Genomic DNA, 43,149 nt, shown 5'->3' with positions numbered 1-43,149 from the left:
GGGCTGCACGACGACGACGGCAGCGGCCTGATCGAGTCGGCGATCCTCCATGAGGAGGGCCTGCGGACGCACGGCACGGTCTGCGGGCCGTTTCGGCGCTCGGCGGTCAGGGGCGAGGAGTGGTCGAACATGCAGCGGTGGGAGGGGGCGGAATGACCGGCGCGCCGCTTCCGCGACACCTCGCGCGGACCAAGGTCCGCTGGTTTCCCCCGCGGAGCCTCGTCGGCTTCTGGGTTCGTGTCGGCGAGCGTGGGTTCAGCGCGACGTGGCACCGAGGGCAGCAGGTAGGCACGGTTCGGCGGCGGATCTGGTCACTGCACTGGTACCGGCTGCTTTCCGGGGAGAGTGAAGCATGATCAACGTCGGAGGCCTCTCGCCGTGGCGGCAGCAGGGGCGCCAGCAGGCGTCTCCGTGGTCGCGGTGGGGGAGCGTCGGCTTCGGGGTCGTGCGAAGCAGCGGGATCGGCCCGCGCCTTTGGGGAAAGGCCTGGGGCAGGAACCTGTCCCTCCTCGACCTGAACTCCTCGGCGCGGTCGGCGGTCGTCGCGTATATGCGCGGGGCCGTCAGCAACCCGAGGGTGCGCGCCCCGCGGGGTTGGGCAGGGTATTCGTCATGATCGTTCTCGGAATCGACCCCGACCTGCACCACACCGCGCTCGCGTGGGTGGTCGTCGAGCACCTCGGATCCCCGACCCCTCGGGTCAAGGTCGAGGAGATCAGGATCGTTCACGTCCCCGAGCCGAAGCAGGGCGGCCCGAAGGGGCAGGAGGCTGCTGTGGAGATGCTCCGCGAGCTTCGCTACCTCTGGTCGTCATACGACCGCGACCCCATGCACCCCTCCATGAGGTTCGTCAAGGTCGTGGCCGAGGGTCAGCAGGTCTACAAGCGCAAGCTGTCGGCGAAGAAGGGCCGCGCCGACGGGCGGGCCGAGGGCGGGGCCGGCAAGGTCGACCCTGCCCACCTCCTGCGCCTGGCGCTCGTCTCCGGCGCCGCCATGGCCGGCGCGCTGGACCGCATTCCGGCCGCCGAGGCCGTCGTCCCGCTGCCCGCCGAATGGAAGGGCACCGTCCCCAAGGACGTGTATCATGCCGACGTCTGTACGGCGTTGGGGTGGTCATGGGACGTCGGGGGAAGTCGACGGGAGCCGCGGATCGTTCCTCGGGGCGCGGGGGTCGTGCCGCTCCTCAACCAGCGCGGTCGGCCCGCTCCGTCGAGCGCGTGGATCCACGCGCTCGACGCGATCGGCCTCGCCCTGTGGGGGGTGAGCAGCGTGTGGCGAAGCGTGCTGGTGGACAGGCCGGGGCGCGGGAGCGTTCCGCGCCCGCCCGACCCCGACGGGCTGCTCTCCGCCGGACGGACCTGATCGCGCGCGGGACCGTCGTCAAGAACAGGTTCTCCCGCCGGGTCTTCGTGGTCGAGGGCCCCTACGACGGGAAGGGCTTCCGCAAGCGCATGATCGTGCTGCGGGCGACCTCGCCGATCGACAACGGCCTGGACGAGGAGGAGCACGACGCGGTGCTCGTGTCCGAGGAGGTTCTCCTCAAGGGCGACTGCTTCGTGCGAGTCGGTCGACTCGGCAAGGGGGAGAGCCCGCTCGACGGCGAGTGGCGACACCGACACCGAGCGTTCGTGAGCGTGGCGTTCGCGTTCGCCGTGGCGTGCGACTGACGTGCGACTGTGCGACTGACGTGCGACTGATTCAAGGAGGATCTTCATGGCGTTGACGAGTGAGAGCGTTCTGACGTGCGCGTGCCAAGACGTGGCGCGCTGCTACGTCGACTTCTTCCCCGAGGAGCGCACGACGATCGCGTGCGAGGCCTGCCGCGCGGCGCAGGCGTCGCCGCGCACCCCGGCGGAGAAGGCCCTGGCCGACGCCTACGGCAGCAAGGCCTACAGCGGCGTCCGCGACCCGGCCTCGATCCCGCCCTACGTGATCGGGCCGTTCACGCGGCCCGAGCCCGCGCCGTCGCTCGGCTTCTCGGAGGCCTGGTGGACGGTCGGCGAGATCGCGCCTGGGGTCTACGCGATCCCCCCGCGGTCTGAGCACTTCGACCGGTTCACGCACTTGGCCGGGCTCGGCCTGGCCGTCTACTGCTTCTCGTTCGACGACGCCGCGGAGCACGCGCGCGAGTCGGGCAAGCCGCTCTGCGACTGCCGGTGGTTCGGGCGCTGGCACGGCAACAAGGTGGTCTGGGACAGCGTGTCGTTCCTCCGCCACCCCACCCCCATGGACATGACGAGGCCCCCCGAGGCCGAGGAGGCGCGGTGAGCGCGACGACCGAGTATTTCTGCCAGGCCTGCGCCAACAAGAAGAACCAGAAGGTCGGCCTGGTCGAGATCGGCAAGGACACCGACAACGAGGGCTTCCTCGTGTCCAAGCTCATGTGCCCCGGGTGCGGGGTCACGGGCCAGGTCCGCGTGGTCGAGGCCCAGCCGCCGTGCGAGCGGTGCGGTCACCAGAAGCGCGCCTACGTTCGCGGCGGCGCGACGACCTACCGCCCCGGCATGGGCGCCCCGACCGACGGCAACGAGTTCCTCAAGATCATGAAGAGCCAGTCGATCCCCGGGGCTGGGTAGCCGAGGCGTGCGGTGTATACCGAGGCGATCTTCGCCGTCATGACGTCCGTCCTCGTGACGTGGCTCGTCCTCGTCGTCGTGCGCGCGCCCGTCGACCGGGACGACCTCGACGACTAGAGCAGCCGCCCGACCCGCGCGAGAAGCTCCTCGCGGTCCTCGATCGGCCGCCCGGGGTCGTGCGTGTCGGCCCCGGACCAGTTCTCGGCCTTGATCCGGAAGAACAGCGCCCGCGCGCGGTCGGCGACGACCGCGCGGGGCAGCACGCCAGAGAGGGACTCCAGGGCGGTCACGTCGGCCGTGAGATCGGCCGCCGGCGGCGCGCGACGGAGGCGGGCGGGGCCCGTCGGCCCCGTGGGGCGGTAGTTGTCGTCCTCGTCGGGTCCGAAGCGGAAGGCCTCGACGTCGCGCAACGTGATCCACATGGGGCACCCAGGGTCAGACCGAGGACGAAGCCGTCCAGAACGTCGAGGATCGCCTCGACGGTCTCAAGGGCCTCGTCGATCACCAGAAGGTCAGCGGCGCTCTTCAAGAAGATCCCCTTGACACGCCGAGGCTCTGGAATAGTATCCGGGCCGTTCCGCGGAACAAGACCTCACAGAGAACAAGGAGGGCCCATGGCCAAGCGCGTGTCGGATTCGGAGAAGGACAAGGTGCTCAAGCTCGCCGCGCGGAAGGGCGGCGTGACGAAGGCGCAGGTCGCCAAGGCCGTCGGCAGCGCCAACCGCGCCGCGTCGGTCTTGCGCGCTCTCATGCACAAGCTCTCGTGCGCCGCCCTCGGGGCGAAGGCCGGGAAGGCCTGCCGGACGCTCGTCTACTACGCGAAGTAGCCATGGGGGCCTGGGTCGGCTTCAGGACGAACAACACCGAGACGACCTGGCTTTCGTCGAACAGCACGTCGAACAGCACGGCGACAGACTCGATCGTCTACTACGCCGAGCACTCGGCCTGTAACTACACCGACGGCGGCGGGGCCTCGGCCCCGCCGCCTGACAAGCACGGCGCGCGACACCCGCGCGCCGTGGTCTTCCCGAAGAGGCGCGATCGAGCGCCAGGCGGCGCACGCCGCGCCGCCTTCTTCTCGCGCGGATCGTTCAGGGGGGCTCTGTGATCCTGGCCTTCGGTCACCAGTCGCGCGTCGGCAAGGACACCTGCGCCGCGCACGTCGTCGCGACCCTCGGGCCCGACGTCGCCGTGCGGCGAGCGTTCGCCGAGCCGCTGAAGCGGATCTCGTACGACCTCTTCCGCCGCTACGGCCTCATGACCGCCGACTTCTACGAGCGGCCCGAGAACGCGCGCCTGCGCGACGTGCCGCTGCCCGTGGTCGAGAAGTCCCCGGTCCAGCTTTGGATCGAGGTCGGCCAGAAGATGCGCGAGGTCTACCCAGGCGTGTGGCGCGACGCCGCGCTCGACGCTCCGAGGGGCGACCGCCTCCTCGTCCTGAGCGACCTGCGCTTCCAGAACGAGGCCGACGCCGTCCGCGACCGCGGCGGCTGGTGCGTCAAGGTCGTCCGCCCCGGCAACCCGGTGAAGGCCTCGGACGCCATGATCGATCCTGACTTCCGCTGGGACGCGGTGATCGAGAACACCGGGACCGTCGAGGAGCTTCAGGCCAAAGCCATGAACGTGGCGAAGGACTACCTTCGCCGGTGGTCGGGCCGGTTCAAGTGCGTGCGTAAGGAGGAGTCGTGAGCAAGGAGTCGAGGGAGAGGGAGCACGCGCGGCGCGGTGACGAGCCGCGGGTGATCGTTCCTGGGGGTCAGAAGCCCTCGCAGGCCGAGGTCGAGGCCGCCGAGGCCCTCAACGTGCCTGAGAGCCTCTGCCCGATCATGAGCACGACGGTGTTCCTGCCGAACCCGATCACGAACGCGATCGAGCTTCGGGGCGTGAACCGGCCGTGCAACCGGCAGTGCATGCTCTACGAGGCGGCGGTGGACCTCGGCAACGGCCCCGGCCGCGGGTCGTGCAAGCTCTCGACCGCGGCGCGCACGAGGGTCATGTAGGGTGACCCCGATCGTGGACGCGGCGACGCGCAACCTCCCGCCGTGCCCGCTGTGCCAGGCGCTCCAGGGCGACCCGTGTCGGACGCCCAACTGGGAGACGACGAAGCCGCACGCGGCGCGAGAGCGCGCCTACAAGCGGCGCGAGGAGGCGATCAGGGCGGCGACGGGCCGTCAGAGGGGGCTCGGGGAGTGAGGGCGGTCGACTACGTCGCGCGGATTCGTCGGGAGCTTTTGCAGCCCCCGCTCTTGTCGCAGGTCTACCCTGACGTGCCCAAGGCCATGGACGGCCCGTGCAAGCCGTCCGACGTCCTGATCAAGGTGTGCGGCGACCTCGCCGAGGAGGCGCGCCTCATGGCCCAGAAGCGCAAGGTCTCGACGGTCGACGGCCTCCTCGGGTGCTTCCGCGAGCAGGACCAGAAGTGGCGGGCCGTCGCGCGCCACTTCCCTGAGACGGCGCCCCCGGACTTCTTCAAGGTCTTCTTGAGGGAGGCGGCGCACGACAACCCGGCGATCGGCGTGGTCGCTGCTCAACTCTGCCTATAGGAGGTGTGTGTGGATCCGCATCAGCAGCGTGTCGTGTACGAGAAGGCGGACTTGGACGGCAAGCTCGGTCGTCTCAAGGAGTTCATCAACAACAGCCATCAGTATGCCGCGCTCGATGCCGCCGAGCAGGGTAGGCTGCGTCGCCAGTGCGCGATCATGGCCGACTACTCTGCGGTCCTGGGCGAGCGGATCGCCGCATTCTCGCAGGTGCTGTAGTCGTCGGCCGAGGTGGCGGAATGGCAGACGCAGGGGCCTCAAAAGCCCCCGCCCGCAAGGGCGTGCGGGTTCGACTCCCGCTCTCGGCATCAGGTGACCTTGACCCGTCGGTCCGGCGTGGTAGTCTCGGGGGCATGTCCAGCCAGCCATAAGGCCACCCCAGCCCCCCTCGTCCGCACGCACTACGTCGTGGTGCGGGCCGACCTCCCGCAGGGATTCCTCGCCGCGCAGATCGTCCACGCGGCTGGCGAGTCGAGCCCCGGGAACCTCCCCAACGGCACCCACGCCGTCGTCCTGGCCGTCCCCGACGAGCCCGCTCTCGCGGTCGTCGAGCGCGCTCTGGCCAAGGCCGGCGTCCCCCACGTCGCCGTGCGCGAGCCCGACCCTCCGTGGGACGGGGCGCTCACGGCGATCGGCGTCCGACCCGTCGAGGACCGCCGCCCCGTGCGGCGCGTCCTGGGGAGGCTGCCGCTCCTGTAGACCAGCAAGCTCGGGTAGCTCAAGAGCAGAGCGCGCAGGTTTAGGCCGCAAGGCCCGCTGCGAGACACGCGGTGCGACTCCCGTCCCGAGTATCCCGGCAGGTAGCTCAAGAGAAGAGCGCGTGGGCGGCCGAAAGGCCTCCTGCGAGACACGCGGTGCGACTCCCGTCCTGCCGAACGCTCCAGAAGCTCAACAGGTCGAGCACCCAGAGTATGGATCTGGGAGGAAGCGGGTTCGATCCCCGCCTGGAGCATCATCTAGTTGACAACCGACCCGACCATGGTAGGGTCGCGCTTCTCAAGGGGCCGGTACAGACTCGATCGGGAGGTGAGCGGGAAAGGTGCGCGCCGCGGTTGGTCGGAGCCGCGTAAAAAGCCGATCACAACCCTAGATGCCGTGACCAACGACATCCCCGAGGGCTTGTCGATGGAGGACGCCAACGTCCTCGTCGGTGAGACCCTCGTGACCGCGTAGCGCAAGCTCCCCGGTCGTGCCCTGCGGATCCCAGCGCCTCGTGGGTGAAGTAGGGTAGGTCGCAAGCAGAGGCTGGCCCTCCCGCGTGCCCGCGCGCGGAGGGGCGAGACGCCAGCGGGCTGGACGGAGGAGGGGTGCTGGGCGCCCGAGTCCGTCGAGATCAACAGACCAGCTACGCGCGTAGTGCCTCACCAACCGCCTCTTCGACACCCGGGTGCGACTCCCGGCGGCTCCATTGCGTGTTGCAGCACGAGCGGGTTCGGGGGGTCCGAGCCCGCTCGCGTTGTTCTAGGAGGCCTTCATGGGCAGGTTCTCCCCCAACCCGAGCAAGAGTCATCGCGTGCGGAGACTCGGCAGCGACCACTACCGGATCTCGTGGGTCGTCGACCGCTACTACCGGGGCTCGCGGCTGAGACACCCGACCCTCTACTCGCGCGACACCGACCTGGCGGGCGCCAGGCGCTTCGCGAAGCGGTGGAAGCTCGACCTCCCCGTCGACCCGCCGGCGTCCTCGTGAGCGACTTCGCCGCCCGCCGCGCGCAGCGCGCGGCGACGCTCGGGAACGATCCGCAGGACCGCGCCAGGTGGCTCGGGGAGCGCATGCGCGCGGGCCTCACGACCCGCGACCAGTACAAGGCGCTCCTCCTCGTGGGCGACGAGGGCGCCGAGGTGCTGGCCCAGGCCGACCCGGAGGACTACGACGCGCGGGCGCTCGTGGGCGCCGTCGGAAGGAACCTCGGTGGCGCCTTGCATGCCCTGATGGAGATCCCCGGCGTCCTGCCGCGCGTTGCGCTCTCGGCCGCGCGCTCGCGGCTGAAGGTCGAGGAGGCCAAGGCCGCCAGGATCCGTGGGAGCCTGAAGCGCGTCACCGCCGTGCAGCGCCTGCGAACGATCTCCGGCGTGATCATGGCCTTTGAGCACGGCGCGGTCACGGTGGCCTTCGACGACTTCGACTTCGCCCCCGGCGAGCGGTGGATCTCGTCGGTCGTCCACGGCTTCGCGGCCGAGGGCCGCGACCAGGGGCACTTCTTCCGCGAAGCCATTCAGGAGGCCATGTCCGGCCGCGGGGCCTCGGCCGTGCCGCTCGACCGCGCGTTCGCCGACGCGAAGCGGGCCCTCGTGGCGTGGGCCTACGGCACGGGCACGTAGCCCTGGGTCATGAGCGCCACGAGGGGCGGGCGCGCTGCGGCCTTGAGGTCGCGGTTGGCCTGGGCCACCTCCGCGGGGGAGGGGTAGTAGTTCACGTCCGTCACGAGACGCCGGACGCGGTCCCAGAGGCGCACCACCCGCGGCGCGTTGGCGTCAAGGAGTACTGAGGCCAAGGTCGTAGAGGTCTCGATCGCGCGCCAGAAGCTGGCGTTGCCCTCACGGCGGACCAAGGCGTCGTAGTCCCGCGAGACGCGGTCTCCGACCCTGAAGAGGTTGTGCTGCTCGGAGACCAGCGGTGGCCGGCCGAGGATGCGACCGGCGATCCCGCCGAACATGGGCGCCCCGCGTTCGACGTCGCCCGCGCGCAGGCGCTCGACGTCGAGGACGATCTGCCGCTCCGCGGTCCGGACGACCTCCCAGGCAGCGACAGCGGCGGTCATCTCATGCCCGCGGGGGACGTGAAGATCCTCGGCCCACGTCAGGATGTACCGCACGAGTTCGGTCGATAGAGCGACCATGCCGATCGAACCGAAGGAGAACGTCAGAAGATCGTGCGTCAGCTTCGACGGCACCTTGGCGCGAGGTGTCTCGTCGCGGTAGAGCGGGGCGGCCTCTCGGACCGCCTCGGCGAGCACCTTCGCCGCGTCCTTGTCCCCGAGGAAGGCCAGCCCCTGGAGCGCGGCGCGGAAGCCATACGTCGAGTCGACCTGATCGGGGTGTACGTTGACCCCCGGGCCGAACACGCCGGCCCTGAAGGCCTCCCAGTAGAGGCGCTGGCGCGCCTCGGAGTCGCCCATGCTGGCCGCCCGCTGAAGGGTGCGGATCCGCGCGTCCACGGCTAGCCCCAGAGCCCAGCGGTCGACCAGCCCCGCTTGATCTCCTCGACCTCGGCCACCGTGGGCACGAAGCCCGCCGCGCGCCGGACGCGGGACGAGATCGTCTGGTAGAGCTTCTCCTTCGCGGCGGCGCGGTCGTAGCTGCTGACCGCGACGTCGACCGACGTGCGGAGGAGGTCGGCCTCCTCCTCGGTCGAGTAGCCCTGGCTCATGAGGTCGACGGCCGCCTGGCGCTCCGCGGCCGACGGCGCCCGCTTGCGCTTCTGGCGCACGCCCTCGACGTCCTTGAGCTTGTTGTCGGCCACGATCTGCCGGGCGTGACGGAAGCCGTCGGCCAGCCGAGCGATGTTGTAGGTCAGCGCCGCCGCGAAGTCCTCGTTGTGCTCCTTGTAGGCGCAGTTGTCGACGACGTGCGTGCATTCATGCACCACGGCCGCGAAGAGCCACTTCAGGTCGGCGTCCTTGGTGGGCGACCAGACCTCGATCGACGCGCCGCTCGTCAGGTGCTTGAAGTTCTTGGCCGGGTTGAGCAGCAGCCACCCGGACTTCGGACCGAAGAGATTCGGGGCCTGCGCGACGCTCGCGCCGGGCAGGAAGGCCGCCCCCTTGTCCTCGCTGAAGATGAAGCCGACGCCGTAGCCGCCGTCGGGGAAGCTGTTGAGGCGCGAGAGGGCGTAGCGGCACAACTCGCTCCAGACCTTCGCAAGGCGCGCGATCTGCGGCGTCATGGACTCAGGCAAGAACTTCTTGAGCTTGCCGGCCCCGCGAGAGGTCGCGAGGTCGTCGACCTCGTTGATCACGATGAAGGGCTGGCGCCAGACGAGGTTCTTGGCGGTCGCCTCCAACGTCGACTGCCCAGCCCCCGCGACGGCCTCAAGGATCGTCTTCGCGGTGCCGCCCGACGGAAGGCCGCCGCCCGAGGTCTTCGCGGTCGACTCGCGCTCGGCCTCCTCGCGGTAGGCGTCGACCTCGGTGCTGATCGTCTGGATCACCTCGGTGGTGATCGTTCGGGAGCCGCTGTTGATCGGCCCGATCTGCTCGATCAGGCGCGCCGCCTTCAACTCGCTCCGGTAGCGAAGGGCAGGATCGCCCTCATAGACCTTCGTGAAGTGCCCCTTCTTGCGGCTCAAGGCGCTCCGCGTGTCGGCGGCAAGGCGGGAGATGAGGTTGTCCACGGAGCGCGCCAGGCCCTCATGGCGGAACCCGTCGCGGTTGGACGTGAGAACCTGCACGGACGGCGCGGTGATCTCGCAGATCACCTGACGCCCGGGAATGTCATTGGTATACCGCTCAAACATATAGATCCCGTTGACGCGCACGATCATCGTGTACCCGGTGCCGGCGATCTTGGGGGCGTAGACCTGGGCGAGGGCGAAGTCCTCCACGAGGTCCGAAGCCCTCAGATTGGCCGAGACCCGCTCGCCGTTGACCGTGATCCCCACCCGCGGGAGGTAGCACTTGCCCAGGAAGGCGCGCGCCGGACCGGCGTGGGTGTGGGTGTCCTTGGGCATGACGACCTCGACCAGCGTGCCCGTCCGCGCAGGGCGGTCGTGAACGATCCGGTAGTCGTCGGCGGTGCCGACGGCGAGCGACGTGCGGGTGTAGACCTTCCACGAGATCCACGGGAAGAGGAGGAGGCGCTTGGCCTCGCCGAACCCACCGGTCGTGCCCGACGTCGGGTCGGTCTTCGACGTCCCGGCCATGTCCAAGAACTTGGTGGTGAGCGTCTCGGGGGACATGCCGCTCCCGTCGTCGTCGCACGACACGGTCCACGTACCGTCGGCGTTCTCGACGGCTCGGAGCGCGATGTTGCGCGCGCCGGCGTCCACGGCATTCTGAACCGCCTCGCGCCACCACCCCTGCGGCCAGTCTCGATAGTCGCGCAGGGGCTTCGCGAAGAAGTCCGGACCGATCGTGACTCGCCGCCGCTCGCCCTCACCCGGCGCGAGGTCCGGGTTCTGCCGGCGCGCGCCGCGGGCGGCGTCGCCGACGAGGACCGTGATCACCTTCCGCCCGTCGGGCGCGAACCGCTCGCCCACGAGGCGCGTCGCTCCCGCGACGGTCGAGGCCATGAGGAAGTCGTAGCCGGACGTGCCGGACACGCCGACGTAGACGCCGGGGGTCAGGGGGCCCGTCGGGGCGTTGAGCAGGGTCGCGGTCGTCGCGGACGTCTTGCGGGTCACCGGGCCTCCTTGATCACGGTCGCCGGGCACGAGTTCTTCGGCGTCGCCTTGAGCCCCTTGCGGGCCGAGCGCACCGAGGGGCGCTGGGGCTTCGTCGTGCGCGCACGGGGGTGCAGCCGCTCCCCCGTGCGCTCGTAGTGACGCCACTCGCGCATGCCGCGCTCGTAGGTGGCCTGGGCCTGCTCCTTGAGCCGCGCCGTCTCGCGGGGGTCGGCGGGCGCGTCGAGGTCGAGCGGGATCGCGTCGGCCTGCTGGCCGACGGCGCGATCGTTCCCGAGGACGACGAGGTCGACGGACGCGCACGGGGGCACCTGGGTGGCCGCGAGGACGACCGCCAGGTCGTCGTTGGGCCTCCCGCGGAACCGCGGGTGGGCGATCCCCGAGACGCCCTGGACGAGGTGCGGCAGAAGCTGCGAGGCGCCCGACCACGCGACGCGCCAGGTGCCGGCCACGTCGGTCCCGTGGGGGTGGTGGAGGACGTGAGTCGGGTCGAACCCGACGAAGACCTCGCGCCCGTCCACGAGCGTCCTATGGCGCGCGGCGCCGGACCCGCCCTTCGCGGCGGCCTTCAAGCCGCGGTTGTTGAACACGTTCAGGTCATGGCAGCCGAGCACGAGCACGCGGTCGCCGTTGCCGGGCTCCCAGAGGTGCGCTCGCCAGTCGACCTCGCGGACCAGGGTGTTCTCCTGATCCGCCGTCGGGTAGGTCTTCGCGGTCAGGTGCGCGATCCGGCGCGAGTCGAGGTCGGCCACGACGACCAACTCGACGTGCTCGGGGCTGTTCGGGTCGCGGACGTCGAGGCCGAAGGAGAAGAAGCGCGCCTGCCCGCGCGGCGCCGCCCTGAGGAGATCCTCGACCACCCCCTCGGCGATCTGCCGGAAGCGGCCGATCTCCCCCACACGGGACGCCCACCCCGCCGGAACGCCGCGCAGGGACGCGGAGACGGTCAGGAAGCCGCCGGGAGCCACGAGGTAGGTGACGCCCACCGGGAGCCCCTCCAGGGCCGCCCGGAGCCACGCGGCGCCCTGCTCGACCGAGCGCGCCGACCAGCCCTCGACCACGAGGCGCCCGATCGTCCCCGCGGCCTGCACCGGCGGGCTCGTCGGGGGGTTCCACACGAAGTCGTCCCCGCGCGCCTCGACGCGCGCGTCGTCCCGCGCCACGGCGCGCCACACGCCCGTGGCCGCGCGGCTGCGCTGGAAGCCCTGCGACCTGAGCGGCAGCCCGCGACGGAGAGCCTCCTCATGCGCCGCCTCGTAGAGGCGCCGCCCGATCCCCTGCTTGCGCGAAGCCTCCTCGACCTCGGCCGAGACCACGTCGAACGTGCGGTAGCTCCGCACGGCCGCGACGTGGCCGACCGCGCGCCGACCGACGTAGCCGCGCACGACGAAGCCGTGCTCGCCGCGGTCGAGGATCCTGACCCGGAGCTTGGTCCGGGTGGCGGGGTTCATGACGTACCCCTCGTCGTCCTCCCTGGCCTTGCCGGATCGGATCATGGACTTCCACAGCTTGGCCGCGTAGTCGCTCATGGTGCCGCTGTGCAGTTGCGACCCGCGCTTCTTGGCCTCCTCGGCCGCGCGGAGGTAGAGCGCCGTGCCGATCCCCTGGCGTCGAACGCTCTCGTCGACCTCGGCCACCGCGACGAACAGTTCGGCGCCGGGGGCGGTCGATCGCCGGTCGATCAGAAGCTCGCCCACGACCTTGCCGTCGAGGGTCGCGACCACGTCGAACGCGGAGTAGGGCGTCCGATCCCGAGACGGCACGACATCGATGCGGACCCCGGCCGGCGGGTTCAGCGACGTCGCCGGACAAGAAAGCGCGTAGCGGAACATGGGCTTGCCGGCGACCTTCTCGCGGTGCCTGGTGGCGCGGCCCTTCGCCCGCTGCTTCTCCCAGAAGCCGCGCGAGCCCTCCTTGAGCGTCACGTCCGAGGCGAGTACCCGCCCGCGCTCGCAGGCGAGGCGCTGCGCGGCCTCGTAGAGCTTCGTGGCGATCCCCATGCCGCGGAACTCGGGCTCGACGCCGATCCAGAAGATCGACGCCGCGGGGACGCCCTTGATCTTCACGTTCCCGAAGTTGACGAACATCTCGCCGACGGGCGTGCCGTCGCGGAGCGTGGCGAAGAACTTGACCTCGCCCCGGCCGCCGGTGAACTTCCGCTCCTTGGTCGTGATCACGAGGGGCGGGGCCTTGGCGGCGACGATGGGGTTCCAGAGGGCCACCTAGCCGCCCTCCGTCATGCGCGCCGTCCAGTCGCTAGGCGTCATGCGGCGCATGATCTCCTCGGCCGACGCGGACGCGAGGCGGCTGCGCTCGGAGAGGCCCGGCACGTCGTGCCAGTAGGCGTTGCTGGTGCCCAGCGCCTCGTAGCCCGCGAAGTCCTCGATCACGAGCACGCGGTCGGTCAGGAACCCGGTCGCGCTCGGGTAGGGCGCCCAGGCCTGCCGGACGCTCGACTGGATCCCGTTCGTCGCCGAACGCAACGCGGCGGTCTTGCTGTCGGCCTCCCAGCCGTTCTCATACTTCGTCGGGTAGTAGACCTTCCAGCCCCACTTCGTGACCCTGGACTTCTTGGGCTTCTTCTCGACGAGGTTCGGAAGCCCGATCACGCGGCGAAAGGGAGGCCAGCGCAGTCCCGAGACGCGCAGCGGCTTGAGAACGATCACGGCGAGGCCGGCGTTGTGCGAGCCGTGCGGGGACCGCCGGGCGACCTCCTCCACGAGCCGCCACGCGGCCTGCGCGTCGCCGCCCATGGCGGCGCGCTCCAGGGCGCGCCTCTCGGCGTCCCAGCCGCGCGCGTCGCCGGGCGGGTTCTGGAGCGGCGTCGTCCACTCCGCGCGCGTGATCGGCTTGGCCGCCTTCTTGAGCATGAGCCGCGCGGCAGCGTCGACCGTCGACTCGCGCTCAAGGTAGGTGTGGATCCTGTAGTCCTTCTCCCAGCGCCCGCGCCCGCCGATCTCCCACGTCACCGTCTTCTTGTTGAAGACGATCCGGCGCTGGGCGTCGGGCGAGATCCACACGCGAATGTTGAACGCGACCTGGCTCGGCTGGCGGTCCGGGTGCCACCCGCGGCGCTTCAACTCGTGCATGATCGCCGCCTCGGCCTGGGCGGTCGTCATGCGGGCCTTGCCATTCCAGCCGGCGCCACGGGCCCCGTCGGCCATGACCTTGAACTCGGGGTGCTCGGGCGTCGGATCGAGGCCAGCGCGCTCGCGCTCGACCTTGAGGCGCTCCAGGGCGGCGTCGTCCCCTCCCTGCCAGGCGCGGAAGGCGTCCTTGATCGCGTCGTCCCGGCCGGGGTTCCTGGCCGACTCCTCGCCGCCGCGCGCCTCCATGAACGCGCGCCCCTCCTTCGTCGGGCGGTAGTAGTAGACGGGCTTGCCGTCGAACTGCTTCTGGATCCGCTCGATCATGAGCGAGTTGATCCCGCGGCGACGGAACTTCGGGTCGACGACCATGTGGCTGACGATCAAGCGGTCGGGGAGCACCCGGAACATGAGCCCTCCGAGGAGGTGCTTCTTCCGCAGGGGGTGCTTCATGAACAGGTCGAGCGAGCCCCGGCCGATCCCGACGCGGTCGAGGAAGACCGGGAAGTCGCCCTCCGGGCTCGTGGCCGCGCGACGCATGGCCTCCGCGCTGGCCTTGGACTTCGCCAGCCAGAGCATGTAGCGGCCCTCACCCCAGAAGAACGGCACGAGCGGGCCGATCGTCATGGGGACGGCGTCGAGCCGCGCCCTCGGCTTCGCCTTCGCCGCCTTCGCCCTGGCCATGCCCCCTCCGTCGGGAACGATCCCGACGCCATGATACCGCCCCAACCGCCGCCCCAAACCGCCCTCAAAAGGCCGCGTCGGCGCCGCTTAGACAGCGGGCGCACACGCGCCCCGACCTGCCCAAGCTGCACGCCGACGCTGGTCTGCCCCGCCCGGCTCGGGGTTGGAAGTGGGGAGCCCGGGAGGCGCCCACGGCCGGCCTCGACCGTGGGCTGCCTGGATCCTACCGCATCGCCTCGTCCATGCACCGCGCGTAGAACCCCGCCGGCAAGCCGTCGGGGAAGGCCAGGGCGAGCGCCTCGCGCTCGATCTGGTCCGCCTCGTCCGTCAAGTCGTCGGCCCTCTTCCGCAAGAGCAGGGCGTGCCAGCGAGCGAGGTTGGCGTCCTTCAGGAGCGCGGTCGCGCGCTTGCGCGACTCGTGCAAGCGCGCGTGATCCGGGTTCTGGTCCGTCGTGTCAGCCTGGTCAGTCATAGAGGCCTCCTACCCCCTATGGCACTCGTCGTCGAAACTAGGCAAGAAAAATCGAGTCGTTGTTGCTGCTGTAGTTAGAGGGTCATGACGAGGCCGCCGAGGAACCCGACGGCCAGGCAAAGGGCGCAGATCGTCCCCACGGCGTAGCGAGCCTCGCGCTCGGTCACAGGGGCCGCTCCTCGCGCAGGACGTAGGCGATCAGGCGGTCTTGCTGCCAGTGGACCTCGGCACGGACCTCGGCAGCGGAGGAGTCGCCCGGAGACGGGATGCGCGCGTTGACGGCTGTGTTGGCGGCGTTGGCCGCAGCGACGTCGGTGTTGCGGACGTAGGCGGCCTCTCCAGCGTATGCGGCGGCCCTGGCGGCGTAGTAGACGCGATCGGAGGAGACGAGAAGGTCGGAGGCGAGGACGGCACGCACGGCCCGTCGCGCCTCGTTCGCCGCGTCCGCGGATCGCTCACGGACCCACCGCCTAGCCGCCTCGATCGCGCTCCGCAGCAAGGCGTCGTTGCCGTGTCGCTGCACCCAGACCGACGTCACGCGCTCGGCGCAGTCGGCCGCGTAGGAGGCCGCGAGGCCGTCTCGATCCCCCAGGGCCCTCCCGACCAAGTAGATCGACCCCTCCCTGCCGAGGGCCAGGTTGAGATCGGTAGGGTCGGTGGGCGGCTCCAGGGCCCAGGCCCGCGCGTCGCCCAGGACGGCGGCAACGCGGACCTGCTCAGTCGTGACCTCGCCACGCCGGAGCCGCTCACGGAGGACGGCCACGGGGTCGCCGGCGCGCTCCGCGGCGCGCCGGCGCTCGTCGGCGGAGGGGTTCCTCGTGTGGCGGCTCACAAGGGGGCCACGATCAAGCGCCCGGAGATCCTTGCGCGCGGGAACACCTTCCGGACCTCGGGGAGGTAGAACTTCGTCAGCTTGAAGTTCTGCCAGCCCTTCGCGGTGGCCCGCGGACCCTTCTTGCGATCGTCCGGGCTGCCCTCATGGACCCAGAAGTAGGCCACGCCGCCGGGGGCCAGCGCCGAGCGCGCGGCGCGGATCACCTGAGCGCGGGACACCTTCTCGCGGATCACGTTCAGAACGTTGGAGCACAGGACCGCGTCCACGCCGGCGACGCCACGGTGGCGCGAGTCGACCCAGCGGGCGACGGCCTCGTTGTGGCCCGCGAGGCGGTTGAACGGGTCGTAGACGCGCGCGTCAACGCCATGCTCACCGAGGAACTCGACGCCCTTGTCGTATCGCCCGCCGCCCAGGTCCAGCGCGCGCATGCCGGGGGTGAGGAGGCCCTTCGCGACGAGGTGCTTGTGCAGCGCCGGAACCTGCGCGAGCGAGGTGCCCGCGCTGCCGATCTTCTGCTGCGGGGCGTAGACGTAGAACGGTGGGTTGGGCGGGTTGCTGACCACGGGGCCCCCTCCGATCGGGATCTCTCGCAGGACGTAGGCGATCAGTCTCGTCAGAAGCCACGGCGAGGCATAGGGGTCGTCTTCCCCCTCCTCCGCACCCGTTCCCGAGTCCGCCCGAGCCCACACCGCGCGTCGGACCGCCATGGCAGCGAGCCCTGCCGTGCGGCCGGCCCCGGCAGCGGACGCGACGTGTCGTGAGACCTCGTCGGCGGCAGCCATGGCGGTCTGGGCGGTGAGGGCCGCCGAAGCTGCGATCATCTCGTCAACGTAGGCGCCGTCGTCAGTCGCACGGAGGGCCGCAGCCGCAGCCGCGTTCATTGCGTCGCGCAAGGATTCGGCGGACACGCCTCGTCGATCACGCACCCACCGGCGCGCGAGGTCGATCGCGCGGCGCGGGCTCGCACCCGACGAGGTGGAGGAGAGCGGGAGGACCGATTCGGCAGCGTCTGCCGCGACCGACACGGCCAAGCCGTGCGGGTCTCGGAGCGCCCGGCCGACGAGGCGGATCCCGCCCACGTCGTCGACCACGTCGTGATCACGGCGACCCGGCTCCAGCGCCAGGGCCCGCTCGTCGCCCAGGGCGGCGGCGATCCGAACCTGCTCGGTCGTGACCTCGCCGCGCCGGAGCCGCTCGCGCAGCACGGCCACGGGGTCGCCACTGCGCTCCGCGGCTCGCCGGCGCTCGTCCGCGGAGGGGTTCGCCCGGGGAGGGCGCACCGGCGTCGGGCAGTAGGCCCAGGCGATCAAGGCCAGGTGCCGGCGCGTGGGGAGGCCCTCGGGCGTCGTCAGGGGCTCGCCGCTCTGCTCGACCTGGGCCATGTGCCGCGCCACGAACCCGTCGCGCCTGCGCCGCCAGGCCTCGCTCAGGCGGCGCGGGTCACCGCCGGCGCGGCGGTAGGCCGCGAGGAACCCCCGCGGCGAACGCGCGACCTCGGACACGCCCTGCTTCCGCATCAGCGGGAGCCAGCGGTCGATCTTGGCCAGGCTCAGGTAGGGGGGCGACCGGCGGGTCACGCCTTCGGCGCCTTCTTGTCGACGACCTTGAAGAAGCTCTTGCTCCGCGAGACGACGCGGAGCAACCCGCCCGGCGTCACGACCTCGGCGTTGAGGCCCTTGAACTCGGGGATCATGTCGCTCGACGCCTTGCGGAGCGACGTGACCGCGAACTCGGAGCACCAGAACTCATTCTTGTCGGCCAGCGGGTTGCCGAGGCGGATCTTGAGCCACCGCCACGAGAGGATCGGGACGACGTTCCAGATCATGCCGTCGTAGTCGTAGCCCGCGAGCGGCTTGCCGTCGCCGTCCTTCTTGGCGTAGGCGAAGACCTCGCTCGCGTCGCAGGCGATCTCCTGGCGAAGCTCGTAGACGTGGCGCAGCGTGCGTCCGCCCTTGAGGAACCCGGCCAGGTCGTCGATCTGCACGCCGCCGCGGTCCGCGTGAACGATCTCGGCGCCGATCTGCACCCCGACGTGGCTCACGGCCGAGCCCGTGATCCAGCGGATCGCTCCCGAGACGAAGCCCGAGGCGGACGTGAACAAGATCCTGGGCTGCATGACGCCTCCCGAAAGCACGACGCCGGGGACACCATGTCCCCGGCGGCGCGCTGGCTGGTTGGCCTGTCGATCCGGAGGGGCTACTGCGTGATCGAGTGGTTCTGCTCGATCACGACGCGCAGGTTGCCGCTCACGCCCGCGCCGCGGTTGTGCAGGCCGATCTGGAGGTTGCCGGCCGCGACCGCGATCGAGGCGACGTAGACGTCGGGCAGGATCGCCGCGCCGTTGTCCCCGTCGGCCTCGACGGTGATCAGGGCCTCGTCGCCGGCGACGTAGCCGCCGGGGCCGAAGCCGAACGAGGACGGGAGGGCCTGCTGGTTCGGGACCACCGCCTGGTTGGTCGAGAGCAGGGCGCTGTCCGCCGCCGCGCCCGTCGGGTCGAAGTTGCCCACGCGGGCCGCGAGGGTCACGCCCGTGAGGACGACCCGGTTCTTGAGCGAGCCGCGCGCCGCCGCAGGGGCGGCGAAGGCGGCGACACCACCGAACGCCATGAGAAGCTCCTGGGCCTGGGGCCCGACGAGGACGGGCCGGAAGGGCCCCTGGGTTGCGCCGGGATCGTTCCCAGCCGCGCCGTCGAGGATACCAAACGAACCGGGCTCGGAGCCTAGTTCAGGATCTGGCGGGCCTGGCGGATCGACACGTCGGGGTCAGCGGCGTCGTAGGGGGTGAAGTCCCACGTCACGGCGTCGAGCCCCGCGGGGGTCGTCGCCGCCTCGATCGCCGCCTCGATCCCGTAGTAGTAGGTCAGGACCGCGTCGACCCAGCCCAGGGCCTGGAGGATGTAGTTCACGCGGTTCGTGAGTCCGGCGGCGCGAGCCTCGGACAGGAGGACGGAGAGGGTCTGCTGCTGGTGGGGCGCGTAGTGCGAGTGAATGAACTCGCGGCAGGCGACCTCCCACTCGGCCTTCTTGGCAGCGATCAGCATGGGCATGCGGAGCGCGTCGACCGCGGCGCGCTCGCCGGCGTCCATGGCCAGCACGTCGTTGCCCTGGATCTTCCAGTAGTAGTCCGGCACGCCCTCGACCGCGGAGAGGTCGGGGTTGTGGATCCACTCGACCGGCGAGTAGTCGGGCGTGTTGACGCTGGTGAGCAGCATGAGGCTCGTGCGGTGGAGGACGGTGGCCATGGTGGCTCCGATCTTACCCTGCGCGCAGGGCGGTTCGCATGCGGCCCGAGAACCCGCCCGGGAGGGCGTCGAAGGTGTTGCCGGCGGCCACGACGGCGCCCGTGCGCCCGTTGCCGCTCCCGTCGATCGGCGCCGTGAACGCCGCGCCGGGGACGCCGTTCTCCATGACGTACTGGACCTCCAGGCCCTGGCGGACGTCGTCGTGCCCGCGGCCGAGGGCGATCGTCTCGACCTCGGACGGCGAGAGCACCCGGGAGTAGAGGCGCCAGTCGCTCGCGTAGCCCTGGAAGCCCTGGGTGAAGCCGACCGTGTTGTTCAGGATGTACTGCCCCGTGGTGGCCGCCACGTTGACGACCCCGGTGGGCGGGGTCGTGGCGACGACGGCCTGCTCGACGCCGTCGACGTACATCCGCGGGAGGTTGAGGACGCTGCCCGAGTCGTAGCTGCACGCGAAGTGCGACGTGACGCCGAGGGGGTTGAGCGCCGCCGGTGCCGCGAACGTCGCGCCCGTCGTCCACGGGAAGAACAGCCGCATGGGGATCCCGGTCTGCACCGAGAACGTGATCCCGTTCTTGCGGAAGATCCGGACGTTGTTCGTGCCGGACGTGATCTTGTGCAGCCACACGCAGCAGGTGAACTGCGGGTAGAAGGTCGCGAAGGCCCCCGTCGTGACAGCCTGGTTGTTCGCGGACGTGCGCCAGGCCACTAGACCACCGCGACGGTCAACTGCCAGAGCACCCAGTCGCCGACGAGCGTGTCGCCCGCGGCGGCCGAGGCCCGGCAGAACTCGATCAGGCAGCCCTCGCCGGCCGCGAGGCCGAGGGCGGCCAGGGTCAGCGTCTGGGAGTCGTACTGCCAGAGGGTGCTCGTGGGCACCGCGAGGGTCGTGAGGTCGAGACCAGCCGACCACGCCGGCACGGCGACGTTGTCGGGCGTGCGGCGCGTGTAGACCCTGGGCACGACGCCCTGCGGGGCGCCGGGGGCGGTCTGGGCGCGCCAGGCCATGTCGAAGCGCAGCGACGCCGCGCCGGCCGGCACGAAGAAGGGGATCCCGACGCCCTCGATCGCCGTGTCGTCGAAGCGCCGCACGATCAGGGCCGGGTTGATCGAGTCCACCGCGGCGGCGGCAGCCGCGTTGACGGCCCAGTCGGCGTTGTTCGGGTTCTGGAACTGGTCGCCGGTGAACGTCGTGGCGTTGCCGGCCGGGCCCGCGGGGCCGGGGATCGCCGGAACCGAAACCGAGAGGATCGGGGGCATGGCCCTATCCTACTCGGTGAATCGCCGTCGCCGCTCCGACTACGGCGGCGTCGCCACAGGCTCCCACAACTGGTAGTACACCACGACGCCGGCGTCGGCCGCCCCGGCCGAGGACGCGATCGTGAAGCTCGCGCCGACCGCGCGCGCCGACTGGTAGATCGTCCCCGTGGGCGCGGGCCCGGTGTCTTGCACCGTGAGCAGGAACTTCGTCGTGGCCGAGACCCTCGTGTTCGCGACGACGACGTTGCCGCCGGCGCCGATCGTGGCCACGCCGGCGAAGCTGTTCGCCGTCTCGCGCCCGTGGAGGATCGCCTCGCTGTCGACGAGGAACGCCTGGCGGTGGCCGTTGATCGGCCCCGCCAGCGGCGTGAGGCGGACCTCAAAGTCCGTGGCCAGGTAGTTGGCGCCGACGCCGCCCGTCGGGACGTTGATCCCGAGCCAGCCCGCGAGCGGCACGCTGGCGTTGTCGGCCGGCACGCCGATCGCCGTGGCCCGCCACAGCACGTCGCCCGCGCTGCACGACACGAGGTCGCCGACGTTCGTCCCGCGGCTCTTGAACCCGGTGATCCCCGGCACGCCGGCGTTGTTGCCGAACTGGTTCATGCGGCAGGAGCCGCGGTTGGCCGTCGTGGACGAGAACTGGAGCCCGGCGTTCGACAGGAACGAGGCGCTCTGGTTGAAGAACGCCTGGAAGGTGCTGGTCGTGCCCGTCGCGGTGCCGAAGCGCACGGCGGAGGCGTTCGTCGTGCCGATCTGGAGGACGGTCGCGGCGACCGCGGCGTCGAGCGCGTGCGTCGCGGCGATCAGGACGTCGCGCGTGAGCGCGACGTTGCCGGCGACGAGGACGGCGTCGAGGTCGGGCGTGGCCGGGGGCGGGCCGCCCCCAGACGGGGCGCTGAACGAGAGGATCGGGGGCATGGTCCTATCCTATCCGGCGACCGACCTACTCTGTGGCCGACCTACTCGTAGTCCCTCTCGACCGCCAGACCCTCGGAGACGAGGACGTCCCCGACGGAGCGCCAGCCGTTGTCGCCCGCCACGAGCACCACCGCGAGCCAGCGCCCGAACTTCTCGGTGCTGCCGGCAGCCTTGATCGAGCGCAGCCGCACGAGCTTGCCGTTCGGCAAGAGCGCCATGAGCCGCGCCTTCGCCGCGAGGCCCGCCACGCGCTCGGCCGTGCGGTTGGTCTCGGGCGCGTTGATCCCCTTGAGGGCGGCGTTGAGGAGCCGCACGCGGACGCGGCGGTAGACCTCGAAACCGAGGTCGATCGTGAGGTCGACGGTGTCCCCGTCGACGACCTTGATCACGAGCCCCTCGCGCCACAGGGTCAGGAAGGGGGTGCAGGCCTCGTCGGAGACCTCGGACAAGGGCGCGGGATCGCTCACGGGGCCTCCTGGCGGACCTTCAACTGCCCGAGCGTCAGCATGACGCTCGTGGACGAGATCGTCGTGTCCCCGACGTGCTTGGCCGGGGGCTCGGTCAGGGCCGTGGCCAGGACGGCCTCCAGCACCTCTGCCGGGGTGCCGGAGAAGCCCGAGCGCGCGAGCGCCTTCACGCAGCGCGCCCAGACCTTGTCGTCGACCTCGACCGTGAACTTCATCAGGCCGAGAACGTCGGGGCGATCAAGGGCAGCGGCAGCGCCGTGATCACCGCGATCCCGGCCACGGGGAACGACGCCGGCAGCGCCGCGTAGGCGAACGCGACCGACCAGCCGTAGCCGAGCGTCGTGCCGAGCGTCGCGGCGTAGCCGAGGATCGGCCACGCCGCCGCGAGGCTCTGGACGCGGCAGGTGACGGACACGTCGTTGACGATCGCCAGCCAGTAGAGGGCGTCGCGGTCGAGCACGATCGGCGTCCCGAACGTGAACGTCTTGAGCCCGGCCGCCGCCGTCGAGATCGACGCGCTCCCGGCGAGCAGCGTGCCGGGGCGGAGATCGGTCGTGGACGTGTTCGTGTAGATACCGAGCCGCAAGTTGCCGGCGACGCCGGTCGTAACCGCGGCGTTGATCGTCGCGATCGTCCCGCCCCGAGGCGACGTGAACGGGATCGCGCGCAGGACGTTGGCCGTGTGCGCGGACGTCGCCGGCGCCGTGCCGGCCACCGTGCCGCTGTAGAGGCGCGAGATACCGCCCGCGCCGGAGGTGTGCCGGAAGAACTCGGTCTCGCGCCCGAGGGCCGTCAGGAGCGATCCGTTGATCGGCGGGAGGATCCCGTCGGGGTTGAGCGTGACGGTCGCGCCGGGCCCGCTCGGGGTGCTCGGGAGGACGGCCATGGCTACTCCGCCGCCGCGCAGTAGAGCGCGGCGCTCTGGGGCTGCGTGGTCGCGCCCGCCGTGGCCGGCAGCGTGAAGACGCCGGGGTTCTCCTCGCGACGGTTGACCGAGTTGGCCCGGAACACGTCGGAGATCAGGAAGCTCATGGCGGCGTTGTTGGCCTGGATCGCGAGCCAGTACCAGCCGGTCGTCGGGACCGAGTAGGAAGCGGACAAGGCCACGCTCCGCACGCCGGTGAAGGCCGCCGGCGGGGTGTCCGCCGCGGTGTTGGCCACGCGGTTGTTCGGCGTGCCGGAGTCGCTCGTCGGCGTGGCCTGGTCGTAGATCCCGAACTGGATCTGCCGCACGCCGTCGGCGCCGGCGGTGACGAACGTCCGCATGGTCGCGATCGTTCGCCCGGCGAAGAGCCACACGCGGGTGTACTGGACCTCGTTGGCCGCCTGGGGTGAGCCGCTGCTCCGGTACTCGGTGTTGAACTGCCCGAAGCTGTAGACGTTCGCGTCGTCGAGGCGCAGGCTGACGACCTGGGCGGTCGTGGCGCCGTTCAGCGCCCCGTCGACCTGAAGGTCGCCGGGGACGTAGCCCGTGTCGCCCGTCCCAAGCTGCTGGGTCGCACCACGCGAGGGTGACGCGCGGAGGATCCGCTCCAAGGCCATGGCACCGCCCCTTGCCGACCAGGCCGGCCACGCCGACCGGATCCGATCTTACTACAGGAGCACGCCGTAGACGTAGGCCACCACGTTGAAGGTCGTGGCCAGGGCCGGGGTCGGGATCCCGAGGACGAGGGCCGTGCCGGCCGGCAGCACCGGGGCGTTGCCCACGACGTCGAAGTTCCAGACGCGGTTCGCGGCCATGCCCGAGACGGTCTGCTGGAAGACGACGTCGCCGGCCTCGGAGGTCACGTTCACGACGGGGTCAGCCGTCAAGCCGACGACGTTCGTGGCTCGCACGACGACCGAGAGCAGCATGAGGCTGCGCCCGGTCGGCACCGTGAACAGCCCCCGGGCCGAGAGCAGGGGGGCCGTGTAGGACGAGGCGGCGATCGAGAACGTCGCCGTGGTCGCGAGCGGGAAGCCCGCGTCGTAGAGGCCGCGCTTCATGGCGGCGGCCGACGGACCGTCCTTCACCAGGGCCGGGGAGAGCGTCGGCGCCGGCGTCTGAACGAAGTCGCACAACTCGTCGGAGATTGCCGAGAGGCGACTCCCGCGAATGAAGTCCGCCGTCTCGTCGGAGATCGCCGAGAGGCGGTTGCCGCGAATGAAGTCCGAGGTCTCGTCCGACAGCGCGGAGAGCTTGGCCATGGGCTACTCCTGATCTTCCGTGGTCGTCGGTCGTCTTTGGCCGTCGACTACGTATAGACCTCGGCCACGAGCTTGCGCCGCTGACCCGGCGCAAAACCGGCCGCCTGGAGGTTGACCGTGACCTGAAAGGTCGTCGTGCCGTTGTCGGCCGCGTCGAGGCCCGTGATCGAGTTGCCCGAGATCGACCCGGCCGACGGGTTGCTCAGGCCGACCGGCGTGATTGCGAACTCGTCCAGCGCCGTCCCGACCCAGAAGCGCACGTTCACGGAGTCGACCGAGGGGTTGGGGCTGTAGAGCTTGAACGACCACCGCTCGCCGCCGGACGTCGGCGTGCGCGCGGTCATCTCGATCTTCCGCTCGCCCGTGTTCTGGAAGCTCGACCCCTGCGAGCGCATGTCGCCGGCAGTGCGGTCGAAGACGCTGCCGCCGGTCGAGTCGACCGTCATGGCCGAGCCGCCGCCGTTCCAGAGGTAGAGCGTCCGCGAACCGGCGGTCGAGGCGTTGGGCGTGTACCAGACGTAGCGGGTCGGGTAGACTCCGGGGGTCAACTCCTGATCGGCCCACGGCTGAAGGCTCGTGTTGGCACTCGACACCCCCGACTGAATCGCCAGCGGCACGGGCGTGTTGTCGAGCGTCCACGAGGAGAGATTCGACCCGGCGCTCTTGTGCGCGCGCCAGCCCTGGCTCGTCCCGTGCCACCAGAAGACCCAGAGATCGTTTCCGTCCGGCATGAACATGCCGAAGCCGCCCGAGGGCCCGACGCCGCTCGCGATCGTCGCCAGGTTGACCCATGAGCCACCGGTGAACTCGGCGACGCGCCGCAGGTTGCCTCCGGCCGAGTCGCTGAAGACGGCCAGCAGTCGATCGTTGAACACGCCGAGGCCGATAGACTGGCAGTTGCCGCCGTTGATGGCGTTGGTGGCCCAGGTGTTGGTCCCCGGCGTGAAGGTCGACGTGCTGGCGGCGTTGCCAGCGCACCAGATCCCGCCGCGCCACACGACGACGCTGTTGAGGAGCGCACTCACCGATCCGCCGAACGGCCCGCTCCACGTCGCGCCGTACGTCGTGCTGGTATAGGCGTAGGCGTAGAAGAACGGGAAGCCGTTCTCCACGATCAGCGCGGTGAGATAGAGCGTCCCGTTGACGTAGACCGGAACGGGCCCAGTGAGGCGCGAGGCCCAGACCCCAATACCGCCGGTGAGGACGTTCGCATACGTCGCTCCACCGTCGGTGGTGCGCCAGATACCGACCGCGCCGGAGGGGGCCAAGCCGACGACCACGAACGTGTGATAGCCCTGCCCTGCGTCCCCACGGAAGCACCCGGCCCCGTAAGACATGAGCCCGTCAGCGTTGAAGAGCGCCTGGCAGGCGAAGGTGCCGGCTCCGACGTTGGCCGGCGACGCCCCCGAGTAGCGCAGGACGCGCGACGGGTTCGTGTTGCCAAGCTGGGCCAGCATGGGACTGGGCATGGGCTAGCTCTCCGGCAGCGTCGTCACGGTGGTAATCAGGAACGATCCATGAAGCTCGGGGATCTGGACGACGTCCCCGGCGACGATCTCGCTCGCCGGCTTCTGCGTCCCATTGACGTAGAGCAGCCGGTTCTCCGCGTCCTCCAGGCCCGCCATGCCGTCGGCCCACTCCAGCTTGATCTTCACGGCGTCACCAACGTCCCGTAGAGGTAGACCGTCGCGATCAGCGACGTGCCCGTGGCCGGCGTGTCGACCTCCAGGCGCAGGAGGTCGGCGGCGACACCGACACGCGCCTGGGCCACGAGGGGCAGCGCCCAGTAGAGGCTCGTGCTCGTCAGGCCCGTGAGCGCGATCGGGAAGACCACGTCGTCGTAGGTGCCGTTGATCCCGACGCTCACGGTGGGCGCCGTGGCCACGGCGACCGCCGCGCTCGGCTTGACGAGGATCCGCTGCCACAGGGCGACGAGGCCCGTCGGCACCGTGTAGAGCGTCGTCACCGCGGCGGTCTTGAGGTCGACGCCTGTGATCTCCGCGAGGAGGTGTGGGATCGACGTGTCGCGCCTTGGATAGGCGCGGTTCGCGACCTGCGTGAGAGGGACGGCCATGGCTACGCCGCCTGCTTGAAGTCAGCGTTGATCATGGCGTCGCGTCGCCCCAGATATACACGTCGCCGGTCGCGGCGACCCCCTGCGGCGTCGTGAGCGAGAAGTACCACGGGGTGCCCGCGGGGAGCGTGAACACGTCGGTGCCCGTCGAGGCGTCGAGCGTCAGGTCGAGGAACTTGTTGCTGGCCGTCAAGGCGGCGTAAGTCTGCGCCGCCGGAACGATCGCCGTTCCGGTCTTGCCGGCACCGGTGTAGATGCCGCCGGCCGCCGTCGTGAGGGACACCGTCGCGTTGGCCGCGACGACGCGGCGGACGATGAACCGGCTCGCGTTCAGATAGAGCGGCTGGTCGGCCGTCGAGTTGAAGTCGACGTTGCGGAAGACGAACAGGCTTGGGTCGCTGTCGAAGACCCGAATGCCCAAGACCCCGGCCTGAATGACCGTCCACACCCCGGTGTAGGACGTCGCCTTCCAGTTCGTGCCGTCAGCGACCAACTCGACGAAGGATCCGACCCCAAGCGACGAGGCCAGCGTCCCATTGGCGGGAGTGACGTAGCCGCCCAAGCGGATCGTCGCACCGGAGACCGCGACGGCGCTCGACCCGCCGACGTGGTCGGAGTAGATCCGCACCCGGAAGCCGTTCGTCGGCGACGGGAGCGTGAAGGTCACGGGCGAGGCCCCGGCCCCCGTCGTGACGAACGTCTTGCCGTTGTCCGTGGCCCCGATCACCACGCTCGTCGTCTGCACGACGACCGCAGGGGTCGCCAGCGCCAGGACCACCTCGTTGTTGGGGACGCTGTCGCTCGTCGAGGTCAGCACGCCGCCCACGTCCCCGACGACGTTCAGACGAGGACGCGGTCCGACGGACGCTCCGCTGTTCGCACGAAGGAGGAGGGGGGCCCCGCCGCCCCCCAGGGTGTCCCCGGCGCCGGCCAGCTTGGTCTGGCCGGTGACGCTGTCGACACCGAGGGGGACGATCGTGGCCATGGTCTACTCCGCCGCCGCTCGGGCCGCTACTCGTTGAAGGGCTGGAGGAAGAAGGAGGTCGAGCCGTCCTCGGCCTCCTCGGGGCGCATCGAGTACTTCTCGGGGAACTTGTACCGCTCCTTGAGGGCCTGGCTGTCCTGATCCTCGACCATGGCCTGGAGCGTGGCGATCTCGGCCGCCTGCCGGGCCACGACGGCCTGGAGGTCCGCGAGCGCCTTGCTGCGCGACGCCATGATCTGGCGGGCCTGCATGAGCTTCGCGGCGAGGATCTCCTCGCCGTTGAGCTTCCTCTTCGTGTTCGACGGGGCGGGGGCCGCCCCGTTCTTGCCGTTCTTGTCCATGTCTGCCTCCTTCAAGGGCGCCGGATCCTACCATGGACAAGGCCCAGGGGCCGCCGGTCGGCCCCTGGGCGCGTTCAGGCCTACTACAGGACGATCTTGCCGCCCCACTGGATCTGGATCTGGGCGACGAGGTTGGCGCCGCCGTCGTAGGGGCTGCCGCCACCGATCGGGGTGAGCGACTTCACGAAGCCGACGCTCTGGATCACGTTGCCCGTCGTGAAGGCCGACACGTCGTCGGTGACCGAGCCCGCCGTGAGCGACAGGAACACCTCGTCGCCGGGGGTCAGGGTCAGGCCCGCGACGAAGCGCGCGTCGGCGCGGCCCTCGACGGCGATCTGGCCCGACGCGGCGGACGCGATCCCCGCCGCCGGCTGGACGAACCCGATCGGGCGGGCCAGGGCGTTGTCGGCCGTGGCGACCGCGAGGTCGACGCTGTCCGTGGCCGAGATGTAGGTGACCTGGCCGAGCGTGATCGTGCCGGCGTTGGCGTTCGTGTAGGCGACCTCGACCGAGTCGGTCGAGGCGGTGGCCGTGGCCAGGGCGTTGAGGGCCCCGACGATCGAGGTGACGCCAGAGAAGACCGTGCCGGAGAGGGTCGTGTTGCCGGCGTCGTTGTAGGTCAGCGTCGCGCCGCGGGCGCCGAGGGTCAGGTCGCTCGCCGCACCGGCCGTGAGGCTGGCGGTCGTCGTGGCCCCGATCGTGGTCGACGTGGTCGACGTGATCGAGACCGCCGTGCCGGCGGTGATCGAGACGTTGCTGGCCAGGGCCTGGATCAGGATCGTGTTCGTCGTCGCCGTCGCGGTGATCCCCGACGAGGCCGTGAGCAGGACGTTCGCCGTGGTGGACGTGATGTTCGTGGTCAGCGCGCCGGAGAGGGTCGCGCTGCCGGCCGTGGCCGTCAGGTCGGCGTTGCCGGTCGTCGCCGTGGCGCTGACGCCCGTGCCGCCCGTGATCGAGGTCGTGGTGCCGCTGGTGATCGAGACGAGCCCGGCGGTCGCGGACACGCCGGCCGCGCCGGCCGTGGCCGTGATCGTGGCGTTGCCCGTCGTCGCCGTGGCGCTGAAGCCCGTCGCGCCCGTGGCGAGCACCTGGCCCGCGGCCGAGGACACCGTCGTGTTGCCGGAGACGCTCGTGCAGGTCAGGCCCGCCGAGCCGCTGACCGTGTTCGTCGTGATCGTGACGGTCGTGCCGACGACGACCTGGGTGCCGACGTAGATCGTGTCGGGGCGGTCCGCAACGGTCGTCGTGCCGATGTTGTTCGGCGTGCCGGCGAGGTTGATCAGGTCGCCGTTGCTGTCGACGGCCCAGGCCGCGGTGCCGTTCGTCGTGAGGGTGATCGAGTTGGCGCCCGTGGCGACGAGGGCCAGGGCGGCGGCCGTGGCCTGCACCGTCAGCCCCGCGTCGGCCACGATGTTCGTGCCGCCGACCAGCAGGTTGTTGACCTTCCAGTTGGCGAAGGACGTGACCGACGCCGGGTTCGTCGAGGCGTCGCCGAAGCCGACCTCGCCGCGGTTCGCCGTGTCGTTCCACATGCACAGGAAGTCGTTGCCGGCGCCGTTCGCCTGGCTGACGGCGAAGCCGCCCGAGATGTTGCCGCCGCCGCCGACGGCCGACGTGATGAACCGGTCGGCCACGTCGAGCGTGGTCGAGTTGATCGTCGTCGTCGTGCCGTTGACCGTGAGGTTCTGCGTCACGGTGAGCGATCCGCCGACGATCGTCGAGGAGTTCAGGCCGCCGACGTTCAGCGTGTCGCCGGCGCCCATGCCCGTGCCGACGTTGACCGCGGTGAGCGCCGCGCCGGTGAACAGGTTGCCGGTCGTCAGGCCGGTGCCCGTGCCGAGGTTGACGGTCGTGGCCGCCGCGTCCGCCCACAGGGAGCGGGTCGCGACGGTGCCCTCGATCTGGGCGAGGACGGCCTGGTCGGTCGTCTCGTTGATCGTGCGGAAGTAGCTGGTACCCGCGACGCGGGTGAAGACGCTGACCTGAGCCATGGATCGCTCCTGTGAGTGGTGGCGCCGCTAGGCGCGGTGTGTGGTTTTGGCCGACGCCTAGACGCGCGGCCGAATGATCTCGTCGGGCAGGACGACGTTCACCGGGCAGAACACCGTGACCTCGTTCAAGGTCGCGGCGGGAGCGTAGCGGTTCGGCACGCCGAGCCACGCCTCCTGCGTGATCGGGGCGACGAGCGCCACCTTCCACGAGCGGTTGTCCGAGTAGGCCGTCACGGTGCCGGCGCGCCAGGGGCGCGTCTCCGCCGGACGAACGTCGACGAGAGAGCCGACGGGGAAGGGGTTCACGAAGGCGGGCATGCCGATCCCCCTACAGGACGATCAGGGTCTGGGAGAGGTCGACGGACAGGTCGGTCGCCGAGGCGGCGATCCCCACGACCTGCACGACGTTGCCGGGAGCCGACGGGTAGGCCGGGTTGACCGTGTCGGTCTCGGCGACGATCGAGCCGGCGGTCGTGCCGAGGATGTACGCGGCGCCGGGCGTCAGGCCGACGAACCCGGTCAGGGTGCCGATCAGGACGACCTGGGCCTGGCCCACGACGGGCGTGTCCACGGCGAGCACGAGCCCCACGACGCGGCCCGTGGAGTAGGCCGAGGCCGAGGCGCGCTGCACGTTGCCGGCGCCGTCCTGATAGACGGCGTCGCCGACGGACAGCAGGCCCGAGTAGGGGCGCGTGACCACGGTCGAGCCCGCAGCGGCGCCGGAGATCAGCACCCAGTCGAGGTTCGTGATCCCGCCCTGAAGCTGCCAGGTCTCCTGCGTGGCCTGGACGTAGGCGGTCATGCCCTCGGCGCGCAGCCCGGCCGGGATCGCGTCGCGCGACACGATCGTGTCGAGGAGCTTCGGGGCGCCGACGATGCACGAGGTCCGCATCGACGGGAACGACCCGAAGGGCGGGGTGGACAGCGGCGCGACCGCCGCGGGGACCGCGACGTCGCCGAGGCCGCTGTCGTAGTACGGAGGCCCGTCGAGGTTCGCCATGGCTAGCTCACCACCGTCAGGACGCTGACCGCGGTCAGGAGGTTGACCGTGCGCCACACGCGGTAGTTCTGCGTCGGAGCGCCGGCCGTGTTCGCCGTGATCGAGATCGGGCTGCCGGCCATCTCGACCCACCCGCCGGGGAACGGGGGCGGCGTCTGGAACGACAGCGGCGTCGCGTTGCCGAACGAGGCCGGCCAGGCGTAGTAGACGTACTGCGCCGTGGGCGAGGTCGTGAACGATCGCGGGTAGCTCGACGCGAGGGCCGAGCCGGCCAAGGCCTCGATCTGGGCCTCGGTGAGCGTCGCCAGCGCCGACACGCCGAAGAAGACGCGCGGGAGCCAGGTGTAGACGACGTTGCTCACGGCGGGCGGCCCGCCGTCGTTCGCCGTGAGCGTGAACGTGACCGTCTGGCCGTTGCCGTTCTTCTGGTAGGTGAACGGGCGCGTGATCGGGTTCGGGACGGCGAGGACGTTCTGCGGCGGGTTGCCCTCGGTGTCCGAGATCGACGCCGCGACCGGCACGCCCGAGTAGGAGGCGTTGAAGGTCGGGTTGATCAACTGCGCGCCGATCTCCAGCGGCGTGGCCGGGATCCCGGTCAGCGTGCAGGAGAAGCTCGGAGGCGCGCCGCCGCCCAGCACGCCGGAGATCCGCAGGATCGGGGGCATGGGCGCTCCTACCGCTCGATCGAGTGGATCAGCCGGCAGACCACGCGGCACGAACCGGCGCCGCCCGTGGTGAAGTTGATCGTCAAGTCCTCCTTGTTGGGCGCGAGGCTCACCGCGTCGGCGAACGTGACGTCGCTGCCGGCCGGCACGAGCACGTCGATCTCCAGCCAGTCGAACTCGACGTTGCCGGCGGGGATCCCCGAGCCGTTCGGCGCGGGGAGGTTGCGCGCGAAGGGGATCTTGAACGTGTTGTTGCCCGGCACGGGGATCCCCGTGGCCTCGGCGTAGAGCGCCGAGTAGCCGCCGGGCGCGTCGGGGTCAGCCCGAAGCTGAAGGTCGGGGAACGCCATGGGACTCCTTCGGCTCCAGTGAGCAGACTACCAAACGATCGGGGCGCGGAGACTAGATCGCGGCCAAGAGCGCCGGGAGGACGTAGCGCGCGGTGATCGAGCCGATCTCCTTCAGGATCTGGAGCGTCTTCGCCAGCGCCGCCTCTCGATCCCTGGCGCGCTTGACCATGTCGGCCGTGCTCGTGGCGGACGCCGCCAGAAGCTCGTCCAGCGTGGCCGAGTCGCGCAGGTAGATCCGCGCCGCGTCGTCGATCCGCCCCGTCGCGATCCTCGCGAGCAGGACCACGAGGCCGTGCTCGCCGAGGTGCAGGAGGTCGGCCTTGCGGCGAGCGAGGGTGTCGAGCGCCTGGACCGCCGCGTCCCGCGACGCCTTGAGCATGGGATCGTTCCCGAGGGCGGCGTCCTCCGGCAGGCCGGCCTTGGCCTTGGCCATGAGGTCGTCGAACCACCCCGGCGCCTTGTCGCGCCAGAACTCGGGCCCCTTCTCGGCGGCCTTCTTCGCGAGGTCGTCGATCAGGCTCACGGGCTCTGGCCCTGGGGCTGGCCCTCGTCGGCGCCGTTGGCGATCTCGTCCAGGGCGGCCCACGCCGTGGCCGAAGCGCGCACCATGCTCGTGAGGCCGGCCGTGTCGACGGCCCCCTCGTCGATCAGGCGCAGGTAGCCCTGGTGGACCGCGTTCTCGATCGCGGCCTTGTCCTTGATCTCGGGCGGGCAGCACGCCGACAGGACGGCGGCGACCACCAGGGCGAGGACGAGGCGCGTCGTGACGGTCGAGGAGCTACGCACCGGACACCCCCTTCTTCGGGATCTTGAAGCCCTTGGTGACCGGCGACGAGGCGTGCGCGGCGCGCAGGTCCGCGAGGCTCTGCCGGTTGGCCGCGCACGCGGCCTTGTTCTGCTGGACGACGGCCCGGATCTTGTCGAGGGTCAACTCGGCACTGTCGTCGAGGTTGACCTCCTTGCCGTCCACGACCACGCGCGGCGACGGTCGCGGCGTCGTCGGCGAGAGCCGCGTCTCGCGGATCTGCTTGAGGATCGCCGTGCGCTCGGCGTCCCCGTCGGAGTCGGCAGGGCTGATGGCGGCGGGCGGCGGGTCGGGCGGGAAGGCGAGCGGGCTCACGGACCCTCCTGAGTGATGCTGCCCATGAGGCGGTGCAGCGTCTGGGTGCTGTCCTCGATCGCCTCCGTGCTGGCGGCGATCTGGGTCATGACCTCGCGCATGACGTCGGTCTGCTCCTTCTTGAGCCTCTCGACGTCCTGACGCCGCTCGGCCTGCTCCTTCTGGAGGAGGTCCGTGACGGCCTTGAGGTCGGCCCTGTGGGTGTTCTGCGTGGCCAGCAGGCGCTCCTCCGCGAGGCGCGCGTGCTCGTCCAGCCGCACCCAGAGGTAGTGGATCACCTTGCCCATGGTCGCGCCGGCGGCGCTGCCGGCCGCGAGCACGGAGTAGAAGACCCACGCGGGGACGTGGTCGGTGGGGATCTTCATCGGGTCGGTGTCGGCCGAAGCCGTGCCGGCGAGGACGAGGACGATCCCTGCGACGAACGCCGCGCGAGCGAGCACGTCCACGAGGCCCAGGATCGGTCGCAGGATCATGGCGCCCCTAGGTCTTGATGATCTTGTTGAGGGCCACGAACGGGTGCATGGTGTTGTGGCCGGTGCCGGAGCCGGTGCTGCCGACCGTGATCCCGGTCGAGGCGGCCGAGATCGCGCCGCTGAAGGTGCCGGGCAGCAAGAGCAGGTCGTTGTCGAGGCCGGAGGACGCGCCCGCCTCGTTGCCGAGGCTGTAGGCGTGGCTGTGGCCCGGGTCGGTGACGGGGTGGCCGTGAGCGGCAAGCTCGCCGGTCACCAGGGCGTGGTTCTCCTCGCCGCCCGTGGCGCCGAGCGCCCGCGGCGTGAGGCCGGGGCCCGTGCCGACGCCGACCGTCGAGCGCCCGCGCCCGTCGGGCACGCCGAAGGTCGTGATCCCGTCGCCGCCGTAGGTCGCGCCGAGAAGCGCGCCGAGCGCCGGGTAGGTCGCGATCGGGTAGACCGTGCCGTCCGCCAGGAGGTAGCCGCTCGGCGCCGAGGCGCCGGCGAAGTCGAGCACCGTGCCGGTCGGGACCACCGAACCTCCCCCGCCGCCCCCGCCGCTGCCACCCCCGCCGCTCGCCGAGGGGCGAGCCACGATCGAGTAGGCGAGCGTCGTCGGCGCGCCGCTGTTGACGAAGACGATCTTGAGGAACGGCGCGACGAGGTCGATCGTCGCCGTGTAGACGACCTGGGGGGCCTGCGTCGTGTCGATCGCGAGGGTCGTGACGTAGTCGTCCGTCACGCCGTCGATCGACTGGACAAGCTGCGCCGTCGCCGCCGCGCCGCCCGGGGCCATGTGGAACAGCGCCGTGATCGTGCCGTAGTTCGACACGTCGTAGGGGCCGTTGTTGGGAGCGATCGAGGCGCCCGCGCCGAACGCGGCGGCGGGCTGCCGCGCGAGCACGACCGTGCGCTGACCGACGATCACGGACTCAGGCATGGCGATCCTCCACGATCACGCGCACGAGGTCGGCCCGCAAGGCGGGCAGGGCCCAGGCGGCGGACAGACCATGCTCGGCGGGCACGCCGGGGCGCAGAACGCGCCCGAGTCGGTGAAGCGCCCGTTGGTGTCGAGCCCGTTGGTGAGCAGCAGGCTGCGCTCGTTGTCGTCCTGCTGGAGCACCGGGAAGAGCCACCCGTAGAGCTTGACCTCGACGAGGTAGCCCGAGTTCACGTTCAGGTTGCGGACCTGCACCGAGACCGTCGTGTTCGCCATGGGCACGGCGAACGTGTCGAGGAGGTCGTCGGCGCTCGCGCGCGGCCACAGGCCGTCGGAGCCGGTGCCGGCCGGCAGGCCGGCGACGAGCGGCAACGTGCCCACCACGAGCCGCCAGCGCAGCGCGTCCTTCTGCGCGAGGGGCGCGCCGAGGCCGACCTTCGTGATCACGAGGCGGTAGCCGTTGGGGATCGTGTACGAGTAGACGTCCGCGAACACGGAGGTGCTCGCGAGCGCGATCAGCGGCAGCGGGCCCGAGAAGGGCGCCTCGGCCGCCGCGAGGGCCACGGCCGCCGCGAGCGGACCCGCCAGGGGCGGGCTGCCCGGGGGCTGCACGACCACGCGGCGCTCGGCCGGGAAGGGCAGGGCCCGGTAGGGCGGGGCGTGGATCGGCGTCTCGGTCGTGTTGACCAGCAGGCCGCGGGCCGCGTCGCCGACGACGTGGTTGACCGCGCCCTGGGCCGCCAGCGCCTGGGGCGACGGCGGCGGCGGGTAGACGACCTGGCCCCCCGGCATGGGCGCCAGCCCGTAGGGCGGCGGCCACGTCGGCTGGACCCAGTTGCGCTCGATCGGGAAGCCGGCCATGGGCGGGGTTGCCTCGGGGTCAGGGGGTGGTCAGGGACGCCAGGATCGACGGGCCGACGGGGCCCAGGATCGCTCCCGGGCTACGTCCCGGGGAGCCGCCCGTAGGCGATGTCGCCCCCGCGCCACCCGACAGGGCCACCGAACTCGCCCGCGGGGCTCCGGTAGGGCGTGGCCATGCCGGCCGCGGGCACGGGGCCCGTCGGGGCCGCCATGACCGGCGCGGGCGACATGACCGACGAGGGCGCGGCCCCCGGCGCGCACGGCAGCCAGTTGGGCGGCGCCGGCATCGGCATGTAGGGCTGCTGGAGCAGCCGCATGCGCTCGGGGTCGGGCATGCTCGGGCAGTCCCCGTAGTAGATCAACTGGCCGTGGAAGGCCATGCGGAGGGTCTGCGGCACGCCGGCGCTGTTGGTGACCTCGACGATCACCTGGGTCGCGCGCTTGAAGAGGTGCGTGAACGTCCAGGCGAACGGGAACGCGGTCGAGCGCACGACGCCGCCGGGGAAGCCCGCCACGGGCACCGTGGGCGACGCCACGAACTGCCGGAGGCTCAGGGCGCGGTCCATGAGGATCTGCCCGGAGGTGCCCTCCAAGATCCGCACGGTGATCGCGTCCTCGGCCGAGACGGTCGAGTCGTCCATGACGAGCCAGCAGAGGAAGTCCGCGCTCGACGGCACCGTCATGGTGAACTGCGCGTTGACCGCGCCGGCGTCGACCGTGACCTCGGCCCCGCGATCGAACGTGAGCCAGTAGGGGTGCGTGCGGCGGGACATGAACGGCGACTGGAGCGCGGCCTTGCCCCCGCAGTTGCCCATGAAGCGCCGGCCGTGGGCGACGATCCGCACGTCGTTCGGCGCGCCGCTCATGTCGGTGACCTGCACCGCGAGCGAGGTCGTCGCCGGGAGGAAGATCGTCTCGTAGAGCCCGAAGGGAAGCTGCGAGGTGCCGAACACCATGTTCGACGAGACCGGCTTGTTCATGTACTGCCGGTTCGTCCAAGTGTCCGTGATCAGGGCGCTGAAGCGCCCCGTGCTCACGCTCATGAGCTTGACGATCTCCATGTCGCCCTGGTTGCCCTGGAGCAGCGGCGGCGTGAGCGAGCACTGCTGGGTGCCGAAGGGCGCGGTGATCCCCGTCGGGTGGGGGACGTTGCTCATGTAGTACGAGTCGACGTCGCCCTTCACCGGGTTCAGGAAGACCGTGCCCGAGCACGGATCCTGAATGAGGGCGGGGATGTCCGCCTGCGGGAAGATCGGGCTCGGCCACACCGAGGCCCGCCCGGGGGTGGCCAGACCCTGCTGGTAGTAGGTGTTGGGGTACTGCGACACGAGGGGCCTCCTGGGGCGCCTAGTTATGGCGCAAGCAGCGGCTGCCCTCCGATCTTAGCAGGCGATCAGGGGACGGAGTCCGTGTCGGCGGCGGGGGCGCCCTTGTGCCCGCCAGCGTTCTGCCAGCGGACCGCCGGGTCGCGCTTGATCCCATGCTTGCACAGGAGGTTGGCGACCTTCTGACCGGTCAACTCGTGGCCCACCCGCTTGGCGATCTCAGGGTTCGACAGCCCCTCCTCGACCAAGGCCTTGATCTGCGGCACGAGCGCCTCAAGCTCCGCGCTGCGGGCGGTCATGAGCCCCTTCCGGACACCGACGCGCAGGCCGCGCGTCTTCATGCCGTTCTGGATCGTGTAAGGCTCGACGCCGATCGCGGCGGCGACCTCCGGGATCGTCTGGCCTGAAGCGATCCGCCGCTCGACCTCCGGCCAGTGCTTCTCTAGATACTGGAAGATCGCGCCCTTGCCTCGACCCGGGCCGAGGACGCCGTGCGTCCTCGCCGCGCTACGAACCTGCTCACTCGACATACCCAAAGCCTCCCCGATCTCTCGATAGGACTCGCGATCCGCCAACCGGCGGCGGATTTCAGGAACGATCCTGTCGACCTCGCAGCGCCTCCGCTGACGCTTCGTGTAGGTTCTGGCCGCCTCGGAGAGGCAGGCCTTCTTGCGAGGACACCTCACTGGGACGATCTCGGCGAACCTGCCAAACGCCTCTCTGTGTCCGACAACGAGCCGAAACGCAGAACGATCCTTGTAGATCGTCGCGTCGACGCCGATTGACGCGAGTAGCGTCTGCGTCGCCCGAAGACCGCTCTCGTTCACAGAGTCGATCGAGACGTAGCGCACGCCCTTCTTTGGCCGGTAGGCGATATGCCCGTCGGCGTCGACGAGCCCTGCTACCCAATGAGCCTTGATGTCGTCCGACGTCGTCACCGTCGCGGGGACCGTCCACCTATGCGCCCCGAACAACGCCAGCGCGCGTAGGTCGTCCACGAGGGCCTTGCTGTAGACGAAGGCGGTCCAGCAGTTCTTGACCTTCTTGACCCGCCCCGTCAGGCCGTAAACGACCTCGACGCACCTCAACGCTTCGCGGGCGAGCGGCTCGTCCAGCCCGGCGGCAATGACCACGGCATAGGTCCGAAGAGAGGGGCGGAACGAGACGTGGCCGTCGCCTGCGATCAGGCCGAGGAGCCATGCCTTGTCGACCGACATCGTCTGAGAGTTGATCTTCTTCAGGTTCATGCCGCGAGCGTAGCACGCTTCGGGGCAGGATCAACCGACAAGTATGATAGTGTCTTATACGTCTCCTGCGTCTTCGGTGGGGTCTTGTTGCGGACGGTGCAGACGGCCGAAAACGAAAACGCCCCTCGACGGGCGAGGGGCGTTTTCGTTCGTCTTACGTTCGGACGTCCGTCCGACGTAAGTCCTTGCTACGCCGAGAGACCGCGCAGCAGGACACCGTCCAGAACGGCGGTGATATAGAGGTCGACCTGCGGCGCGAAGCCGCCCTGCGGGACGAACACCGGGACGTTGAACGCCTCCAGGGCGTTCAACTCGACCGGCCGCCCCATGATCGTCACGTCCTTGCCCTCGCGCTTCGACGGGATCCCCGACGGGAGCGACGGCATGGTCGTGTTGGTCACGGTCGTGAAGATCGACTGCGGACCAGCGCCCGAGGGCAACTCGTCCAACTGGGTCGTGATCAGGACCGAGGTCTGGAAGGCGAACTGGGCGTAGCCCAACTCGCGCCAGCGGTTCATCTGCTCGGGGACGACCGCGTTCGCCGGCTGGTTGAGGTTGGTGCCGAGCGAGCGGCACTTGAGCCGCCACGAGTACCAGAACAGGTGCGTGGCCTGGGGCAGGCCGCCCGTGCCGGTCCCGCGCAGGTTGGTGTCCCGGCCGAACTGCTTCGGGCCGAGCGCCGGCGCCACGCTGAACGCCGCGAAGTTGTTGAACAGCAGGATCTGCTGCGGCATGGCGGTCGCCGCGAGGTACACGTCGGTGTCGTACACCGACTCCTTGCGCGGACGGCCGGCCACGGTGCCCTGCGAGGGCAGCGGGACAAGCTGGATGCCCTGAGCCATGATCAGTCTCCTCGGGCCGGTAGTTATCCGGCGCCTTCAAGCCGAGGTCGCGGTGGCTCACCGCTTCCCGGGCCGGGGCCCGCTCGGGCCCCTTGGTGAACGATCTCGGACGGCGACATGCCGCACGAGAAGGCGAAGGTCAGGAGTCGCACCTGAGCCGGGATCGTTCACGATCCCGTGGGCCACTCGGCCCTCCCTCGCTCCAGGCGCGCCCCGGAGGGCGCGCCGAAGGCGGACTAGAAGCTCGTCTCCGTGCCCGGCGACCAGTCGACCTGGGCGAACGAGGCCGCCTCGGCCGCGCGGCCGGCGGCCGGCGACACGAAGTCGACGTAGTCGTTCATGCCGCCCGCGAAGTACTGCTCCGGCACCGGGCCCCCCAACTGGAGGTAGTCGCCGACGCCGCTGCCGCCGAAGATCGCCTCACCGGCGACCAACTGCGACGGGCTGACCACGTCGCCCATGCCGCTGACGCCCGGGATCGCCTTGAGCGCCGGGATCCGCGACGAGGCGAGCTTGAGCACGCCCGCGCCGACCACGCCCGCGCCGCCGGCGACCATGCTGGCGACGATGTCGTTGCCGAGCTTCAGGCGGCGCGCCGCCATGGTCCCGAGCCCGATCGCGGCGATCGAGAGCAGGATCGACTTGAGCGGCGTGTCCGCGCGCAGGTACTGCCCGACGACCGGGATCCGGCTGAAGAGCCCCGGGGCCTGCCGGGCGACGGCCATGCCCGCGAGCGCGCCGACGGCGATCCGCGAGTACTTCATGGCGCCCTGGCGCGAGAGCAGCGAGCGGATCCCGCTGCGGACGCCCGCGAGCGAGATCGGGTTCCGGCGCCGACGGCGCGGGTTCAGGCGGCTGCCGCGGGCCAGGCCGCGCTCGGCCATGCGCCGCTTGACGCGCTTGCTGAACCGCCCGCCCTTGCCGACCATGGGCCGGTAGGGGTTCTTCCGGCGACGACGGCGGGGGTTCATCATGTAGCCCCCGCGCTTGCCCCTGCGGGCGGCCTTGCGCTTCACGAGGTTCTCCTTCACGCGCTTGCTGAACTTGCCCGACGACCCGACGTAGGGGCGGTAGGCCTTGCGCGAACGACGGGCGCCACGGCGACCGCCACGGCGGCCGGCCTTCTTCTTCGCGCGCTTCGGGGCGCGGCGCGAGGCCTTCTTCTTCTTGCGCTTCGGGGCGGCGCGGCGCGAGGCCTTCTTCTTCTTGCGCTTCGGCGCGGAGGCCGACCCGCCGCGCATGAGGATCCCCATGGCCTTCTGGTAGGAGATCCCCTCCGCCGCCGCCTTGCGCTTCGCCTTGGCGGCCAGGGCCTTCGTCATCTTCGGGTTGCGCCCGCGGCGCCGACGCTTCGCCATCTTCCCACTCCTGTTGCGGCGCACGATCCGGCCGCCCGGGTTACTGAGAGCGAACAGGGTCAGGCTCATGTTCCTGTTCTTCCTGCTGGCCCTCTCGGGCCTCCGACGTCCGCCACCATGGCGGCCTCTTGAGACCCTACCAAACGAACTCACCACGGAGTTGTCGCGACCCGTTCGGGTCGCGTTAGGCCGTCCTCGCGCGCAGGCGACGCCCGCGACGGGGACGACCGCTCGGCTCGCCCGAGACGGCCCACCGGACGGACTCGGCGATCTGCCCGCCGAAGAGCAGGAACGCGCCGAGCGCAAGCACGCCGATCGTCATGATCTTGGGGTTGATCTTGCTGTCGTTCACGCCTCGTCCGTCCTAGTGGTAGATCCAGCGGGTGACCTTGAACGTCCCGCCGGCGATCGTCATGAGCCCCGTCGCAGGGTCGAACAGCAGGTTCGGGTTCCTGCCCTTGCCCTTCTCGACGTGCTTGTGGACCCAGTGGTAGCCCGCCTTGTTGCTCTTGGCGTTCGGCTTCATGGTGTAGTGCGTCTCCGGCACCTCGCCCATGGTCACGACCACGCGCTCGGATCGCTCACGGCGACCGTCGTCGTAGCGGTAGACCTCGACCGTGGTCGGGTCGGTGCCGTGGAACTTGCGGTAGTGCGCGACGGCCTCCTTGAAGCCGGGCGCCTTGTCGATCCCCGCGGCCACGGCCTCGTCGAAGCTGATCTTCTCGCGCTTGCCGCCGCGCTGGTGGCCGATCGGGTTGCGCGGGTTCGCGGCGCGCGGCGAGCCGCCCGACTGCGAGGAGGACCGCTGCGAAGAGGACCGCTGCGCGAACTGGATCTCGGCCACGAGCTTGTCGCGGTCGCGCGGGCGCGTCCGGCGAACGATCTCGCGCAGGGCCTCCGTGTGCCCCCAGGCCGCGAGGGACTCGATCTCGGCGCGCGCCTCGTCGAGGGTCATGCCGCCCTTGGCCGTGAGGCCGAGGCGGCACCCGCGCACCGCGTGGGGGTTGGCGGGGTTGTGAATGATCGCGAGCGGCGGGTTCATGCGCGGCGCCACGCGGGCGATCCTGCGCTCGACCATCGCGTCCCAGTTCTTGTGGCTGACGTAGATCGAGTTGCCCCTCCCGGCGATCGACAGCACCTTGCCGGTCTTGCCCACGCGGTGGAGGATCACCATGTTGTTGCCGCTGCCGTAGACCTCCCAGGTGCCGTCGTAGCCGCCCGACCCGTGGAGCACGACGCGCTCGCCCTTGCCGAGGTCGTTCGCGCGCGGGGCCGCGCCGGCCTCCATGACCGCCTTGCGGCGCTCGTCGCGCTTCGCCTCGCGCTTCTCGGCCATGGCCGTCTTCTGGCCGAGGGCCGTGCGGACCGCGTCCACGTAGGTCGCGTGATACTCCTGCGGGAGCGTGATGCCGCCCGGGGAGTAGTAGTCCGTCATGAGGTCCGAGCGGTCCTCGCGGGCGTTCGGGTGGACGGTGTGGCTGTTGGCGCGCTCCCAGATGTTCTGCGCGAACAACCGACCGAGCTTCGCCCCGTCCGCGGACGAGTTCCAGTAGAGCAGCAGGTCGCCGTGGCCCGAGGTCTTGATCTGCGCCCTGATCCCGGCCTTCTTGAACACCGCGCGCAGCCCGGCCCCCGCCGCGCTCGACGGCACGTAGCCGTCCGACGACGAGCCCGTGTAGGCGCCGCCCTTCTGCTCGACGCCCCAGGCCTTGAGGATGTCGCGGAGGTAGAGCCGCTCGGCCGCGAGGGCCGGATCGGCCGTCGTGCGCCGCCGCTCCTCGGCGAGGCGGGCCGCCGCGAGGGGGTCGCCGCGCATGGCCTCGCGCTCCAGCAGCCGGCGGCGCTCGTCCGCGGAGGGGTTCTCGGCGGTGCGCCACACGCCGATCCCGCGATCGATCTCGGCCTGCATGGCCTCCATGGTGGCAATCGCGTCGGCCTTGTCGTCGGTGTAGTACGACTTGTCGTCGTCACGCTTGTTGCCGACCATCCAGGCGACGCGCCACTCGCCGGTGTCGCGCACGCGCTGGAGGCTCAGGCGGACCGGCTTGATCCCGTGCCGCTGCTTCTCGGCCGCGAGGCGCTGGGCGGCCACGGGGTCGCCGCTCGCGGCGGCGCGCTCCAGGGCGCGCATGCGCTCGTCCCCCGAGGGGTTCCTGCGAAGGCCGTGCATCTTCCAGCCCTTCTTGGTGATCGAGAACTCGTCGTAGCGGTCGTCGTAGGAGAGCAGCCCGGCCTTGACGAGCGCCTTGACCGTCGGCGGCGAGATCTCCTTGTGGAGCACGCTGGACGGGACCACGGCGTCGTACTCGCCCTGAAGGCTGGCGACGAGGCGCAAGGCCGCCTGGAGGCCGCCGGCGCCGCCGACGGGGTTCCCCTTCCAGGGCTCGCCCGTGCGCTTCGCCCAGGCCTTCGCGAGGGCGCGGGCCTGCTTGGCCGAGAGGTTCGGCGTGCGGCGCCGGACCTCGGCCATGAAGAACCGCCGCTGCTTGTCGGTCAGGGGCCGACCGCGGACCTTGCCCGCGTGAACGATCGCGCGCATGCGCTGCCACGGCATGTCGGGGTCACGGTCGGCGGGGTTGTCAGCGAAGCTGGCGAACCGGATCTTGTTCGTGATCGCCTCGGCCTTCGCCTTGCCGAGGAGCTTCGCGAGCTTCGACTCCAGGGCCGTCTCACGACGCTGGAGCACCTGGGCGGTCTTGAGCCACGCCTTGTAGCCCGGGTCGGTCCGCCAGCGCCCGGGGAGGCGCTGGTGCTCGCGCATGGCCCCCCAAGCCTCGCGGAACTCGGCGACGACGGCGTCGACCTTGGCCTTGTCGGGCGGGTTCGGCATGGGCATGGCGATCTGCGGGAGGAGGCTCACGGCGCCTCGCCGGGCTCAGGGAAGCGGCTGACCCACTCGGCGCGCGCGGCCCTCTCGATCGTCGGGAGGCGCTTGCGACGAAGCTCCTTGGCCCGCTCGGCGTCGTAGAGGGTCTCGCGCAGCGAGGCGTCCGCGGCGCGCGCCACGTCGTCCGTGTTGTCGTCCGAGTTGGGCGTGTGCGCGAGCACGTAGTAGGGGCCGTCGGGGCCCTCGCGGACCTCGCCCATGATGACGAACGACCGCGGGGTCTCGTCGAGGCGAAGCTCGCGCCGCTTGCCGGTCTTCTTGTCGAGGATCCGGGGCGTCTTCCAGCGCAGGGCGACGACGACCCCGGCGGGATCCCACGGGCGGAAGTCGGTGTAGTCGCCGTCGACCACCGGCACCTCCTGCTGACCGATCCGGAAGGTGCGCGGGATCGGGTTGACCGCGCGCCACGCCGCGAGCCCGACCTTCGACGTCTTGTAGGACGCCTCGCCCTTCGCCGCCTTGTCGGCCGACTCCAGGGCCGCGCGGATCGCGGTCGAGGACTGCGCCTTCGCCACGCGCGCGGCGACCTGGCCCTTGATGTACTCAGGCGCGAGGAACACCGCCGCGATCCGCTTGCCGGCCGCGAACTCGCGCTCGACCGTCGGCATGTTCTCGCCGCTGTAGGAGAAGGTCAGGTCGTACTTCGGGTGGTAGCGGCCCGGCACCTTCGTGTAGTCGTAGAAGGTCAGGCCGGGGAAGGCGTCGAACAGCCAGGGGGCGAAAAGCTCCCACGGAATGTCCGAGAGGACGTTGAGCCGGACGAACTTCTCGGCCTTGCCGGTCTTGCCGGAGAGGGTGTCGCCCTCCGCCTCCTCGTACTTGCGGAGGCCGGCCGCGAGGATCGCCATGAACTCGACCGGGTGCTCCAGCAGCGCCTTGGCCTTGGCGAACTTCGTGTAGGTGTTGCGAATGTCCGAGGCGTTCTGGCCCGTGTTGACCAGGCACGAGGTGCGGCACTCCTGGCTCGACCCGGTGCAGAAGTTCACGGCCGTCCCGCCGCCGATCACGGGCGCGGTGACGAAGGGGAGGCGCACCCCGGCGGCCGACTCCAGACGCCCGACGGTGTACTCCGGCACGAGGTTCAGACCGAGGGCCACGCCTTCGCGCCC

56 protein-coding genes and 2 tRNA genes (1 of these 58 cut by a window edge) are annotated in these 43,149 nt (G+C 70.7%); 16 read left to right on the top strand and 42 right to left on the bottom strand.

Features of this window, described 5'->3' with window-relative positions:
• Nucleotides 1–612 precede the first annotated feature (612 nt).
• The 4 genes from IT371_30870 to IT371_30855 are packed head-to-tail and all read left to right on the top strand — an operon-like array spanning nucleotide 613 to nucleotide 2,576.
• Nucleotides 613–1,362, top strand: a complete 750-nt coding sequence (locus tag IT371_30870) for a hypothetical protein (protein ID MCC6752094.1) — start codon at nucleotides 613–615, stop codon at nucleotides 1,360–1,362.
• Nucleotides 1,363–1,409: 47 nt separating this feature from the next.
• On the top strand, nucleotides 1,410–1,667 hold the full coding sequence (locus tag IT371_30865; protein ID MCC6752093.1) for a hypothetical protein: 258 nt from the start codon (nucleotides 1,410–1,412) through the stop codon (nucleotides 1,665–1,667).
• Nucleotides 1,668–1,713: 46 nt separating this feature from the next.
• A complete protein-coding gene (locus IT371_30860; protein ID MCC6752092.1) occupies nucleotides 1,714–2,268 on the top strand; it encodes a hypothetical protein in 555 nt (184 codons plus the stop codon).
• The gene (locus IT371_30855) at nucleotides 2,265–2,576 is read left to right on the top strand and encodes a hypothetical protein (protein ID MCC6752091.1); all 312 of its coding nucleotides are present in this window, start codon (nucleotides 2,265–2,267) and stop codon (nucleotides 2,574–2,576) included. The genes IT371_30860 and IT371_30855 overlap by 4 nt, the downstream gene beginning before the upstream one ends.
• A 113-nt stretch (nucleotides 2,577–2,689) precedes the next feature.
• Here IT371_30855 and IT371_30850 read toward each other — a convergent pair whose 3' ends face one another.
• The gene (locus IT371_30850; protein MCC6752090.1) at nucleotides 2,690–2,998 is read right to left on the bottom strand and encodes a hypothetical protein; all 309 of its coding nucleotides are present in this window, start codon (nucleotides 2,996–2,998) and stop codon (nucleotides 2,690–2,692) included.
• A gap of 192 nt (nucleotides 2,999–3,190) precedes the next feature.
• Here IT371_30850 and IT371_30845 point away from each other — a divergent pair, with 192 nt between their 5' ends.
• The 12 genes from IT371_30845 (at nucleotide 3,191) to IT371_30790 (ending at nucleotide 7,438) form a co-directional block, all read left to right on the top strand.
• The gene (locus IT371_30845) at nucleotides 3,191–3,403 is read left to right on the top strand and encodes a hypothetical protein (protein MCC6752089.1); all 213 of its coding nucleotides are present in this window, start codon (nucleotides 3,191–3,193) and stop codon (nucleotides 3,401–3,403) included.
• Between the two features lie 2 nt (nucleotides 3,404–3,405).
• On the top strand, nucleotides 3,406–3,684 hold the full coding sequence (locus tag IT371_30840; protein ID MCC6752088.1) for a hypothetical protein: 279 nt from the start codon (nucleotides 3,406–3,408) through the stop codon (nucleotides 3,682–3,684).
• Nucleotides 3,681–4,265 carry a hypothetical protein gene (locus IT371_30835; protein MCC6752087.1) on the top strand — a complete coding sequence of 195 codons (585 nt, stop codon included), beginning with the start codon at nucleotides 3,681–3,683 and terminating at the stop codon, nucleotides 4,263–4,265. Before IT371_30840 ends, IT371_30835 begins: the two co-directional genes overlap by 4 nt.
• Complete coding sequence (locus IT371_30830) at nucleotides 4,262–4,576, top strand: hypothetical protein (protein MCC6752086.1); 315 nt, start codon at nucleotides 4,262–4,264, stop codon at nucleotides 4,574–4,576. Before IT371_30835 ends, IT371_30830 begins: the two co-directional genes overlap by 4 nt.
• A gap of 1 nt (nucleotide 4,577) precedes the next feature.
• Nucleotides 4,578–4,769: a hypothetical protein gene (locus IT371_30825; GenBank protein ID MCC6752085.1), complete on the top strand. Its 192-nt coding sequence runs from the start codon at nucleotides 4,578–4,580 to the stop codon at nucleotides 4,767–4,769.
• On the top strand, nucleotides 4,766–5,119 hold the full coding sequence (locus tag IT371_30820) for a hypothetical protein (GenBank protein ID MCC6752084.1): 354 nt from the start codon (nucleotides 4,766–4,768) through the stop codon (nucleotides 5,117–5,119). The genes IT371_30825 and IT371_30820 overlap by 4 nt, the downstream gene beginning before the upstream one ends.
• A 9-nt stretch (nucleotides 5,120–5,128) precedes the next feature.
• Nucleotides 5,129–5,335, top strand: coding sequence for a hypothetical protein (locus IT371_30815; protein ID MCC6752083.1), 207 nt, complete (start codon nucleotides 5,129–5,131; stop codon nucleotides 5,333–5,335).
• A 6-nt stretch (nucleotides 5,336–5,341) separates the two neighbouring features.
• A tRNA-Leu gene (locus tag IT371_30810) sits at nucleotides 5,342–5,424 on the top strand.
• Between the two features lie 10 nt (nucleotides 5,425–5,434).
• The gene (locus IT371_30805; protein ID MCC6752082.1) at nucleotides 5,435–5,815 is read left to right on the top strand and encodes a hypothetical protein; all 381 of its coding nucleotides are present in this window, start codon (nucleotides 5,435–5,437) and stop codon (nucleotides 5,813–5,815) included.
• Between the two features lie 178 nt (nucleotides 5,816–5,993).
• Nucleotides 5,994–6,068: transfer RNA gene (locus IT371_30800), tRNA-His, on the top strand.
• Between the two features lie 522 nt (nucleotides 6,069–6,590).
• Nucleotides 6,591–6,806, top strand: coding sequence for a hypothetical protein (locus IT371_30795; protein MCC6752081.1), 216 nt, complete (start codon nucleotides 6,591–6,593; stop codon nucleotides 6,804–6,806).
• Entirely contained in the window at nucleotides 6,803–7,438 is a 636-nt protein-coding gene (locus tag IT371_30790) for a hypothetical protein (GenBank protein ID MCC6752080.1), read from the top strand. Before IT371_30795 ends, IT371_30790 begins: the two co-directional genes overlap by 4 nt.
• Here IT371_30790 and IT371_30785 read toward each other — a convergent pair.
• The 41 genes from IT371_30785 to IT371_30585 form a co-directional block, all read right to left on the bottom strand.
• On the bottom strand, nucleotides 7,420–8,274 hold the full coding sequence (locus IT371_30785; protein ID MCC6752079.1) for a hypothetical protein: 855 nt from the start codon (nucleotides 8,272–8,274) through the stop codon (nucleotides 7,420–7,422). The two genes, IT371_30790 and IT371_30785, sit on opposite strands and share 19 nt — an antisense overlap.
• A 2-nt stretch (nucleotides 8,275–8,276) precedes the next feature.
• Nucleotides 8,277–10,457 (bottom strand): ATP-binding protein, encoded by a 2,181-nt coding sequence (locus IT371_30780; GenBank protein ID MCC6752078.1) that lies wholly within the window; start codon nucleotides 10,455–10,457, stop codon nucleotides 8,277–8,279.
• The gene (locus IT371_30775) at nucleotides 10,454–12,679 is read right to left on the bottom strand and encodes a GNAT family N-acetyltransferase (GenBank protein ID MCC6752077.1); all 2,226 of its coding nucleotides are present in this window, start codon (nucleotides 12,677–12,679) and stop codon (nucleotides 10,454–10,456) included. The genes IT371_30780 and IT371_30775 overlap by 4 nt, the downstream gene beginning before the upstream one ends.
• The gene (locus tag IT371_30770) at nucleotides 12,680–14,227 is read right to left on the bottom strand and encodes a hypothetical protein (GenBank protein ID MCC6752076.1); all 1,548 of its coding nucleotides are present in this window, start codon (nucleotides 14,225–14,227) and stop codon (nucleotides 12,680–12,682) included.
• Between the two features lie 223 nt (nucleotides 14,228–14,450).
• Nucleotides 14,451–14,699, bottom strand: coding sequence for a hypothetical protein (locus IT371_30765; GenBank protein ID MCC6752075.1), 249 nt, complete (start codon nucleotides 14,697–14,699; stop codon nucleotides 14,451–14,453).
• 163 nt (nucleotides 14,700–14,862) lie between these two features.
• A complete protein-coding gene (locus IT371_30760; GenBank protein MCC6752074.1) occupies nucleotides 14,863–15,531 on the bottom strand; it encodes a hypothetical protein in 669 nt (222 codons plus the stop codon).
• Nucleotides 15,528–17,111, bottom strand: a complete 1,584-nt coding sequence (locus IT371_30755) for a hypothetical protein (GenBank protein ID MCC6752073.1) — start codon at nucleotides 17,109–17,111, stop codon at nucleotides 15,528–15,530. Before IT371_30755 ends, IT371_30760 begins: the two co-directional genes overlap by 4 nt.
• Entirely contained in the window at nucleotides 17,108–17,650 is a 543-nt protein-coding gene (locus IT371_30750) for a hypothetical protein (protein MCC6752072.1), read from the bottom strand. Before IT371_30750 ends, IT371_30755 begins: the two co-directional genes overlap by 4 nt.
• Nucleotides 17,651–17,730: 80 nt before the next feature.
• The gene (locus IT371_30745; protein MCC6752071.1) at nucleotides 17,731–18,141 is read right to left on the bottom strand and encodes a hypothetical protein; all 411 of its coding nucleotides are present in this window, start codon (nucleotides 18,139–18,141) and stop codon (nucleotides 17,731–17,733) included.
• Between the two features lie 113 nt (nucleotides 18,142–18,254).
• Nucleotides 18,255–18,776: a hypothetical protein gene (locus tag IT371_30740; GenBank protein MCC6752070.1), complete on the bottom strand. Its 522-nt coding sequence runs from the start codon at nucleotides 18,774–18,776 to the stop codon at nucleotides 18,255–18,257.
• Nucleotides 18,777–18,789: 13 nt separating this feature from the next.
• On the bottom strand, nucleotides 18,790–19,482 hold the full coding sequence (locus IT371_30735) for a LamG domain-containing protein (protein MCC6752069.1): 693 nt from the start codon (nucleotides 19,480–19,482) through the stop codon (nucleotides 18,790–18,792).
• Complete coding sequence (locus IT371_30730) at nucleotides 19,482–20,033, bottom strand: hypothetical protein (GenBank protein ID MCC6752068.1); 552 nt, start codon at nucleotides 20,031–20,033, stop codon at nucleotides 19,482–19,484. The genes IT371_30735 and IT371_30730 overlap by 1 nt, the downstream gene beginning before the upstream one ends.
• Nucleotides 20,034–20,072: 39 nt before the next feature.
• Complete coding sequence (locus IT371_30725) at nucleotides 20,073–20,951, bottom strand: hypothetical protein (protein MCC6752067.1); 879 nt, start codon at nucleotides 20,949–20,951, stop codon at nucleotides 20,073–20,075.
• 41 nt (nucleotides 20,952–20,992) lie between these two features.
• Nucleotides 20,993–21,418, bottom strand: a complete 426-nt coding sequence (locus IT371_30720) for a thermonuclease family protein (protein ID MCC6752066.1) — start codon at nucleotides 21,416–21,418, stop codon at nucleotides 20,993–20,995.
• Nucleotides 21,415–21,633 (bottom strand): hypothetical protein, encoded by a 219-nt coding sequence (locus IT371_30715; protein MCC6752065.1) that lies wholly within the window; start codon nucleotides 21,631–21,633, stop codon nucleotides 21,415–21,417. The genes IT371_30720 and IT371_30715 overlap by 4 nt, the downstream gene beginning before the upstream one ends.
• Nucleotides 21,633–22,304: a hypothetical protein gene (locus IT371_30710; protein ID MCC6752064.1), complete on the bottom strand. Its 672-nt coding sequence runs from the start codon at nucleotides 22,302–22,304 to the stop codon at nucleotides 21,633–21,635. Before IT371_30710 ends, IT371_30715 begins: the two co-directional genes overlap by 1 nt.
• A gap of 2 nt (nucleotides 22,305–22,306) precedes the next feature.
• Nucleotides 22,307–22,960: a hypothetical protein gene (locus IT371_30705; GenBank protein MCC6752063.1), complete on the bottom strand. Its 654-nt coding sequence runs from the start codon at nucleotides 22,958–22,960 to the stop codon at nucleotides 22,307–22,309.
• Nucleotides 22,961–23,011: 51 nt separating this feature from the next.
• Nucleotides 23,012–23,605 carry a hypothetical protein gene (locus tag IT371_30700; GenBank protein MCC6752062.1) on the bottom strand — a complete coding sequence of 198 codons (594 nt, stop codon included), beginning with the start codon at nucleotides 23,603–23,605 and terminating at the stop codon, nucleotides 23,012–23,014.
• A 47-nt stretch (nucleotides 23,606–23,652) separates the two neighbouring features.
• On the bottom strand, nucleotides 23,653–25,074 hold the full coding sequence (locus tag IT371_30695; GenBank protein ID MCC6752061.1) for a hypothetical protein: 1,422 nt from the start codon (nucleotides 25,072–25,074) through the stop codon (nucleotides 23,653–23,655).
• A gap of 3 nt (nucleotides 25,075–25,077) precedes the next feature.
• The gene (locus tag IT371_30690; GenBank protein ID MCC6752060.1) at nucleotides 25,078–25,260 is read right to left on the bottom strand and encodes a hypothetical protein; all 183 of its coding nucleotides are present in this window, start codon (nucleotides 25,258–25,260) and stop codon (nucleotides 25,078–25,080) included.
• Nucleotides 25,257–25,679: a hypothetical protein gene (locus IT371_30685; protein ID MCC6752059.1), complete on the bottom strand. Its 423-nt coding sequence runs from the start codon at nucleotides 25,677–25,679 to the stop codon at nucleotides 25,257–25,259. The genes IT371_30690 and IT371_30685 overlap by 4 nt, the downstream gene beginning before the upstream one ends.
• 31 nt (nucleotides 25,680–25,710) lie before the next feature.
• A complete protein-coding gene (locus IT371_30680) occupies nucleotides 25,711–26,664 on the bottom strand; it encodes a hypothetical protein (protein ID MCC6752058.1) in 954 nt (317 codons plus the stop codon).
• A 26-nt stretch (nucleotides 26,665–26,690) separates the two neighbouring features.
• Nucleotides 26,691–27,005 carry a hypothetical protein gene (locus IT371_30675; protein MCC6752057.1) on the bottom strand — a complete coding sequence of 105 codons (315 nt, stop codon included), beginning with the start codon at nucleotides 27,003–27,005 and terminating at the stop codon, nucleotides 26,691–26,693.
• Nucleotides 27,006–27,088: 83 nt separating this feature from the next.
• A complete protein-coding gene (locus IT371_30670; GenBank protein MCC6752056.1) occupies nucleotides 27,089–28,996 on the bottom strand; it encodes a hypothetical protein in 1,908 nt (635 codons plus the stop codon).
• Nucleotides 28,997–29,053: 57 nt separating this feature from the next.
• Nucleotides 29,054–29,314 (bottom strand): hypothetical protein, encoded by a 261-nt coding sequence (locus IT371_30665; protein MCC6752055.1) that lies wholly within the window; start codon nucleotides 29,312–29,314, stop codon nucleotides 29,054–29,056.
• A gap of 10 nt (nucleotides 29,315–29,324) precedes the next feature.
• Nucleotides 29,325–29,996 carry a hypothetical protein gene (locus tag IT371_30660; GenBank protein ID MCC6752054.1) on the bottom strand — a complete coding sequence of 224 codons (672 nt, stop codon included), beginning with the start codon at nucleotides 29,994–29,996 and terminating at the stop codon, nucleotides 29,325–29,327.
• Nucleotides 29,997–29,998: 2 nt separating this feature from the next.
• Entirely contained in the window at nucleotides 29,999–30,661 is a 663-nt protein-coding gene (locus IT371_30655) for a hypothetical protein (GenBank protein MCC6752053.1), read from the bottom strand.
• An 8-nt stretch (nucleotides 30,662–30,669) separates the two neighbouring features.
• Nucleotides 30,670–31,011, bottom strand: a complete 342-nt coding sequence (locus IT371_30650) for a hypothetical protein (GenBank protein ID MCC6752052.1) — start codon at nucleotides 31,009–31,011, stop codon at nucleotides 30,670–30,672.
• A gap of 52 nt (nucleotides 31,012–31,063) precedes the next feature.
• Entirely contained in the window at nucleotides 31,064–31,534 is a 471-nt protein-coding gene (locus IT371_30645; protein ID MCC6752051.1) for a hypothetical protein, read from the bottom strand.
• Nucleotides 31,531–31,797: a hypothetical protein gene (locus IT371_30640; protein MCC6752050.1), complete on the bottom strand. Its 267-nt coding sequence runs from the start codon at nucleotides 31,795–31,797 to the stop codon at nucleotides 31,531–31,533. Before IT371_30640 ends, IT371_30645 begins: the two co-directional genes overlap by 4 nt.
• On the bottom strand, nucleotides 31,790–32,131 hold the full coding sequence (locus IT371_30635) for a hypothetical protein (GenBank protein ID MCC6752049.1): 342 nt from the start codon (nucleotides 32,129–32,131) through the stop codon (nucleotides 31,790–31,792). The genes IT371_30640 and IT371_30635 overlap by 8 nt, the downstream gene beginning before the upstream one ends.
• Nucleotides 32,128–32,604 carry a hypothetical protein gene (locus IT371_30630; GenBank protein MCC6752048.1) on the bottom strand — a complete coding sequence of 159 codons (477 nt, stop codon included), beginning with the start codon at nucleotides 32,602–32,604 and terminating at the stop codon, nucleotides 32,128–32,130. The genes IT371_30635 and IT371_30630 overlap by 4 nt, the downstream gene beginning before the upstream one ends.
• Before the next feature lie 7 nt (nucleotides 32,605–32,611).
• Nucleotides 32,612–33,376 carry a tail fiber protein gene (locus tag IT371_30625; GenBank protein ID MCC6752047.1) on the bottom strand — a complete coding sequence of 255 codons (765 nt, stop codon included), beginning with the start codon at nucleotides 33,374–33,376 and terminating at the stop codon, nucleotides 32,612–32,614.
• A 159-nt stretch (nucleotides 33,377–33,535) separates the two neighbouring features.
• On the bottom strand, nucleotides 33,536–34,381 hold the full coding sequence (locus tag IT371_30620; GenBank protein MCC6752046.1) for a hypothetical protein: 846 nt from the start codon (nucleotides 34,379–34,381) through the stop codon (nucleotides 33,536–33,538).
• Between the two features lie 80 nt (nucleotides 34,382–34,461).
• Nucleotides 34,462–35,709 (bottom strand): hypothetical protein, encoded by a 1,248-nt coding sequence (locus tag IT371_30615; protein ID MCC6752045.1) that lies wholly within the window; start codon nucleotides 35,707–35,709, stop codon nucleotides 34,462–34,464.
• Nucleotides 35,710–35,774: 65 nt separating this feature from the next.
• Entirely contained in the window at nucleotides 35,775–36,953 is a 1,179-nt protein-coding gene (locus IT371_30610; GenBank protein MCC6752044.1) for a hypothetical protein, read from the bottom strand.
• Between the two features lie 188 nt (nucleotides 36,954–37,141).
• Nucleotides 37,142–37,795: a hypothetical protein gene (locus tag IT371_30605; GenBank protein MCC6752043.1), complete on the bottom strand. Its 654-nt coding sequence runs from the start codon at nucleotides 37,793–37,795 to the stop codon at nucleotides 37,142–37,144.
• 236 nt (nucleotides 37,796–38,031) lie between these two features.
• Complete coding sequence (locus IT371_30600; GenBank protein MCC6752042.1) at nucleotides 38,032–39,153, bottom strand: hypothetical protein; 1,122 nt, start codon at nucleotides 39,151–39,153, stop codon at nucleotides 38,032–38,034.
• A gap of 184 nt (nucleotides 39,154–39,337) precedes the next feature.
• Nucleotides 39,338–39,505: a hypothetical protein gene (locus IT371_30595; protein MCC6752041.1), complete on the bottom strand. Its 168-nt coding sequence runs from the start codon at nucleotides 39,503–39,505 to the stop codon at nucleotides 39,338–39,340.
• A 12-nt stretch (nucleotides 39,506–39,517) separates the two neighbouring features.
• Entirely contained in the window at nucleotides 39,518–42,013 is a 2,496-nt protein-coding gene (locus tag IT371_30590; GenBank protein MCC6752040.1) for a hypothetical protein, read from the bottom strand.
• Nucleotides 42,010–43,149, bottom strand: partial view of a hypothetical protein gene (locus IT371_30585; GenBank protein ID MCC6752039.1) — the 3' portion only. The gene runs 426 nt beyond the window's last position; the window shows 1,140 of its 1,566 coding nt (coding positions 427–1,566); its start codon lies off the right edge, out of view; it ends in the stop codon at nucleotides 42,010–42,012. Before IT371_30585 ends, IT371_30590 begins: the two co-directional genes overlap by 4 nt.

The sequence above is a fragment of the Deltaproteobacteria bacterium genome (assembly GCA_020848905.1).
GTDB lineage: Bacteria > Myxococcota_A > Polyangia.
This window is presented reverse-complemented; position numbering and strand designations above follow the sequence as displayed.

Excerpts from the sequence above, each read along its gene's own strand:
- IT371_30870 (MCC6752094.1), top strand. The coding sequence starts at position 613 with ATGATCGTTCTCGGAATCGACCCCGACCTGCACCACACCGCGCTCGCG.
- IT371_30860 (MCC6752092.1), top strand. The coding sequence starts at position 1,714 with ATGGCGTTGACGAGTGAGAGCGTTCTGACGTGCGCGTGCCAAGACGTG.
- IT371_30850 (MCC6752090.1), bottom strand. The coding sequence starts at position 2,998 with ATGTGGATCACGTTGCGCGACGTCGAGGCCTTCCGCTTCGGACCCGAC.
- IT371_30845 (MCC6752089.1), top strand. The coding sequence starts at position 3,191 with ATGGCCAAGCGCGTGTCGGATTCGGAGAAGGACAAGGTGCTCAAGCTC.
- IT371_30840 (MCC6752088.1), top strand. The coding sequence starts at position 3,406 with ATGGGGGCCTGGGTCGGCTTCAGGACGAACAACACCGAGACGACCTGG.
- IT371_30795 (MCC6752081.1), top strand. The coding sequence starts at position 6,591 with ATGGGCAGGTTCTCCCCCAACCCGAGCAAGAGTCATCGCGTGCGGAGA.
- IT371_30770 (MCC6752076.1), bottom strand. The coding sequence starts at position 14,227 with ATGGCCAGGGCGAAGGCGGCGAAGGCGAAGCCGAGGGCGCGGCTCGAC.
- IT371_30765 (MCC6752075.1), bottom strand. The coding sequence starts at position 14,699 with ATGACTGACCAGGCTGACACGACGGACCAGAACCCGGATCACGCGCGC.
- IT371_30750 (MCC6752072.1), bottom strand. The coding sequence starts at position 17,650 with ATGCAGCCCAGGATCTTGTTCACGTCCGCCTCGGGCTTCGTCTCGGGA.
- IT371_30745 (MCC6752071.1), bottom strand. The coding sequence starts at position 18,141 with ATGGCGTTCGGTGGTGTCGCCGCCTTCGCCGCCCCTGCGGCGGCGCGC.
- IT371_30740 (MCC6752070.1), bottom strand. The coding sequence starts at position 18,776 with ATGGCCACCGTCCTCCACCGCACGAGCCTCATGCTGCTCACCAGCGTC.
- IT371_30730 (MCC6752068.1), bottom strand. The coding sequence starts at position 20,033 with ATGCCCCCGATCCTCTCGGTTTCGGTTCCGGCGATCCCCGGCCCCGCG.
- IT371_30725 (MCC6752067.1), bottom strand. The coding sequence starts at position 20,951 with ATGCCCCCGATCCTCTCGTTCAGCGCCCCGTCTGGGGGCGGCCCGCCC.
- IT371_30715 (MCC6752065.1), bottom strand. The coding sequence starts at position 21,633 with ATGAAGTTCACGGTCGAGGTCGACGACAAGGTCTGGGCGCGCTGCGTG.
- IT371_30710 (MCC6752064.1), bottom strand. The coding sequence starts at position 22,304 with ATGGCCGTCCTCCCGAGCACCCCGAGCGGGCCCGGCGCGACCGTCACG.
- IT371_30705 (MCC6752063.1), bottom strand. The coding sequence starts at position 22,960 with ATGGCCTTGGAGCGGATCCTCCGCGCGTCACCCTCGCGTGGTGCGACC.
- IT371_30700 (MCC6752062.1), bottom strand. The coding sequence starts at position 23,605 with ATGGCCAAGCTCTCCGCGCTGTCGGACGAGACCTCGGACTTCATTCGC.
- IT371_30695 (MCC6752061.1), bottom strand. The coding sequence starts at position 25,074 with ATGCCCAGTCCCATGCTGGCCCAGCTTGGCAACACGAACCCGTCGCGC.
- IT371_30685 (MCC6752059.1), bottom strand. The coding sequence starts at position 25,679 with ATGGCCGTCCCTCTCACGCAGGTCGCGAACCGCGCCTATCCAAGGCGC.
- IT371_30680 (MCC6752058.1), bottom strand. The coding sequence starts at position 26,664 with ATGGCCACGATCGTCCCCCTCGGTGTCGACAGCGTCACCGGCCAGACC.
- IT371_30675 (MCC6752057.1), bottom strand. The coding sequence starts at position 27,005 with ATGGACAAGAACGGCAAGAACGGGGCGGCCCCCGCCCCGTCGAACACG.
- IT371_30670 (MCC6752056.1), bottom strand. The coding sequence starts at position 28,996 with ATGGCTCAGGTCAGCGTCTTCACCCGCGTCGCGGGTACCAGCTACTTC.
- IT371_30665 (MCC6752055.1), bottom strand. The coding sequence starts at position 29,314 with ATGCCCGCCTTCGTGAACCCCTTCCCCGTCGGCTCTCTCGTCGACGTT.
- IT371_30660 (MCC6752054.1), bottom strand. The coding sequence starts at position 29,996 with ATGGCGAACCTCGACGGGCCTCCGTACTACGACAGCGGCCTCGGCGAC.
- IT371_30655 (MCC6752053.1), bottom strand. The coding sequence starts at position 30,661 with ATGCCCCCGATCCTGCGGATCTCCGGCGTGCTGGGCGGCGGCGCGCCT.
- IT371_30650 (MCC6752052.1), bottom strand. The coding sequence starts at position 31,011 with ATGGCGTTCCCCGACCTTCAGCTTCGGGCTGACCCCGACGCGCCCGGC.
- IT371_30630 (MCC6752048.1), bottom strand. The coding sequence starts at position 32,604 with ATGATCCTGCGACCGATCCTGGGCCTCGTGGACGTGCTCGCTCGCGCG.
- IT371_30625 (MCC6752047.1), bottom strand. The coding sequence starts at position 33,376 with ATGGCCCCGGGCGGCGCGGCGGCGACGGCGCAGCTTGTCCAGTCGATC.
- IT371_30620 (MCC6752046.1), bottom strand. The coding sequence starts at position 34,381 with ATGGCCGGCTTCCCGATCGAGCGCAACTGGGTCCAGCCGACGTGGCCG.
- IT371_30610 (MCC6752044.1), bottom strand. The coding sequence starts at position 36,953 with ATGAACCTGAAGAAGATCAACTCTCAGACGATGTCGGTCGACAAGGCA.
- IT371_30605 (MCC6752043.1), bottom strand. The coding sequence starts at position 37,795 with ATGGCTCAGGGCATCCAGCTTGTCCCGCTGCCCTCGCAGGGCACCGTG.
- IT371_30600 (MCC6752042.1), bottom strand. The coding sequence starts at position 39,153 with ATGGCGAAGCGTCGGCGCCGCGGGCGCAACCCGAAGATGACGAAGGCC.